The 56174-nt window shown below is 65.1% G+C and carries 52 protein-coding genes and 1 pseudogene; 25 read left to right on the top strand and 28 right to left on the bottom strand.

The window, feature by feature from the left end; translation table 11 throughout:
- Positions 1–30 precede the first annotated feature (30 nt).
- The 8 genes from POF53_RS16570 to POF53_RS16535 all read left to right on the top strand — a co-directional run bounded on the left by POF53_RS16570 (position 31) and on the right by POF53_RS16535 (position 10789).
- Positions 31–1320 carry an MFS transporter gene (locus tag POF53_RS16570; RefSeq protein ID WP_232855407.1) on the top strand — a complete coding sequence of 430 codons (1290 nt, stop codon included), beginning with the start codon at positions 31–33 and terminating at the stop codon, positions 1318–1320.
- 304 nt (positions 1321–1624) lie between these two features.
- Positions 1625–2623 carry a phosphate ABC transporter substrate-binding protein PstS gene (locus tag POF53_RS16565; protein ID WP_232855406.1) on the top strand — a complete coding sequence of 333 codons (999 nt, stop codon included), beginning with the start codon at positions 1625–1627 and terminating at the stop codon, positions 2621–2623.
- A 188-nt stretch (positions 2624–2811) separates the two neighbouring features.
- Entirely contained in the window at positions 2812–5055 is a 2244-nt protein-coding gene (locus POF53_RS16560; protein ID WP_498968570.1) for an ABC transporter permease subunit, read from the top strand.
- Positions 5056–5072: 17 nt separating this feature from the next.
- Complete coding sequence (pstA, locus tag POF53_RS16555; RefSeq protein ID WP_498968568.1) at positions 5073–6743, top strand: phosphate ABC transporter permease PstA; 1671 nt, start codon at positions 5073–5075, stop codon at positions 6741–6743.
- Between the two features lie 105 nt (positions 6744–6848).
- On the top strand, positions 6849–7649 hold the full coding sequence (gene pstB, locus POF53_RS16550) for a phosphate ABC transporter ATP-binding protein PstB (protein ID WP_498968590.1): 801 nt from the start codon (positions 6849–6851) through the stop codon (positions 7647–7649).
- Between the two features lie 194 nt (positions 7650–7843).
- Complete coding sequence (gene phoU / locus POF53_RS16545; RefSeq protein ID WP_110736220.1) at positions 7844–8614, top strand: phosphate signaling complex protein PhoU; 771 nt, start codon at positions 7844–7846, stop codon at positions 8612–8614.
- A 163-nt stretch (positions 8615–8777) separates the two neighbouring features.
- Positions 8778–9683: a response regulator gene (locus POF53_RS16540; RefSeq protein ID WP_050707550.1), complete on the top strand. Its 906-nt coding sequence runs from the start codon at positions 8778–8780 to the stop codon at positions 9681–9683.
- Between the two features lie 206 nt (positions 9684–9889).
- Entirely contained in the window at positions 9890–10789 is a 900-nt protein-coding gene (locus tag POF53_RS16535; protein ID WP_498968566.1) for a peptidoglycan DD-metalloendopeptidase family protein, read from the top strand.
- Positions 10790–10885: 96 nt separating this feature from the next.
- Here POF53_RS16535 and POF53_RS16530 read toward each other — a convergent pair whose 3' ends face one another.
- The 3 genes from POF53_RS16530 to phoB all read right to left on the bottom strand — a co-directional run bounded on the left by POF53_RS16530 (position 10886) and on the right by phoB (position 14444).
- Entirely contained in the window at positions 10886–12226 is a 1341-nt protein-coding gene (locus tag POF53_RS16530; protein ID WP_203649361.1) for a hemolysin family protein, read from the bottom strand.
- A 184-nt stretch (positions 12227–12410) separates the two neighbouring features.
- The gene (gene phoR / locus POF53_RS16525) at positions 12411–13718 is read right to left on the bottom strand and encodes a phosphate regulon sensor histidine kinase PhoR (protein WP_203649363.1); all 1308 of its coding nucleotides are present in this window, start codon (positions 13716–13718) and stop codon (positions 12411–12413) included.
- 36 nt (positions 13719–13754) lie between these two features.
- Positions 13755–14444, bottom strand: coding sequence for a phosphate regulon transcriptional regulator PhoB (gene phoB, locus POF53_RS16520; RefSeq protein WP_003253341.1), 690 nt, complete (start codon positions 14442–14444; stop codon positions 13755–13757).
- A gap of 174 nt (positions 14445–14618) precedes the next feature.
- On the opposite strand from phoB, the gene POF53_RS16515 reads away from it, so the two are divergent.
- A complete protein-coding gene (locus POF53_RS16515) occupies positions 14619–14990 on the top strand; it encodes a COG4315 family predicted lipoprotein (protein ID WP_498968563.1) in 372 nt (123 codons plus the stop codon).
- A 102-nt stretch (positions 14991–15092) separates the two neighbouring features.
- Here the strand turns inward: POF53_RS16515 and ubiA are convergent, their stop codons facing one another.
- Together ubiA and POF53_RS16505 are read right to left on the bottom strand one after the other, a co-directional pair.
- Positions 15093–15983 (bottom strand): 4-hydroxybenzoate octaprenyltransferase, encoded by an 891-nt coding sequence (gene ubiA, locus POF53_RS16510; RefSeq protein WP_498968560.1) that lies wholly within the window; start codon positions 15981–15983, stop codon positions 15093–15095.
- Positions 15983–16540: a chorismate--pyruvate lyase family protein gene (locus POF53_RS16505; protein WP_254464596.1), complete on the bottom strand. Its 558-nt coding sequence runs from the start codon at positions 16538–16540 to the stop codon at positions 15983–15985. The genes ubiA and POF53_RS16505 overlap by 1 nt, the downstream gene beginning before the upstream one ends.
- Positions 16541–16788: 248 nt before the next feature.
- Here POF53_RS16505 and POF53_RS16500 point away from each other — a divergent pair, with 248 nt between their 5' ends.
- The 4 genes from POF53_RS16500 to POF53_RS16485 all read left to right on the top strand — a co-directional run bounded on the left by POF53_RS16500 (position 16789) and on the right by POF53_RS16485 (position 19132).
- Positions 16789–16956, top strand: a complete 168-nt coding sequence (locus POF53_RS16500; RefSeq protein ID WP_012312109.1) for a rubredoxin — start codon at positions 16789–16791, stop codon at positions 16954–16956.
- 33 nt (positions 16957–16989) lie between these two features.
- Positions 16990–18138 carry an NAD(P)/FAD-dependent oxidoreductase gene (locus POF53_RS16495; RefSeq protein WP_203649372.1) on the top strand — a complete coding sequence of 383 codons (1149 nt, stop codon included), beginning with the start codon at positions 16990–16992 and terminating at the stop codon, positions 18136–18138.
- A 188-nt stretch (positions 18139–18326) separates the two neighbouring features.
- A complete protein-coding gene (locus POF53_RS16490; RefSeq protein ID WP_027917040.1) occupies positions 18327–18623 on the top strand; it encodes an HU family DNA-binding protein in 297 nt (98 codons plus the stop codon).
- 134 nt (positions 18624–18757) lie between these two features.
- On the top strand, positions 18758–19132 hold the full coding sequence (locus tag POF53_RS16485) for a hypothetical protein (protein WP_050707542.1): 375 nt from the start codon (positions 18758–18760) through the stop codon (positions 19130–19132).
- A 146-nt stretch (positions 19133–19278) separates the two neighbouring features.
- Here POF53_RS16485 and POF53_RS16480 read toward each other — a convergent pair whose 3' ends face one another.
- The 6 genes from POF53_RS16480 to exbB form a co-directional block, all read right to left on the bottom strand.
- A complete protein-coding gene (locus tag POF53_RS16480; RefSeq protein WP_232855398.1) occupies positions 19279–20688 on the bottom strand; it encodes an aminoacyl-tRNA deacylase and HDOD domain-containing protein in 1410 nt (469 codons plus the stop codon).
- A 77-nt stretch (positions 20689–20765) separates the two neighbouring features.
- Complete coding sequence (recG, locus tag POF53_RS16475; protein WP_498968556.1) at positions 20766–22844, bottom strand: ATP-dependent DNA helicase RecG; 2079 nt, start codon at positions 22842–22844, stop codon at positions 20766–20768.
- Between the two features lie 4 nt (positions 22845–22848).
- Entirely contained in the window at positions 22849–23775 is a 927-nt protein-coding gene (locus POF53_RS16470) for a hydrogen peroxide-inducible genes activator (protein WP_028689956.1), read from the bottom strand.
- A gap of 94 nt (positions 23776–23869) precedes the next feature.
- The gene (locus tag POF53_RS16465; protein ID WP_498968553.1) at positions 23870–24583 is read right to left on the bottom strand and encodes an energy transducer TonB; all 714 of its coding nucleotides are present in this window, start codon (positions 24581–24583) and stop codon (positions 23870–23872) included.
- A gap of 17 nt (positions 24584–24600) precedes the next feature.
- The gene (gene exbD, locus POF53_RS16460; protein ID WP_023632733.1) at positions 24601–25029 is read right to left on the bottom strand and encodes a TonB system transport protein ExbD; all 429 of its coding nucleotides are present in this window, start codon (positions 25027–25029) and stop codon (positions 24601–24603) included.
- 3 nt (positions 25030–25032) lie between these two features.
- Positions 25033–26019 carry a tonB-system energizer ExbB gene (gene exbB, locus POF53_RS16455; protein ID WP_203649378.1) on the bottom strand — a complete coding sequence of 329 codons (987 nt, stop codon included), beginning with the start codon at positions 26017–26019 and terminating at the stop codon, positions 25033–25035.
- 192 nt (positions 26020–26211) lie between these two features.
- Between exbB and POF53_RS16450 the strand changes: the two genes are divergently transcribed.
- Entirely contained in the window at positions 26212–27069 is an 858-nt protein-coding gene (locus POF53_RS16450) for an SDR family oxidoreductase (protein WP_498968551.1), read from the top strand.
- Positions 27070–27225: 156 nt separating this feature from the next.
- Here POF53_RS16450 and POF53_RS16445 read toward each other — a convergent pair whose 3' ends face one another.
- From POF53_RS16445 to POF53_RS16425, 5 genes and pseudogenes are all read right to left on the bottom strand, one after another.
- Positions 27226–27951, bottom strand: a complete 726-nt coding sequence (locus POF53_RS16445) for a hypothetical protein (protein WP_232855396.1) — start codon at positions 27949–27951, stop codon at positions 27226–27228.
- 59 nt (positions 27952–28010) lie between these two features.
- Complete coding sequence (locus tag POF53_RS16440; protein ID WP_028689951.1) at positions 28011–28391, bottom strand: RidA family protein; 381 nt, start codon at positions 28389–28391, stop codon at positions 28011–28013.
- A 23-nt stretch (positions 28392–28414) separates the two neighbouring features.
- Positions 28415–30523, bottom strand: coding sequence for a bifunctional GTP diphosphokinase/guanosine-3',5'-bis pyrophosphate 3'-pyrophosphohydrolase (gene spoT, locus POF53_RS16435; protein ID WP_028689950.1), 2109 nt, complete (start codon positions 30521–30523; stop codon positions 28415–28417).
- 131 nt (positions 30524–30654) lie between these two features.
- A pseudogene (rpoZ, locus tag POF53_RS16430) lies at positions 30655–30846 on the bottom strand (DNA-directed RNA polymerase subunit omega); the annotation flags it as partial.
- Between the two features lie 278 nt (positions 30847–31124).
- Positions 31125–32000 (bottom strand): LysR family transcriptional regulator, encoded by an 876-nt coding sequence (locus POF53_RS16425; RefSeq protein ID WP_203649385.1) that lies wholly within the window; start codon positions 31998–32000, stop codon positions 31125–31127.
- 208 nt (positions 32001–32208) lie between these two features.
- On the opposite strand from POF53_RS16425, the gene POF53_RS16420 reads away from it, so the two are divergent.
- From POF53_RS16420 to POF53_RS16410, 3 genes are all read left to right on the top strand, one after another.
- Positions 32209–33591 carry a glutamine synthetase family protein gene (locus POF53_RS16420; RefSeq protein WP_203649387.1) on the top strand — a complete coding sequence of 461 codons (1383 nt, stop codon included), beginning with the start codon at positions 32209–32211 and terminating at the stop codon, positions 33589–33591.
- Between the two features lie 4 nt (positions 33592–33595).
- A complete protein-coding gene (locus POF53_RS16415) occupies positions 33596–34369 on the top strand; it encodes a gamma-glutamyl-gamma-aminobutyrate hydrolase family protein (protein ID WP_498968547.1) in 774 nt (257 codons plus the stop codon).
- Positions 34370–34481: 112 nt separating this feature from the next.
- Positions 34482–36023: an APC family permease gene (locus POF53_RS16410; RefSeq protein ID WP_203649391.1), complete on the top strand. Its 1542-nt coding sequence runs from the start codon at positions 34482–34484 to the stop codon at positions 36021–36023.
- 134 nt (positions 36024–36157) lie between these two features.
- On the opposite strand, the gene gmk is transcribed toward POF53_RS16410, so the two are convergent.
- A complete protein-coding gene (gene gmk, locus POF53_RS16405; RefSeq protein ID WP_203649393.1) occupies positions 36158–36778 on the bottom strand; it encodes a guanylate kinase in 621 nt (206 codons plus the stop codon).
- 13 nt (positions 36779–36791) lie between these two features.
- Positions 36792–37643, bottom strand: coding sequence for a YicC/YloC family endoribonuclease (locus tag POF53_RS16400; protein WP_498968544.1), 852 nt, complete (start codon positions 37641–37643; stop codon positions 36792–36794).
- A gap of 236 nt (positions 37644–37879) precedes the next feature.
- Here POF53_RS16400 and rph point away from each other — a divergent pair, with 236 nt between their 5' ends.
- Entirely contained in the window at positions 37880–38602 is a 723-nt protein-coding gene (gene rph, locus POF53_RS16395; protein WP_009681991.1) for a ribonuclease PH, read from the top strand.
- Between the two features lie 61 nt (positions 38603–38663).
- Here rph and crc read toward each other — a convergent pair whose 3' ends face one another.
- Positions 38664–39443, bottom strand: a complete 780-nt coding sequence (gene crc / locus POF53_RS16390; protein ID WP_203649402.1) for a catabolite repression control protein Crc — start codon at positions 39441–39443, stop codon at positions 38664–38666.
- 80 nt (positions 39444–39523) lie between these two features.
- Between crc and pyrE the strand changes: the two genes are divergently transcribed.
- A complete protein-coding gene (gene pyrE / locus POF53_RS16385; RefSeq protein WP_011536401.1) occupies positions 39524–40165 on the top strand; it encodes an orotate phosphoribosyltransferase in 642 nt (213 codons plus the stop codon).
- Positions 40166–40344: 179 nt separating this feature from the next.
- Here the strand turns inward: pyrE and argB are convergent, their stop codons facing one another.
- The 4 genes from argB to coaBC all read right to left on the bottom strand — a co-directional run bounded on the left by argB (position 40345) and on the right by coaBC (position 44461).
- Positions 40345–41250, bottom strand: a complete 906-nt coding sequence (argB, locus tag POF53_RS16380; protein WP_028689938.1) for an acetylglutamate kinase — start codon at positions 41248–41250, stop codon at positions 40345–40347.
- 30 nt (positions 41251–41280) lie between these two features.
- A complete protein-coding gene (locus POF53_RS16375; RefSeq protein ID WP_498968588.1) occupies positions 41281–42669 on the bottom strand; it encodes a phosphomannomutase/phosphoglucomutase in 1389 nt (462 codons plus the stop codon).
- A gap of 119 nt (positions 42670–42788) precedes the next feature.
- Positions 42789–43244, bottom strand: a complete 456-nt coding sequence (gene dut, locus POF53_RS16370) for a dUTP diphosphatase (protein ID WP_050707525.1) — start codon at positions 43242–43244, stop codon at positions 42789–42791.
- Positions 43245–43249: 5 nt separating this feature from the next.
- Positions 43250–44461: a bifunctional phosphopantothenoylcysteine decarboxylase/phosphopantothenate--cysteine ligase CoaBC gene (gene coaBC, locus POF53_RS16365; RefSeq protein WP_203649404.1), complete on the bottom strand. Its 1212-nt coding sequence runs from the start codon at positions 44459–44461 to the stop codon at positions 43250–43252.
- Between the two features lie 127 nt (positions 44462–44588).
- Between coaBC and radC the strand changes: the two genes are divergently transcribed.
- A complete protein-coding gene (gene radC / locus POF53_RS16360; RefSeq protein ID WP_234562099.1) occupies positions 44589–45269 on the top strand; it encodes a RadC family protein in 681 nt (226 codons plus the stop codon).
- Positions 45270–45362: 93 nt separating this feature from the next.
- On the opposite strand, the gene POF53_RS16355 is transcribed toward radC, so the two are convergent.
- Positions 45363–46952 carry an ABC transporter substrate-binding protein gene (locus POF53_RS16355; protein ID WP_498968540.1) on the bottom strand — a complete coding sequence of 530 codons (1590 nt, stop codon included), beginning with the start codon at positions 46950–46952 and terminating at the stop codon, positions 45363–45365.
- Positions 46953–47314: 362 nt separating this feature from the next.
- Between POF53_RS16355 and rpmB the strand changes: the two genes are divergently transcribed.
- Together rpmB and rpmG are read left to right on the top strand one after the other, a co-directional pair.
- Entirely contained in the window at positions 47315–47551 is a 237-nt protein-coding gene (gene rpmB, locus POF53_RS16350) for a 50S ribosomal protein L28 (protein ID WP_003258972.1), read from the top strand.
- A gap of 10 nt (positions 47552–47561) precedes the next feature.
- A complete protein-coding gene (gene rpmG / locus POF53_RS16345; RefSeq protein WP_003253507.1) occupies positions 47562–47717 on the top strand; it encodes a 50S ribosomal protein L33 in 156 nt (51 codons plus the stop codon).
- A gap of 95 nt (positions 47718–47812) precedes the next feature.
- On the opposite strand, the gene POF53_RS16340 is transcribed toward rpmG, so the two are convergent.
- Positions 47813–48172 (bottom strand): cupin domain-containing protein, encoded by a 360-nt coding sequence (locus POF53_RS16340; protein WP_050707521.1) that lies wholly within the window; start codon positions 48170–48172, stop codon positions 47813–47815.
- A 196-nt stretch (positions 48173–48368) separates the two neighbouring features.
- Here POF53_RS16340 and POF53_RS16335 point away from each other — a divergent pair, with 196 nt between their 5' ends.
- A complete protein-coding gene (locus POF53_RS16335; protein ID WP_203649416.1) occupies positions 48369–49862 on the top strand; it encodes an aldehyde dehydrogenase in 1494 nt (497 codons plus the stop codon).
- 100 nt (positions 49863–49962) lie between these two features.
- Positions 49963–51102: an MFS transporter gene (locus POF53_RS16330; protein WP_203649418.1), complete on the top strand. Its 1140-nt coding sequence runs from the start codon at positions 49963–49965 to the stop codon at positions 51100–51102.
- Positions 51103–51225: 123 nt separating this feature from the next.
- Here the strand turns inward: POF53_RS16330 and POF53_RS16325 are convergent, their stop codons facing one another.
- Positions 51226–52770 carry a phospholipase D family protein gene (locus POF53_RS16325; RefSeq protein ID WP_498968537.1) on the bottom strand — a complete coding sequence of 515 codons (1545 nt, stop codon included), beginning with the start codon at positions 52768–52770 and terminating at the stop codon, positions 51226–51228.
- Positions 52771–52830: 60 nt separating this feature from the next.
- Positions 52831–54261 carry an aminotransferase-like domain-containing protein gene (locus POF53_RS16320; RefSeq protein WP_475860103.1) on the bottom strand — a complete coding sequence of 477 codons (1431 nt, stop codon included), beginning with the start codon at positions 54259–54261 and terminating at the stop codon, positions 52831–52833.
- A gap of 178 nt (positions 54262–54439) precedes the next feature.
- Here POF53_RS16320 and POF53_RS16315 point away from each other — a divergent pair, with 178 nt between their 5' ends.
- The gene (locus POF53_RS16315; RefSeq protein WP_186712306.1) at positions 54440–54670 is read left to right on the top strand and encodes a DUF1127 domain-containing protein; all 231 of its coding nucleotides are present in this window, start codon (positions 54440–54442) and stop codon (positions 54668–54670) included.
- Positions 54671–54829: 159 nt separating this feature from the next.
- Here POF53_RS16315 and POF53_RS16310 read toward each other — a convergent pair whose 3' ends face one another.
- Positions 54830–56122: an NAD(P)/FAD-dependent oxidoreductase gene (locus tag POF53_RS16310; RefSeq protein ID WP_498968534.1), complete on the bottom strand. Its 1293-nt coding sequence runs from the start codon at positions 56120–56122 to the stop codon at positions 54830–54832.
- Positions 56123–56174 lie beyond the last annotated feature (52 nt).

Here is a 56174-nt window from a genome sequence, read left to right as displayed (position 1 = left end):
GTCCGCAGACCTACAAGAGAAAGAACAGCGATGACCTCCGTGCAGAGCAGTATCGAGCAGCCGTCCCGGCCGTTGTCCCGCAGTGACTACAAGACCCTCTCGCTGTCCGCCCTCGGCGGGGCCCTGGAGTTCTACGACTTCATCATCTTCGTGTTCTTCGCCACGGTGGTCGGCAAACTGTTCTTCCCGGCCGACATGCCCGAATGGCTGCGCCTGATGCAGACTTTCGGCATCTTCGCCGCCGGCTACCTGGCCCGCCCCCTGGGCGGCATCGTCATGGCCCACTTCGGCGACCTGCTCGGACGCAAGAAGATGTTCACCCTGAGCATCTTCCTGATGGCCGTGCCGACCCTGGTGATGGGCCTGCTGCCCACCTATGAGCAGATCGGCCTGTGGGCACCGATTCTGCTGTTGTTGATGCGGGTGATCCAGGGCGCGGCCATCGGCGGCGAGGTGCCGGGGGCCTGGGTGTTCGTCTCCGAGCACGTGCCGGCGCGCAACACCGGCTATGCCTGCGGCACCCTGACCGCGGGCCTGACCTCGGGCATCCTGCTTGGCTCGCTGGTGGCGACGCTGATCAACACGATCTATACCCCGTACGAAGTGGCGGACTTTGCCTGGCGTATCCCGTTCCTGCTCGGTGGGGTGTTCGGCTTCTTCGCGGTCTACCTGCGCCGCTGGCTGCATGAAACCCCGGTGTTCGCCGAGATGCAGGCGCGCAAGGCGCTGGCCGAGGAACTGCCGCTGCGCGCGGTGCTGCGCGACCACCGCGGCGCGATCATCCTGTCGATGCTGCTCACCTGGCTGCTGTCGGCAGGCATCGTGGTGATCATCCTGATGACCCCGGCCTTGCTGCAGAGCATCTATCACGTCAGCCCCACCGATTCGCTCAAGGCCAACAGCCTGGCCATCGTGCTGCTCAGCCTGGGCTGCATCGGGGCTGGCAGCCTTGCCGACCGTTTCGGCGCCGGGCGCGTGTTCATCGTCGGCAGCCTGGCGCTGCTGGCGTCGTCCTGGGCCTTCTACCACAGCCTGCCGACTCGACCGGACCTGCTGTTCCCGCTGTACGCCCTGACTGGCCTGTGCGTGGGTATCGTCGGCGCCGTGCCCTACGTGATGGTCAAGGCCTTCCCGCCAGTGGTGCGCTTCAGTGGCCTGTCGTTCTCCTACAACCTGGCCTACGCGATCTTTGGCGGGCTGACGCCGATGGTGGTGACCGCGCTGCTCAAGTTCAGCCCTATGGCACCGGCCTATTATGTGGCGTGCCTGTGTGCCGTTGGTCTGCTGGTTGGTACCTATCTGCTCGTCAACAAGCGCTGAGCCGAACAAAAATCGCGGACCTGTAGGAGCGGCCTCGTGCCGCGAAAGGGGCGCGCAGCGGCCCCAGGATCTCGGCCTCCTGCAAGACCGTCGGGGCTGCTTTGCAGCCCTTTCGCGGCGCAAGGCCGCTCCTACAGGGGCGTGCTCCGACCCGCTCCAGAAACATCTTGAAAGGCCATCCCGGATAACCGGTGATGGCCTTTCATCCAATTGTCACATTCGAGTCATAGAGTGTTCATGCGGCCTGCAGATACTTGGGCCCGTTCCATCTCACAACCCACGATATTCCTGCTAGGAGCAAGGCATGAAACTGAAGCGTTTGATGGCGGCCCTGACCTTTGCCGCCGCTGGCGTCGCTGCCGCCAATGCGGTCGCCGCTGTCGATCCTGCAATCCCGACCTACACCAAGACCACCGGTGTATCGGGCAACCTCTCCAGCGTCGGTTCCGACACCCTCGCGAACCTGATGACCCTGTGGGCCGAGGCCTACAAGAAGGAATATCCGAACGTAAACATCCAGATCCAGGCCGCCGGCTCCTCGACCGCGCCACCCGCGCTGACCGAAGGCACCGCCAACCTGGGCCCGATGAGCCGCAAGATGAAGGACGTCGAGCTGCAGGCCTTCGAGCAGAAGTACGGCTACAAGCCGACCGCCATCCCGGTCGCCGTCGACGCCCTGGCCGTGTTCGTGCACAAGGACAACCCGATCAAGGGCCTGACCATGGCTCAGGTTGACGCCATCTTCTCCTCCACCCGCCTGTGCGGCGCCAAGGCTGACGTCAAGACCTGGGGCGACCTGGGCGTGACCGGCGACCTGGCCAACAAGCCAGTGCAGCTGTTCGGCCGCAACTCGGTATCGGGTACCTACGGCTACTTCAAGGAAGAAGCCCTGTGCAAAGGCGACTTCAAGCCTAACGTCAACGAACAGCCTGGCTCGGCCTCGGTCGTGCAGTCGATCAGCTCCTCGCTGAACGGCATCGGCTACTCGGGCATCGGCTACAAGACCGCCAGCGTCAAGACCGTGGCCCTGGCCAAGAAAGAAGGCGGCGCCTTCGTTGAAGACAACGAAGCCAACGCCCTGAACGGCACCTACCCGCTGTCGCGCTTCCTCTACGTCTACGTCAACAAGGCCCCGAACAAGCCTCTGGCCCCGCTGGAAGCCGAGTTCGTCAAGCTGGTGCTGTCGCAGGCCGGCCAGCAAGTTGTCGTGAAGGACGGCTACATCCCGCTGCCAGCCAAAGTGGTCGACAAGACCCTGGCCGACCTGGGCCTGTCCCACGCGGGTAACGTTGCAAAGAAGTAAGTAACTGAGGATGAGGCCGGTGCCAACTATGCCCGGCCTCCTCCACGAATTCCTTAGTCCGAAGCCAGGGCTCCTGAGCGGCGGGCTTTTTTGCGTCACTGCACTGTCATGTTTTTGTCATACGGGACCGCTAGGGTGTGCGCATGAATGATCTGGCCAACTCCACAATGACCCAAAATTCTCCTCCCGTGCGCATTGACTTCAATACGCCCGAGTTGCAACGCAAGCGCCGCATGCGCGCCCTCAAGGACCGCCTGACCCGCTGGTACGTCCTGGTGGGCGGCCTTGCCGTGCTGGCAGCGATCACGCTGATCTTCTTCTACCTGGCCTACGTGGTGCTGCCGCTGTTCCAGGGTGCCGAGTTGACCAGCAAGAAAGCCCTGGAGCCGACCTGGCTGCAACAGGACGCCGGCAAACCCCTGATGATCGCCCTCGAGGAGCAGAACCTCGTGGGCATGCGCGTGTCCGACAAGGGCCAGGCGCTGTTCTTCGATACCAAGACCGGCAATGAACTGAAGCGCGTCGACCTGCCACTGCCCGCCGGCGCCCAGGTCAGCTCGATCAGTACCGACCAGCCCGGCAGCCCGCTGGTGGTGCTGGGCCTGTCCAACGGCCAGGCGCTGGTGTTCCACCACACCTACAAGATCACCTATCCGGACAACAAGAAGACCATCGAGCCGGGTATCGACTACCCCTATGGCCAGGACCTGTTCACCCTGGATGACCAGGGCCGTGCGCTGGAGCACGTGAGCGTCAACGTCAATGGCGATACCCTGCTGCTGGCCGGTTCCACCGGCGCGCACCTGCAGGTGCTCGAACTGTCGCGCACCGAGAACATGATGACCGACGAGGTCACCATCGAGCAGAACCGCATCGAGCTGCCGCAGATGACCGAGGTGGTGAAGAACATCTTCATCGACCCGCGCCAGCAGTGGCTGTATGTGGTCAACGGCCGCGCCACCGCCGATGTGTTCAGCCTGCGCGACAAGAGCCTCAATGGCCGCTACAAGCTGCTGGAAGACGGCAACGCCGAAATCACCGCGACCGCCCAGCTGGTCGGCGGCATCTCACTGATCTTCGGTGACTCCAAGGGCGGCCTGAGCCAATGGTTCATGGCCCGTGACCCGGATGGCGAGTCGCGCTTCAAGCTGATCCGCAGCTTCCAGCTGGGCAAGGCCCCGGTGGTGCAGATCGACGCCGAAGAGCGCCGCAAGGGCTTCATCGCCCTGGACAGCGAAGGCAAATTGGGCGTGTTCCACAGCACCGCGCACCGCACCCTGCTGGTCGAATCGGTCGCCGAAGGCGCGGGTGTACTGGCCCTGTCGCCGCGCGCCAACCGCATCATCATCGAAGAAGGCGGCAAGCTGCTGCCGCTGAGCCTGCGCAACCCGCACCCGGAGATCTCCTTCAGCGCGCTGTGGGGCAAGGTCTGGTACGAGAACTACGACGAGCCTAAATACGTCTGGCAGTCGACCGCCTCGAACACCGACTTCGAACCCAAGCTGAGCCTGTCGCCGCTGACCTTCGGTACGCTCAAGGCCGCGTTCTACGCGATGATCCTGGCCGCTCCGCTGGCCATCGCCGCCGCCATCTACACCGCCTACTTCATGGCCCCGGGCATGCGCCGCAAGGTCAAGCCGGTGATCGAGCTGATGGAAGCGATGCCGACGGTGATCCTCGGCTTCTTCGCCGGCCTGTTCCTCGCGCCGTACCTGGAAGGCCACCTGCCGGGCGTGTTCAGCCTGTTCGTGATCATGCCAATCGGCATCCTGCTCGCCGGCTTCAGCTGGAGCCGCCTGCCGGAGTCGATCCGCCTGCGCATCCCAGATGGCTGGGAAGCGGCGATCCTGATCCCGGTGATCCTGGTGATCGGTTGGTTCGCCCTGTACATGAGTCCGTTCCTCGAGAGCTGGTTCTTCAAGGGCGACATGCGCCTGTGGATCAGCAACGACCTCGGCATCACCTACGACCAGCGCAACGCCTTGGTGGTCGGTATCGCCATGGGCTTCGCGGTCATCCCGAACATCTACTCCATCGCCGAAGACGCCGTGTTCAGCGTGCCGCGCAGCCTGACCCTGGGTTCGCTGGCCCTGGGCGCCACGCCGTGGCAGACCCTGACCCGCGTGGTCATCCTCACTGCCAGCCCGGGTATCTTCTCGGCGCTGATGATCGGCATGGGCCGCGCGGTGGGCGAGACCATGATCGTGCTGATGGCCACCGGCAACACCCCGGTGATGGAGATGAACCTGTTCGAGGGCATGCGCACCCTGGCCGCCAACGTGGCCGTGGAAATGCCCGAATCGGAAGTCGGCGGCAGCCACTATCGTGTGCTGTTCCTCGCCGCCCTCGTGCTGCTGATGTTCACCTTCGTGATGAACACCCTGGCCGAGCTGATTCGCCAGCGCCTGCGCAAGAAATACTCGTCGCTTTGATAGAAAGGTAGAGATCCGTGAAAAAGGATTCCCTCAAAGGCTGGTTCAAGAGCGGCGCCCCCGGCGTCTGGATCAGTGGTGGCGCGGTCGCCATGGCGGTCATCATGACCGTCGGCTTGCTGGCCGTGATCGCCGTGCGCGGCCTGGGCCACTTCTGGCCGGCCGACCTGGTCCAGGCCACCTACAAGGTGCCGGGCCAGGCCGACCACGTGGTCATCGGTGAAGTGGTACAGAAGGAAGAAGTACCCCGCGAACGCCTCAAGGGTGCCGGCCTGCCGGTGCCCGAGCAGGGGCCGGAGTTCATGACCCGCGAGCTGATCAAGGTCGGTAACCGCGACCTCAACGGCAGCGACTTCACCTGGGTGGTGGGTGAGTGGCTGGTGGACCAGCAAAAGCCTGTCGACCTGATCGCCCTGGAGCGCCGCGAGTGGGGCAACTTCTATGGCTACCTGGTCAGCGTCAAGGAAGAAGGCCGCGTGGTCGCCCAGGGCCCCGAGGCCTGGACTGAGCTGCAGACCCGCCTCAAGCGCGCCAGCGAGCTGAACGACCAGCTGGTGAAGCTGGAGAAGAAGGATATCGGCGCCATCAACCATGGCCTCGAGCGCCTGCGCCTGCACAGCCGCAAGCTGGAACTGGACGGCAAGCTGGACGCTGCCGCCCAGGCCGACATGGACGCCGAGCGCGCCGAGCTGAACAACCGCTACAAGGCCATCGAAGAGCGCCTGACCGGCCTGCACCAGGCCTTCGCCCGCGACAGCCTGGTGGCCCGCGACGGCAACGGCCGCGAAGTGGAGATCAACCTGAGCAAGGTGGTCCACGCCATCCAGCCGAACGCCATGTCCGGTCTGAGCAAGATGGGTGCCTACTTCGCCAAGGTGTGGGAGTTCCTCAGCGACGATCCGCGTGAAGCCAACACCGAAGGCGGTATCTTCCCGGCCATCTTCGGCACCGTGATGATGACCCTGATCATGGCCGTGATCGTCACCCCGTTCGGCGTATTGGCGGCGGTCTACCTGCGCGAGTACGCCAAGCAGGGCCCGGTGACCCGGTTGATCCGCATCGCGGTGAACAACCTGGCCGGCGTTCCGGCGATCGTCTACGGCGTGTTCGGCCTGGGCTTCTTCGTCTACGTGCTGGGCGGCTCGATCGACCGATTGTTCTTCCCCGAGTCGCTGCCGGCGCCGACCCTCGGCACCCCCGGCCTGCTGTGGGCCTCGCTGACCCTGGCGCTGCTGGCGGTGCCAGTGGTGATCGTGGCCACCGAGGAAGGCCTGGCGCGGATTCCGCGCACGGTGCGCGAGGGCTCGCTGGCCCTGGGCGCGACCAAGGCCGAGACCCTGTGGAAGATCGTCCTGCCGATGGCCAGCCCGGCCATGATGACCGGCATGATCCTCGCCGTGGCCCGTGCCGCCGGCGAAGTGGCCCCGCTGATGCTGGTGGGTGTGGTGAAGCTGGCGCCGTCGCTGCCGGTGGATGGCAACTACCCGTACCTGCACCTGGACCAGAAGATCATGCACCTGGGCTTCCACATCTACGACGTCGGCTTCCAGAGCCCCAACGTCGAGGCCGCGCGGCCGCTGGTGTACGCCACGGCGCTGTTGCTGGTGCTGGTGATCGCCACCCTCAACCTCTCGGCGGTGTGGATCCGTAACCACCTGCGCGAGAAGTACAAGGCCCTCGACCACTGATCCTGATTGCAAGCGTGCCGCCCGAACGCCGGGCGGCCCTTTGAAACGAATTGATAGCGTATGGAGTTGACCATGCAGCATGAATCCCACGCCCACGGCATCGACATGTCGGCCCTGGGCCGCGACAAGCAGAGCCTGCGCCTGGCCGAAGAGACCGTGGCCATCGAAGTACCCGGGCTGTCCCTGTTCTACGGCGACAAGCAAGCGCTGTTCGACGTCAGCATGAACATCCCCAAGCAGCGCGTGACTGCCTTCATCGGCCCGTCCGGCTGCGGCAAGTCGACCCTGCTGCGGACCTTCAACCGCATGAACGACCTGGTCGATGGCTGCCGCGTGGAAGGCGCCATCAACCTGTACGGCAGCAACATCTACCGCAAGGGCGAGGACGTGGCCGAGCTGCGCCGCCGCGTGGGCATGGTGTTCCAGAAACCCAACCCGTTCCCCAAGACCATCTACGAGAACGTGGTCTACGGCCTGCGTATCCAGGGCATCAACAAGAAGCGCGTGCTCGACGAAGCCGTCGAGTGGGCGCTGAAGGGCGCGGCGCTGTGGGATGAGGTCAAGGACCGCCTGCACGACTCGGCCCTGGGCCTGTCCGGTGGCCAGCAGCAGCGCTTGGTGATCGCCCGTACCATCGCCGTGGAGCCGGAAGTGCTGCTGCTCGACGAACCGTGTTCGGCGCTGGACCCGATCTCGACGCTGAAGGTCGAAGAGCTGATCTACGAACTGAAATCCAAGTACACCATTGTCATCGTCACCCACAACATGCAGCAGGCAGCCCGCGTTTCGGACTACACCGCGTTCATGTACATGGGCAAACTGGTCGAATTCGGTGACACCGACACCCTGTTCACCAACCCGGCGAAGAAGCAGACCGAAGACTACATCACCGGTCGCTACGGCTAACTATTGGTCACAGGGTGCTTGTGTAGGAGCGGCCTTGTGCCGCGAAAGGGCTGCAAAGCAGCCCCGGCGATTTTTGCATCACGGCTGAAATCCTGGGGCCGCTTCGCGGCCCTTTCGCGGCACAAGGCCGCTCCTACAGGCCAGGGAACGACACGAATCACTTGAAGCTTGCAGCTGCTTCGCGGAGCGAAACGATGATCAACAAAGAAAGCCTTACCCACCATATCTCCCAGCAGTTCAACGCCGAGCTCGAGGAGGTGCGCAGCCACCTGCTGGCCATGGGCGGGCTGGTCGAGAAACAGGTGAACGACGCCGTCACCGCGCTGATCGAGGCCGACTCGGGCCTGGCCCAGCAAGTGCGAGAGGTCGATGAACAGATCAACCAGATGGAGCGCAACATCGACGAGGAGTGCGTGCGCATCCTCGCCCGTCGCCAGCCGGCGGCCTCCGACCTGCGCCTGATCATCAGCATTTCCAAGTCGGTGATCGACCTGGAGCGCATCGGCGACGAGTCGACCAAGATCGCCCGCCGCGCCATCCAGCTGTGCGAGGAAGGCGAGTCGCCGCGTGGCTACGTCGAGGTGCGCCACATCGGCGACCAGGTGCGCAACATGGTTCGCGACGCACTGGACGCTTTCGCCCGCTTCGACGCCGAGCTGGCGCTGTCGGTGGCCCAGTACGACAAGACCATCGACCGCGAGTACAAGACCGCGCTGCGCGAGCTGGTCACCTACATGATGGAAGACCCGCGCTCGATCTCCCGTGTGCTCAGCGTGATCTGGGCCCTGCGTTCGCTGGAACGCATCGGCGATCACGCGCGCAACATCTCGGAGCTGGTGATCTACCTGGTGCGTGGCACCGACGTGCGCCACATGGGCCTCAAGCGCATGAAGGCCGAGGTGCAGGGCGAAGCGTTCGATGAGGGCGAAATCGCTAATGTTCCGGCTGAACCGGACGATAAATAGGATTGCTCCCGAGCATGAACGCCCGGCAACCGCCGGGCGTTTTCGTTTGCGGTCGAGCACCAGCAGGCACCCGCGAACCGTGTGAGAAGTCCCGGCGTGACCAGTGGTTTGGCAAATGGCCATCAGTCGGCGGTATGCTAGCCGGGATTCAAGAGGAGTATCGATGAGTAAAGTGAATGTGCTGGTCGTGGACGATGCCCCGTTCATCCGCGACCTGGTAAAAAAGTGCCTGCGCAACGCCTTTCCCGGCGTGGTGATCGAGGACGCGGTCAACGGCCGCAAGGCCATGGCCATGCTGAGCAAGGAACGTTTCGACCTGGTCCTGTGCGACTGGGAGATGCCCGAGATGTCGGGCCTCGAGCTGCTGACCTGGTGCCGCCAGCAGGAAGAGATGAAGACCATGCAGTTCATCATGGTGACCAGCCGTGGTGACAAGGAAAACGTGATCCAGGCCATCCAGGCCGGTGTTTCCGATTTCGTCGGCAAGCCGTTCACCAACGAGCAGCTGCTGACCAAGGTGAAGAAGTCGCTGACCAAGATCGGCAAGCTCGATGCCCTGATGTCCAGCGCGCCGGCGCGGGTCAACTCGGCCTTCGCCAACGACTCGCTCAGCGCCCTGACCGGCGGTCGCCCGGAAGCGGCCAAGGTCGCGGCTCCGGCGCCTGTTGCCGCTGCTGCCAAGCCACTGATCAACGCACCGACGCCGAAGACTGCCGCCGCCGCGGCCCAGACTGGCCGTGGCCAAGGCCAACTGCGCCTGTCCAGTGGCACCCAGCCGTGCATGATCAAGGCCCTGAGCCTCAAGGAAGCCCTGCTGGTGGTCCGCCGTGGCACCAACCTGCCGCAGGTGCTCGAAGGCGCGGTGCTGGACCTGGAGCAAGGCGAGAATGCCGAAACGGCGCGGCTGAACGGCTACCTGCACGCCATTGCGGCGCTGGAACCCAAGCCTGAGAGCGACTGGCTGCAACTGACCTTCAAGTTCGTCGACCAGGATGCGCAGAAGCTCGACTACCTGTCGCGGCTGATCGCTCGCGGCACGGCGCAGAAGCACTTCACGCCCGGCGCCTGATGGCCGCTTGAGCACCGCGACAGGTCGGAGCGGATTTTGTGGGAGCGGGCTTGCCCCGCGATAGTGGTGGTATGGCCACCGTCGTCATCGCGGGGCAAGCCCGCTCCCACGTTACCCATCCGGCACTTCGCCCGACCAACTGTCATATCCCTCTCAAATCCGGCTGCTAGGCTTCGACAGAACACAACTGTCAAAAAGCCACCATCATGCCGCCCGCCCGCCTGCTGCTGTTCTGTGCCTTGCTCACGGCCTCGGCGTCGTGCCTGGGCATGACCGTCTACAAGACTACCGACACCTTCGGCGTGGTCTCCTACTCCGACCGACCGAGCCCTGGGTCGAAAGCCTTTGTGTTCCGTGAGCCCATGGTCGAGCGCCTGGATGGCCAGGTTCGCCTGAAGACCGAGTCCTTTGCCGGTGGCGTGCGCTTTGTCGCCCGCAACGAACTGTTCGTGCCCATGGAGGTAGAGCTGCGCGTGGAGCGCCTGGCCAATGCCCAGGGCGGCAACGCCCCGCGCATCGTCCGACGGCTGGTGCCGCCGCGCTCGACCCAGGTGCTCAGCGTGGTCCAGGCCCGCCAGGGGAGCAGCCTCAGGTACGACACCAAGTTTCGCTATGCCATGGGCGACCCGGGCCAGCGCCCGCTGGGCTATCGCTATCCCTTCCCCTGGAAGGGCGGGCCGTTTCGCCTGAGCCAGGGGCCCAACGGCCGTTTCAGCCACTTCGGGCCCAAGGGTCGCTACGCCATGGACATCGCCATGCCCGAAGGCACACCGATTATCGCGGCGCGGGGTGGGGTGGTGGTGAAGATCGAGAACAACCAGAGCGGGCGGGGCAACAACCCGGCGGGCAACTTCGTCAGGATCCTGCACCCGGACGGCACCATGGGCGTGTACCTGCACCTGATGCGCGGTTCGGTGGTGGTAGGCGAGGGGCAGCGGGTGGCCCAGGGGCAGGCGCTGGCCAAGTCGGGCAACACCGGCAACAGCAGCGGGCCGCACCTGCATTTCGTGGTGCAGCGCAATGTGGGGTTGGCGCTGGAGTCGATACCGTATCAGTTCGACCGGCCGATTGGCGGGTTACCGGATTTTACTGCCGGCAACCCTTGAGGCTTTCGCGGCACAAGGCCGCTCCTACAGGGGAATGCGATCTACTGTAGGAGCGGCCTTGTGCCGCGATAGGGCTGCAAAGCAGCCCCAGGGATATCAATCGAGCTTGAGCACCTTGGCCAGCACGATCTTCGGCCCTTTCATCTTCTTGATGATGATGCGCAGGCCGTCGACCTCCAGCACTTCCTCTTCCTCGGGCACGCGCTTGAGGGTCTCGTAGACCAGGCCGGCCAGGGTTTCCGCCTCGATATGGTCGAGGTCGACGCCCAGCAGGCGCTCGACCTTGAACAGCGGCGTATCACCGCGTACCAGCAGCTTGCCCGGCTGGTAGGCGAGGATGCCGCGCTCGGTCTTGCGGTGTTCGTCCTGGATATCGCCGACCAGCACCTCCAGCACGTCTTCCATGGTCAGGTAGCCGATCACCTTGCCATCGGCTTCCTCCACCAACACGAAGTGCGCGCCACCCTTGCGGAACTGCTCCAGCAGCTGGGACAACGGCATGTGCCGCGACACGCGCTCCAGCGGGCGGGCGAGGTCCTCGAGGTCGATGGTCTCGGGCAGGTGGTCCAGCTCGGCCAGCTCCAGCAGCAGGTCCTTGATGTGCAGCAGGCCGGTGAACTCCTCGCGCTCGGCGTCATACAGCGGATAACGGCTGAACTTGTGACGGCGCAGCAGGGCGAGGATTTCCTTCAGCGGCGCATGGGCGTCGATGCTGACCATGTCTTCGCGGGAGTTGGCCCAGTCGACCACTTCCAGCTCGCCCATCTCCACGGCCGAGGCCAGCACGCGCATGCCCTGGTCGCTCGGATCCTGGCCGCGGCTGGAGTGCAGGATCAGCTTGAGCTCCTCGCGGCTGTAGTGGTGCTCGTGGTGCGGCCCGGGCTCACCTTGGCCGGCGATGCGCAGGATGGTGTTGGCGCTGGCGTTGAGCAGGTAGATGGCCGGGTACATTGCCCAGTAGAACAGGTACAGCGGCACGGCAGTCCACAGCGACAGCAGCTCGGGCTTGCGGATCGCCCACGACTTCGGTGCCAGCTCGCCGACCACGATGTGCAGGTAGGAGATCACGAAGAAGGCGACGAAGAACGAGATCGCCTTGATCAGCTCGGGGCTGTCCACGCCCACGGCGGCCAGCAGCGGCTCGAGCAGGTGGGCGAACGCCGGCTCGCCGACCCAGCCCAGGCCCAGGGAGGCGAGGGTGATGCCCAGCTGGCAGGCCGACAGGTAGGCGTCGAGCTGGTTGTGCACCTTGCGCAGGATGCTGCCACGCCAGCCGTGCAGCTCGGCGATGGATTCGACCCGGGTGGAACGCAGCTTGACCATGGCGAACTCGGCGGCAACGAAGAAGCCGTTGAGCAGCACCAGGAACAAGGCGAAGAGAATCATGCCGAAATCGGCGAACAACGAGGTGAGGCTGATACCAGGGGAAGGGTCCATGATGGAGTTTTTACGGGGTCCGTCTTTGAATTGAAGAGAAAAAAAGTGCCAGCGATGGCTGGCACGGGGGATCCAATGTAGCGGCTGGAGCCGCAAAAGCAAAGGGGATGCGTCCCATCGCGGGGCAAGCCCGCTCCCACGATCGCTTAGGCAGTGCGTGGGAGCGGGCTTGCCCCGCGATGATTCAGGCTTTGCTTGACACCAATTGCGCCGGCGCGAAGTGGCAGGTAAAGGTGCTGCCATGCCCCGGCACGCTGCTGATTTCCAGGCGTGCGCGATGACGCATCAGCACATGCTTGACGATCGCCAGCCCCAGCCCGGTGCCGCCGGTATTGGACGCACGGCTTGAGTCGACCCGGTAGAAGCGTTCGGTCAGGCGTGGCAGGTGCTTGGCTTCGATCCCCACCCCCGAGTCCTGCACGCTCAGGTGCGCGCCCTGTTCGTCGGCCCACCAGCGGATGCGGATATTGCCTTCGTCCTGGGTGTACTTGACCGCATTGAACACCAGGTTGGAGAACGCGCTGCGCAGCTCCGACTCACTGCCCTTGAGACGAATGCCGGGCGTCGCCTCCAGGCTGATGCGCTGGTTGCGCGGGCCGGACAGGGCCTGGGCGTCGTTCTTGATGGCACCGAGCAGGGTGTCGACCAGCACCGGCTGGTTGTCCGAGGGGTAGTCGGTGGCCTCGAGCTTGGCCAGCAGCAGCAGGTCGTTGAGCAGGGTCTGCATGCGCGAGCCTTGCGCGCTCATCTGCTGCAGGGCGCGGCTCCAGCGTGGGTTCACATCCTCGACGTTGTCCAGCAGCGTCTCCAGGTAACCGGTGATCACCGTCAGCGGCGTGCGCAGCTCGTGGGAAACGTTGGCGACGAAGTCTTTGCGCATCTGTTCCAGCTGGTGGATGCGGGTCACGTCGCGTACCAGCATCAGGTGTTCGTTGTTGCCGTAGCGGGTCAGGTGCAGTTGCACGCGCAGGCGGTCGTTGATCGGCGAGGGGATCTCCAGCGGCTCGGCGTAGTTGTCCGACTCGAAGTACTCCTTGAAGCGCGGGTGGCGCACCAGGTTGGTCACCGGCTGGCCGCCGTCCTGCGGCGTCTTGAAGCCCAGCAGGGTCTCGGCGGCGCGGTTCCACCACTCCAGGTTGCCTTCGCTGTCGAGCATGATCACCGCGTCGCGCAGGGCGGCGGTGGACTCCTGGACCCGGTCGATCACTGCTTGCAGGCGGCCGCGCACGCGCTGGTCGCGGCGTTGCAGGTGGTAGATGCTGTCGAACACCTCGCCCCACAGGCCGTAGCCATCGGGGGGCGCTTCGTCGGGCTGGTGGTTGCGCAGCCAGTCGTGCAGGCGCAGCAGCTGCTTCAGCGTCCAGCCCAGGTACAGGGCCAGGCCGATGGCCAGGCTCCAGCCGTAGTAGCCGCTGACCAGCCCGCCGATCAGGCAGACGGTGATCAGCAGGAGCATGTGGCGAATCAGGGTCGCGTGCCAGTTCTGGTTCAATTGACAGTCCTTGTACAGCGGGCGCTGGGGCTTCGATCAGCTCTTGGTCGAGAAGCGATAGCCGGTGCCGCGGACGGTTTGTACCAGATTTTCATAGGCTTCACCCAGCGCCTTGCGCAGGCGACGGATGTGCACGTCGACGGTGCGTTCCTCGACGTAGACGTTGCCGCCCCAGACCTGGTCGAGCAGTTGGCCACGGGTGTAGGCGCGCTCCTGGTGGGTCATGAAGAACTGCAGCAGGCGGTATTCGGTGGGACCCATCTCGGCCGGCTTGCCGTCGATGGTCACGCGGTGGCTGATCGGGTCGAGCAGCAGGCCACCGACTTCGATCGGCGCCTCGCTGTCGCTCGGGCCGGTGCGGCGCAGCACGGCCTTCAGGCGCGCCACCAGCTCGCGGGGGGAGAACGGCTTGGTGATGTAGTCGTCGGCGCCGACTTCCAGGCCCTGGATCTTGTTGTCCTCTTCACCCTTGGCGGTGAGCATGATGATCGGGATGTCGCCGGTCAGTTCGTCGCGCTTGAGGCGGCGGGCCAGCTCGATGCCCGAGGTGCCCGGCAGCATCCAGTCGAGCAGGATCAGGTCCGGCTTGCGGTCGACGATGATGGCGTGGGCCTGTTGCGAGTTCTCGGCCTCGAGGCAGTCATAGCCGGCCATTTCCAATGCAACGGCGATCATCTCGCGGATAGGCGCTTCGTCGTCGACGATCAGAATGTTTCTGCCAACCATGCTCAATTACCTCTCCCAGGAACGGTGTCTTGGCCCGCATTAGATAACGGAATTATTGCAGCTGTGTGACAGGGTGTTGGCCATTCTGGCGACATTGCGTGACTGGGCTAGGCTTCAGGGGGCCGCGAAGGCGGCGCGGACATTCAATCCACCCCCGAAACAATGGTGATTCCAATGACACGACATACGCTGAGCTGGATGGCCCTTTGCGCTGCGCTGGCAGTGCCGGGGGTGGCGTCGGCTCATCACGCCATGGAAAAGGGCGGCATGTGGGTCGATCATGATGGCATGACGCTGTACACCTTCGACAAGGATGTTGGCGGCAAGTCCATGTGCAACGGCGAGTGCGCCAAGAACTGGCCGCCGTTGATGGTGAAGAAGGACGACGAGGCGCCGAAGGACAAGTGGAGCCATGTCACTCGTGACGACGGCAAGATGCAGTGGGCCTACGACGGCAAGCCGCTTTACACCTTCGTCAAGGACAAGAAGGCCGGGGAGACCACCGGTGATGGCATGAAGGACGTCTGGCATATCGCCAAGCCCTGAAGGTTGATATTTGACCCTGTGGGAGCGGGTTTACCCGCGAATGCTGCGGTGCCGCCGCCATCGCATTCGCGGGTAAACCCGCTCCCACAGAGACGGTGAGCCTCAGCGCAACGCGTAATCCAGCACCACCCCGCCAAAAATCAGCATCCCCGCCCAATGGTTGTGCAGAAACGCCTTGAAGCACGACTCCCGATCCAGCTTGCGCGTCGACCAGAACTCCCAGGCAAAGCACACCGCCGCCGCCAACAGCCCCAGGTGGAACCAGCCGCCCAGCTCGAAACGGTTACCCGCCAGCAACAGGCAGCCCAGCGACAGCAACTGCAAGGTCAGGATGATCACCCGGTCGGCCTCGCCGAACAGGATGGCGGTGGATTTCACGCCGATCTTCAGGTCGTCGTCACGGTCAACCATGGCGTAGTAAGTGTCGTAGCCCACCGTCCACAGCAGGTTGGCGATGTACAGCAGCCAGGCGCTGGCCGGCAGCTCGCCGCCCGCGGCGGTGAAAGCCATGGGTATACCCCAGGAGTACGCCGCGCCCAGCACCACCTGCGGGTAGTAGGTGTAGCGCTTCATGAACGGGTAGCAGAACGCCAGGGCGACCGCGCCGAACGACAGCCATACCGTGGTAGCGTTGGTGCACAGCACCAGCAGGAAACTCAGCCCCACCAGCAGGGCGAACAGCACCAGCGCTTCGCGGGGTTTCACCCGGCCGCTGGCCAGTGGCCGGTCAGCGGTGCGCTTGACGTGGCCGTCCACCTTGCGGTCGGCGAAGTCGTTGATGCAGCAGCCGGCGGCGCGCATCAGCACCACGCCCAAACCGAAGATCAGCACGTTGGCCAGGGTCGGCGAACCGTTGCCGGCGATCCACACCGCCACCAGCGTCGGCCACAGCAGCAGGTAGATGCCGATCGGGCGGTCCATGCGGCTCAGCTGGATGAAGTCCCAGGCCCGTGGGTGCAGGCGGTTGAGCGACTTGAGCAGTTGCAGGTACATCAGCGGTTCTCCTCCTTGGCCGCGTGCCACAGGGCGGGCAGGAACACCTCGGCCACCAGCAGGTCGAGGCCGTCGCGCTCGAAGCGCGAGCGCCGCCCCCACAATCCGGCGCCGGCGACCTCGGCGGGCAGCCAGCCCTGTGGATAACTGCACACTTCGATCGGGTGGCGGACGAACGCCTGGTCACAGAACAGCAGCTCGCCCAGCGAGCGGCTGCCCAGGGTCTCCAGGTCCAGCCCGCCGCGTTCCAGCGCCGTGCGACTGGCCACGCTGCGGGCGAACACCCACGGATGGCCGTGGCCGCGCAGGTAGACCTCGCGCACCCAGCCCTGCGCGCCAGGCGCCAGGCCCAAGGCGGCGCACTCGTCGTCGCGCAGGGGCTGCCAGCCTTCGAACAGGGGCGTGACGCTGAAGTGATCGTGGGAGAGACGGGTCAGGCGACGGGTCAGGGAGCCCTCGTCGAACAGCCAGCCCAGGGTCGGCTGGTCGAGGGTGGTCGCCAGCTGCGGATACGCCAGCCACGCGACAGCGGCTGCTTGCGGGGTTTCGTACGGCACGTCGGTATGCTTGATACAGGCCAGAGAGGCGGCGAGCTTAGCATGTTTGCCCGGACTGCTTGCATACTGCTGGCAGGGCCAGTACAAAGCCCCCACGAATTGCGCGGTAGCCCCTTCGCGGGTAAACCCGCTCCCACAGGTACAGTGCAGCCCTCGGGAACTGCGCGTCCCTTGTAGGAGCGGGCTTGCCCCGCGATGAGGCCGTCAGCTGCAACGCATCCTTAAGCCTGACCGAGGAACAGCAGTAAATGAAGAAGTGGCAATGTATTGTCTGCGGCCTGATCTACGACGAGGCCCAAGGTTGGCCGGACGACGGCATCGCCCCCGGCACCCGCTGGGAAGATGTACCGCAAGACTGGCTGTGCCCCGACTGCGGCGTGGGCAAGAGTGATTTCGAAATGATCGCCATCGGCTGATCGCAACCCTGGCTTGAAGAAGGAACGCACGACATGACGTCCCCCGTGGTGATCATCGGTACCGGCCTTGCCGGCTACAACCTGGCGCGAGAGTTTCGCAAGCTCGACGGCGATACGCCGCTGTTGCTGATCACCGCCGACGACGGTCGCTCCTACTCCAAGCCCATGCTGTCCACCGGCTTCGCCAAGCAGAAGGACGCCGACGGCCTGTGCATGGCCGAACCGGGTGCGATGGCCGAGCAGCTCAAGGCCGAGATTCGTACCCATACCCGCATCAGCGGCATCGACCCAGGCCACAAGCGCCTGTGGATCGGCGAGGAAGCAGTGGAGTACCGCGACCTGGTGCTGGCCTGGGGCGCGCAGACGGTGCAGGTGCCTGTGGAAGGCGATGCCGGCGAGCTGGTCTTCCCGATCAACGACCTGGAGGACTACGCACGCTTTCGCGCTGCGGCCGCGGGCAAGCAGCGTGTGCTGATCCTCGGTGCCGGCCTGATCGGTTGCGAATTCGCCAACGACCTCAGCTTAGGCGGCCTGCACTGCGAGGTCGTCGCCCCCTGTGAGCAGGTGATGCCGACTCTGCTGCACCCAGCTGCCGCCGCAGCCGTGCAGGCGGGCCTGGAAGGACTGGGCGTGCGCTTTCACCTCGGCCCGGTGCTGACCCGCCTGCAGCGGGCAGGGGAGGCGCTCGAGGCGCACCTGTCCGATGGCAGCGTGATTCCCTGCGACCTGGTGGTGTCAGCCATCGGCCTGCGTCCGCGCACCGACCTGGCGGCGGCGGCGGGTTTGCAGGTCAACCGTGGGGTGGTGGTGGACCGCCAGCTGCGCACTTCACATGCCAATATCTTCGCCCTGGGCGACTGCGCCGAGGTCGACGGCATCAACCTGCTGTACGTCATGCCGCTGATGACCTGCGCCCGTGCCCTGGCCCAGACCCTGGCCGGCAACCCGACCGCGGTGGCCTACGGCCCGATGCCGGTCACCGTGAAGACCCCGGCCTGTCCACTGGTGGTATCCCCGGTGCCGCCCGGCCATGAGGGCACCTGGGTGGTCGAAGGCAGCGGCGCCGACCTGAAAGTGCTCTGCCACGGTGCCGATGGCCAGCTGCTGGGCTACGCCCTGACCGGCGGCGCGGTCATGGAGAAACTGGCGCTGAATCGCCAGTTACCGCCCTTGATGGCGTAAATAGCGGGCGTTCTGTCGGAATTATCCTGTTCTTGCCGCGACAATGGCCGCCCAGATACTGGCGCGGCCCCGGTCGGCGTGCCATCCTCACTGGCGTCTGCCGCAGCCTAGAGCCTGCGGTGCCTTGAACGCTGCTCCCTTCGGCAGCACGGCATAACAACAAGAAATCCCGTCAAAGAGGCTTCACTATGCGTAAACCAGAACTCGCCGCCGTCATCGCCGAAAAGGCCGATCTGACCAAGGAAAAGGCCAACCAGGTCCTCAACGCGATTCTCGACAGCATCACCGGCGCGCTCGACAAGGACACCGTCACCCTGGTCGGTTTCGGCACCTTCGAAAAACGCCACCGTGGCGCCCGCACCGGCAAGAACCCGCAGACCGGCCAGCCGGTGAAGATCAAGGCCAGCAATACCGTCGCTTTCAAACCAGGCAAGAACCTGCGTGACAGCGTCAACGTCCCGGCCAAACCTGCCAAGAAAAAGTGATCGAACAGTTTCACCCGACGGGCGCCTGGAGGCGCCCGTTGCGTTTCTGGTAAGCAAATGCGGCGAACTTGCATAATCAGGGCGAGAAACGGATAAACTGCGCGACTCAGTCACTTTTCATTCGAGGCGTGTTGATGAAGTTTCGCTTTCTTCTCTGGGCCATGGGTCTGCTGATGGCCAAGGCCAGCCGCAACAACCCGGCGTTCCAGCAGCAGTTGCAGGACAAGGACCTGGTCTTCCAGATGCAGACGCTCGATGGCAAGGTCGCCCGGCACTTCATCGTCAAGGACCTGCGCATCAGCAGCAAGGGCGGCCTGCACCCGCAGCCGGCCTTCGCCATCGCCTTCAAGGACGCCGCCTACGGCTTCGCCACGCTGCAGGCCGGCAACAAGCAGCTGGCGTTCATGCAGGGGATCCAGGAGAAGAACATCCAGATCAAGGGCAATCCGGCGCTGGTGATCTGGTTCCAGGGCTTGATGAAGTACCTGAAGCCGAAGAAGAAGGCCTGAGCCCCAGGCGCAGGGCTTCTCTGTAGGAGCGGCCTTGTGCCGCGAATGGGCTGCGTAGCAGCCCCAGCTGGTCTGCGCCATTATTGAAATTGCTGGGGCCGCTTCGCGCCCCTTTCGCGGCGCAAGGCCGCTCCTACAGAGTGATCTTAATGCGAGTGCGGCGCGTGGAACTGCGACGCCAGCTCGCGCAGCAGGGCCTCGGCCTCCAGCACCTTGTTCACCACCTCTTCGGCCTTGTCCCGGGTCAGCCCCAGGCGCTCGAGCAGGGCATCCGGGATCTCGTCCTTCGGCCCCGAGCCGATTCCCCGGGCGCGCAGCAGGCGCGTCGCCAGGCACACCAGGTTGGGGAACGCCGCATAATCGCCGGCGTACGCCGGATCGTGCTGGAAGCGCAGGGCCGTGGACAGCTCGTCGGGCATGTCCCACAGCTTCATCAGCCAGGCCCCGATCTGTTCACGGCTGATCCCCAGCAGGTGCTGTTCCACATAGCTGTGGCACAGGTGCGGGTTGACCTCCAGGTGGCGGCAGATCAGCGAGAAGTGCGGCGGGAAGACGTGGGCCAGCAGCAGGTAACCGAAGTTGTGCAGCAGGCCGGCCAGGTAGGTCAGGCCCGCTTCCGGGCGCTCGGCGCGCGGCATGGCGCGGGTCAGGCCCTCGATCACCGCGGCGGTGTAGATCGACTGCTGCCAGTACGGCGTGGCCTGTTGCGGGTGGTCCTTGGGCAGGCTCAGGGTCTTGCCCAGCGCCAGGCCCAGGGCCAGGTTGATCACCAGGTCGAAGCCCAGCACGCGGACGATGGCGTCCTCCACCGAGCGAATCTTGCCGGGCGAGGCGTAGTACGGAGAGGCAGCCCAGCTGACCACCTGCGCGGCCAGGGCCGGGTCGGTCTCCACCACACCGGTGATGTCGTCGATGCTGGCATTGGGGTCGACGCGCAGCTTGATGATCTTCTGCGCGGTGTCGGCCAGCGGCGGAATCTCGATGGTCTGCTCCAGGCGTTGCTGGATGCGGCGGGCGGTGAAGGCCTGGACGGCGCGGATGACTTCCTTGGGAGGGCCGTCCAACTGATCGAAACTCAGGCGAATATCGCTGATCTGCTGGCCGAACGTGCTGGCGCTGGCCTTGAACAGCATCTTCTTGAAGGCTGTCCTGCCGATTTCCAGGAGCAGGCCGGCTTCGCCGGACTGGATCAGCAGGGTCTCGTTGTCGAGCAGGCTCTTTTCGTACTGGCACGGCGAGCTGGTCAGGGCGGGAATGGCCGGCAGGGCCTTGAGGTGATGCTTGTCGAGCATCTGCTTCAGGCGCTCCAGCGGCACGGCCTTGAGCTTGCGGCCGGTCAGCTCTTCAAGGCGCTTGAGGTCCAGCAACTGGCTTTGCGGGAACAGCACCATCAAGGCACCGATCTCGTCATCGAGCAGCACGGCCTGCACCCGCGAGGCGGCCGGCAGCCCCGGGTGCTCGGGCACCTCGCGGAAGCTGACGCCGAGCTTGTCGAGCAACAGCCGGATGACAGACGGTGCGTGTAGGGTTGCGGTATCCAGGGCAACTTCAGTCATGGCCTGTATCCAATCATTCTGTAAACGCGAAGTATAACCAGCCTGTCCGACAAGCTGGATCCATTATGGGACGGGCGTCACACCTGGCCATATTGTTGACCGTGGCGCAGCCAGCGATCGAGCAACGGGCTGACGTGGTCGGGCCAGCGTGCCAGCAGGGCCTGGGCGGCGTCGCGTACGGCCGGCAGCAGGTCGGCGTCGCGCATCAGGTCGGCGACCTTGAACTGTAGCAGGCCGGTCTGGCGGGTCCCGAGCATCTCGCCGGGGCCACGCAACTCCAGGTCCTTCTCTGCTATGACGAATCCGTCGTTGGTTTCCCGCATGATGCCCAGGCGCTCGCGGCCGATCTGCGACAGCGGCGGGTGATAGAGCAGCACGCAGTGGCTCACCGCGCTGCCCCGGCCGACCCGGCCACGCAGCTGGTGCAGCTGGGCCAGGCCCAGGCGCTCGGGGTTCTCGATGATCATCAGGCTGGCATTGGGCACGTCGACGCCGACCTCGATCACCGTGGTGGCCACCAGCAGTTGCAGGTCGCCGGCCTTGAACTCGGCCATCACCGCGGCCTTTTCCGCAGGCTTCATGCGCCCGTGGATCAGGCCCACGCGCAGCTCGCCCAGGGCGCTGCCCAGCTCTTCGAAGGTGCTCTCGGCGGCCTGGCAGGTCAGCTCTTCGGACTCTTCGATCAGGGTGCACACCCAGTAGGTCTGGCGGCCTTCGGCACAGGCGGCGCGGACCCGCTCGACCACCTCGAAGCGGCGGCTGTCGGCGACCAGCACGGTGTTCACCGGGGTACGTCCGGGCGGCAGCTCGTCGAGGACCGAGGTGTCGAGGTCGGCATAGGCGCTCATGGCCAGGGTGCGCGGGATCGGCGTGGCGGTCATGATCAGCTGGTGCGGGCACAGCTGGCCCATGACGCCCTTCTTGCGCAGGGCCAGGCGCTGCTGCACGCCGAAGCGGTGCTGTTCGTCGATGATCGCCAGGGCCAGGTGCTTGAACTGCACCTCGTCCTGGAACAGCGCGTGGGTGCCGACCACCATGGGCGCGCCATTGGCGATCTGCTCCAGGGCGCTGGCGCGGGCCTTGCCCTTGAGCTTGCCGGCCAGCCAGGCGACCTCGATGCCCAGCGGTTCGAGCCAGCGCTTGAAGGTGATGTAGTGCTGTTCGGCGAGGATCTCGGTGGGCGCCATCAGGGCGACCTGGTAACCCGCTTCCAGAGCCTGCAGGGCGGCCAGCGCGGCGACCACTGTCTTGCCGGCGCCTACGTCGCCTTGCACCAGGCGCATCATCGGCTCGTGCTGGCTGAGATCGTAGGCAATTTCGTTGCCGACCCGCTGCTGGGCGCCGGTCGGGCTGAAACCGAGGTTGGCCAGGTACTGCGCCGGCAGGCGGCTGGCCTTGGGCAGCACCGGCGCCCGCAGGCTGCGCTGGCTCTCGCGCAGGCGTTGCTGCGAGAGCTGGTGGGTCAGCAGCTCCTCGAAGGCCAGGCGATGCTGGGCCCAGTGATGGCCCTCGGCGAGTTCCTCGAGGTCGGCGTCTGCCGGCGGGTTGTGCAGGTAGCGGATGGCGTCGCTGAGCGGCGCCAACTGGTAGTCGCGGGCCAGTTCGTCGGGCAGCCAGTCGGGCAGGCTGCGCGGGCCGAGCAGGCCGAGGCTCTGCTGGCACAGCAGGCGCAGGCGCTGCTGGGTCAGGCCTTCGGTGGTCGGGTAGATCGGTGTCAGCGTCTGTTCGACCGGCGGCGGTGCTTCGTCGCCGTTCAGCGCCCGGTATTCCGGGTGGTAGATCTCCAGCCCCGAGGCGCCGGGGCGGGCTTCACCATAGCAGCGCAGGTGGGTGCCACGCTTGAGGCCCTCCTTCTGCGCATTGCTGAAATGGTAGAAGCGCAGGCTCAGCGTGCCGCTGCCGTCGCCCAGGCGCACCACCAGGCTGCGGCGCTTGCCCATGGTCACGTCGGCCCCGCTGACCACGCCCTCGATGACTGCGTCCTGGCCTGGACGCAACTGGCCGATGGGCACCACGCGGGTGCGGTCCTGGTAGCGCAGCGGCAGGTGGAACAGCAGGTCCTGCAGGTTCTCCAGACCGACCTTGGCGAGTTTTTCCGCCATGGCGTCGCCTACGCCCTTGAGCGTGGTGACCGGGACGTTCGACAGCTCGGTCATGGGTTCAGGCCGGTTGTTCCACCGGCGGCTTGGCCACCGAGCAGAGGCGGATCGAGTCGGCGAGGATCTCGATGGCCTTCGGCCGCGGGAAGCTGGCGCGCCAGGCGATGGCCACGGTACGGAACGGTGCGGGCGCGGTCAGCGGACGGACTTCGATGACGCCCGGCGCGTAATGATGGCTGTGCACCGCCGACAGCGGCAGGATCGACACGCCCAGGCCCGAGGCGACCATGTGGCGGATGGTTTCCAGCGAGCTGGACTCGACCGTGGTGTGCTTGGAACCCTCGCCGCCCTTGTTCAGCGTCGGGCAGGCCTCGAGCACCTGGTCGCGGAAGCAGTGGCCCTCGCCGAGCAGCAACAGGCTCTTGTCGTTGAGCATGGCGGTGTCGATGGTGTCCTTGGCGGTCCACGGGTGGTCGGCTGGCATCAAGGCGCAGAACGGCTCGTCGTACAGCGGCAGGGTCAGCACGTCGGCCTCGTTGAACGGCAGGGCGATGATCACCGCGTCCAGTTCGCCGTTGCGCAGCTTTTCGCGCAGCACGTGGGTGAAGTTCTCTTCGATGTACAACGGCATCTGCGGCGCCACGCGGTGCAGCTGCGGGATCAGGTGCGGGAACAGATAGGGGCCGACGGTGTAGATGGCGCCGACCTTGAGTGGCGCGGTCAGCTGGTTCTTGCCGGCCTGGGCCAGCTCGCGGATACCTTGGGCCTGCTCCAGTACCTTCTGCGCCTGGGCGACGATGCTCTCGCCGACCGGCGTGAGGCGCACCGCGCTCTTGCTGCGCTCGAAGATCAGCACGCCGAGTTCGTCCTCGAGCTTCTTCACGCCCACCGACAGGGTCGGCTGGCTGACGTGGCAACGCTCGGCCGCGTGGCCGAAGTGCTGCTCTTGCGCGAGGGTGACGATGTAGCGAAGTTCGGTGAGGGTCATAACGTGCGTCCATGAAGTTGCGGCCCCAGCATAGCGGCTGCAATCGATAGACGCACGTTATCAGACTTGCCGTTTTGTGACAGAAACAAAAACGTCAGCGTCGGTCCAGCGAGTAGACGAACGGCGCGACGACTTCGATCGTGCCATTGTTCAGCAACTCCGCCGGAGGCTTGGGCACCGTGCCGGCACGGCGGATCATCTCCAGCGTGGCCCGGTCCAGCGCCGCGCTGCCGGAACCGCCGGCCAGCGCGTACGAGACCACCTTGCCTTCGGCGTCGACCACGAAGCGCAGGCGGTTGATGCCCTGCAGTCCGCGACGGCGAGCGTCCTCGGGGTACTTCTTGTACTTGGCCAGGTGACGCAGCAGATCGCTCTGCCAGCTTGGCAGGGCATTGCTGTTGGACGCGATGCTCGGCTGTGGCGCCGCCGACTTCTGCGGTGGCGTGTTGCTCGGCGGCGTGTCCGCGACGTCGTCCTTGGCCGGTGGTTCGTCCTTCGGCGGCTCAAGCTTCTTCTCGGGCTTGGGCGGCTGTGGCTTGGCCTTGGGCTTGGGCGGCTTGGGAATGGCGATCTTCGGCTTCGGTGCCTCTGCCAGCTTCGGCAGTGGCGGTTCCTCGACCGGCGTCGGCGGTTTCGGGGCGGCCTTGGGCGGTGGCGGCGGCGCGGGCTCGGGCAGCGGTGCCAGCTCGACCATCATCGCTGCCGGCGGCAACTCGAGGGCCTGGGGCACCGACCAGTTGAGCGTCAGCAGCACGGCGACTGCGTGCACACCCAGCACGATCGCCAGGCTGCCACCGTAGCGCGCCATGTTTGAGCGCGTTTTCGTCATTTCTTGGCTGCCGTCTCGAGTCCGACCAGGCCGACCTTGAGGTAGCCGGCGGCGCGCATGGTGTTCATCACTTCCATCAGGTCGCCGTAGTCGACGCCCTTGTCAGCCTGGAAGAAGATGGTGGTTTCCTTGTCGCCCTTGGTCTTGGCGTCGAGCATGGCGCCAAGCTGGTCGCGCTGGGCCACCTCGTCGTCGCCGAGGTAGAGCTTCTTGTCGGCCTTGACGCTGACGAACACCGGCTTCTCGGGCCTCGGCGCGGGCTTCGCGGTCGAGGCGGGCAGGTCGACCTTGATGTCGACCGTGGCCAGGGGCGCCGCGACCATGAAGATGATCAGCAGCACCAGCATCACGTCGATGAACGGCGTGACGTTGATTTCGTGGTTCTCGGCGAGGTCATCGCCACCTTCGTTGAGATGCAGGCCCATGGCTTACCCCACTTTCACCATGTGCGGGGCGGCGCGCTCGCTGCCCTGGTGGTCCAGATCGCGGCTGACCAGCAGCAGGACCTGGGCGGAGGCGTCGGACACCTGTGCCTTGTAGCCGGCGATGGAGCGGGCGAAGACGTTGTAGATGACCACGGCCGGGATCGCGGCGACCAGGCCCAGGGCGGTGGCCAGCAGGGCTTCGGCGATGCCCGGGGCGACCACGGCGAGGTTGGTGGTCTGGGTCTTGGCGATGCCGATGAAGCTGTTCATGATGCCCCACACGGTGCCAAACAGGCCGACGAACGGCGCGGTAGAACCGATGGTGGCCAGCACGCCGGTGCCGCTGCTCATGGTCCGGCCGCTGGCGGCCACCAGGCGCTCCAGGCGGAAGCTGACGCGTTCCTTGATGCCTTCCTTCTCGCGAGCGTTGGCCGACAGGCGCATCTCTTCGAGGGCGTCATGCACCAGGGTGTGGGCCAGGGTGCCTTCCTTGTTCGAGACCTCGCTGGCCTCTTTCAGGCTCACCGAGCGCTTCAGGGCGGCGATCTCGCCACGCAGGCGGCGCTTGGCGCCCATCAGTTCGAAGCCCTTGGCGATCCAGATGGTCCAGGTGATGATCGAGGCGATGGCCAGGCCGATCATCACGGCCTTCACCACCACGTCGGCGTTCTTGTACATGCCCCATGGGGACAGGTCGTGGGCCATGCCCAGCGAGGTGTCTTCGACCATCGCCTGCACGTTCTCGTCGGCCGGAGCCTGGCCTTCCACCGGAGCATTTGCGTCAGCAGGCGCGGCGATCGGCGCGGCAACCGGTGCCTGGCCTTCGGCGGCAGGCGTGGCCGGGGCGGTGGCAGCGGCGGCTGCCGGGGTAGCGGCGACAGGCTCATCGGCCATGGCTGCCGGGGCCAGTACCAGGCTGAACATCAGCGCGGCAATGGCGCGCCAGGCGCGCGACGGGGTTGGCGAAGCGGAAGGTTGAGTACGTGTCATGCTGGCCGGACCTGATGAAGAGAAATGGGTTGAGTTCTTCAAGGCCTCGAAGCAGGCCGAGAACAGACAGGGCCGCCATTATTGCAAGTAATTCTTGTTAACAAAAGTAATACTGTTGCTTTTTTTGACCTTGGTATAGCCGTTTATCGCGCTAACCCGATAGCCTGTGCCTTTCGCATTAGGAGGTTCGGTATGTCAGACGTTTCAGCTTTGATCGTGGGTTGCGGTGATGTGGGCAGCCGCCTGGCCCGCCAACTGCTTGCTCAAGGCTGGCAGGTCAGCGGCTTGCGCCGTTCGGTCGATCAGCTGCCCGAAGGGGTTCGGCCGATCGCCGCCGATCTGGCCGAGCCGCAGATACCGAGCGCCTGGCCTGAGCAGGGGCCTGATTACCTGGTGTATTGCGTGGCGGCCAGCCAGCACGATGAAGCCGGCTACCAGGCGGCCTATGTCGAAGGTCTGCGCCATGTGCTGGGATGGCTGGCGGCGAAAGGGCAGCGGCCACGACGCCTGGTGTTCGTGTCCAGTAGCAGCGTGTATGCGCAGCAGGACGGTGAATGGATTGCCGAAGCGGCAGCCACGCAGCCCGAGGGCTATTCCGGCAAGGTGATGCTCGAGGCCGAGCGGCTGGCGCTGGACAGCGGCATTCCCGCGACGATCGTGCGCCTGACCGGCATCTATGGGCCGGGGCGTGAGTGGTTGCTGAGCCAGGTGCGCCAGGGTTACCGCGTGGCCGAGGAGCCGCCGTTGTACGGCAACCGTATCCATGCCGAGGATGCCGCCGGCCTGATAGCGCACCTGCTGCGCGCCGATGCCCGGGGTGTTGCGCTGGACGACTGCTATATCGGTGTCGATGACGATCCGGCGCCGCTGGCCGAGGTGGTGGCCTGGCTGCGCGAGTACCTGGGCGTTACCCAGTGGTCGGATGAGCAGCGGGTGCGGCGTACCGGCAGCAAGCGTTGCAGCAATGCGCGGGCGCGGGCGTTGGGGTGGGTGCCGCAGTACCCGAGCTACAAAGAGGGGTATGCGGCCATTCTCGAGGGAAGAAACTAACCTTCAAGGCTTGATGCGCCCCCTTGTAGGAGCGGCCTTGTGCCGCGAAAGGGCTGCGAAGCAGCCCCAGCAATCCATGCGGCGCCTCTTGAATCCTGGGGCTGCTTCGCAGCCCTTTCGCGGCGCAAGGCCGCTCCTACAGAGGGCGTGCGCGCTTCAGTCCTTTTCCAGCACCCACTGCCGCGCACCGGCGGTCAGTTGCGGCATTTCATCCGGCTGGGCGCGGTTCACCGCCTGGAAGATCTCCAGGGTGTCGCCGTCGCGCTTGAAGATCCACGGCGCGCCGCGCTGGTTGCGCTCCAGCCACAGGCTGTCGTTGCCATCGCCCATGGTCGCGCAGTCGCCCGCCAGGCACAGGGCGAAGCGGTCGGGGCCGGGCAGGCCGGTGACGTTGCCGGTGTCGCTGAAGCGCACCACGGCGCCCTTGCCCTGGCCTTCGACGATCTTCCAGTCGCCGCCCAGGTATTGCTGGTACAGCGCCTTCTCGAAGCTGCCGCCCAGCGGCGTGTTCTGTGGGCCTTCGCTGCGCACGAAGGTTTGCTGGTGACCGGACGGGTCGATCGCCAGCAACTCGTCGCCGTCGAGCTTGAGCTGTTCGACCAGGCCACCTTCGAAGCTGACCTGCCAGTCTTTCTCGTTGGCGCTCAGACGCCCGTCGGCCGCCTCGAAGCCATTGCTGAAGCTGGCCTGCTGGTTCTTGACGTCGATCTTCCATTCGAACACCGGGCCCTGGGCGTCGAGGGCCTGGCGCAGGCTGGTGCCTTTGCGGGCGGCGTCGATGGCGGCCTGGTTGATCCAGGTGCCGTTGAAGTCTTCGGGTTTGTGGCTGGCGCAGCCGCCCAGGAGCAGGGCTGCCAGCGCGAGAGGCAATGCGTGGCGCATGGGGGAAACCTTGGGGCAGGAGAGGGTGGTGACGGGCGTGGCGCCCGTCACCGGGGGTATTACTCGAGGACCAGGATGGCGTCCATTTCGACCTGGGCACCCTTCGGCAGCGCGGCTACGCCGATGGCGGCGCGGGCTGGGTAAGGCTGTTCGAAGTAACGGCCCATGATTTCGTTGACCTTGGCGAAGTGGCTCAGGTCGGTGAGGAAGATGTTCAGCTTGACGATGTCCTTGAACGAGCCGCCAGCGGCTTCGGCCACCGACTTCAGGTTCTCGAACACCTGGACGGTCTGGGCTTCGAAGCCTTCGACCAGTTCCATGGTCTTTGGATCGAGCGGGATCTGGCCCGACATGTACACGGTGTTGCCAGCCTTGATCGCTTGCGAGTAGGTGCCGATGGCGGCAGGGGCCTTGTCGCTGGTGATGACGGTCTTGCTCATGATGACTCCTTGCGGTTGGCGGACTACGCACGCATCCGGGTGATGCGGACCACGCCGGTCAAGGTGCGCAGCTTCTTGATCACACGGGCCAGGTGCACGCGGTCGTGCACGCTGACCACCAGTTGGACCACGCTGATACGGCCGTCGCGTTCGTCCATGCTGATTTTCTCGATGTTGCCGTCGGCGGCGTTGACGCTGCTGGCCAGCAGCGCGATCAGGCCGCGCTGGTGCTCCAGCTCGACGCGCAGCTCGACGTTGAACTCGCCGGTGATGTCCTTGGCCCAGGAGAGCTGCAGGCACTTCTCCGGGTTGTGGCGGACTTCACTGATGTTGCGGCAGTCTTCCAGGTGCACGACCATGCCCTTGCCGGCCGACAGATGGCCGACGATAGGGTCGCCCGGGATCGGGGTGCAGCACTTGGCGTAGCTGAGCACCAGACCCTCGGTGCCGCGGATCGCCAGCGGGCCTTCCGGCGCCGGCAGCTGCTCGCCTTCGGCGGACAACAGGCGGCGGGCGACCACGTAGGCCATGCGGTTGCCCAGACCGATGTCCTCGAGCAGGTCCTCGAGCAGTTCCAGGCGGTACTCGGCGAGGATCGACTGGATGCGTTCCTGGGGGATCTTCTCCAGGCTGCTGTCGAAGCCGGTCAGCACCTTGTTCAGCAGGCGCTCGCCAAGGCTGATGGACTCGGAGCGACGCTGCTGCTTGAGGGCGTGGCGGATGTGCGTGCGTGCCTTGCCGGTGACCACGAAGTTGAGCCAGGCCGGGTTTGGCCGGGCGCCCGGTGCGCTGACGATCTCGACGGTGGAGCCGCTCTGCAGTGGCTCGGACAGCGGCGCCAGGCGGCGGTTGATACGGCAGGCGATGCAGCTGTTGCCAACGTCGGTGTGCACCGCGTAGGCGAAGTCGACGGCGGTGGAGCCCTTGGGCAGCTCCATGATCCGGCCTTTGGGGGTGAAGACGTAGACCTCGTCCGGGAACAGGTCGATCTTCACGCTCTCGATGAATTCCAGCGAGTTGCCGGCACGCTGCTGCAGCTCGAGGATGCCCTTGACCCACTGACGGGCGCGGGCGTGGCTGCCCTTGGGCTGCTCTTCCTCGTTGGACTTGTACAGCCAGTGCGCGGCGATGCCGTTGTTGGCCATCTCTTCCATTTCGCGGGTGCGGATCTGGATCTCGATGGGCACGCCGTGCATGCCGAACAGCGTGGTGTGCAACGACTGGTAGCCGTTGGCCTTGGGGATCGCGATGTAGTCCTTGAACCGACCCGGCAGCGGCTTGTACAGGTTGTGCACGGCGCCGAGCACGCGGTAGCAGGTGTCGACCTTGTCGACGATGATGCGGAAGGCGTACACGTCCATGATCTCGGTGAAGGCGCGGCGCTTGCCGCGCATCTTCTTGTAGATGCCATAGAGGTGTTTCTGCCGGCCGCTGACCTCGCCCTGGATGCCGTCGGCGGCCAGGCAGTTGGCCAGCGAGGTCTCGATCTTGGCGACGATTTCCTTGCGGTTGCCTCGCGCGCTCTTGACCGCCCGGTGGATCAGCGACGAACGCATCGGGTGCATGGCCTTGAAGCCGAGGTCCTCGAACTCGACGCGCACGGTGTGCATCCCCAGGCGGTTGGCGATGGGGGCGTAGATTTCGAGGGTTTCCTTGGCGATGCGCCGGCGTTTTTCGCCGGACAGTACTTCCAGGGTGCGCATGTTGTGCAGGCGGTCGGCCAGCTTGACCAGGATCACGCGGATATCGCGGGCCATGGCCATGGCCATCTTCTGGAAGTTCTCGGCCTGCGCCTCGGCCTTGGTCTCGAAGTTCATCTGGGTCAGCTTGCTGACCCCGTCGACCAGCTCGGCGACGGTCTCGCCGAATTGCTGGCTCAAGGCTTCCTTGGCGATGCCGGTGTCTTCGATCACGTCGTGCAGCATGGCCGCCATCAGGCTCTGATGGTCCATGTGCATGTCGGCGAGGATGCTGGCGACCGCCAGCGGGTGGGTCACGTAGGGCTCGCCGCTGCGGCGGCGCTGGCCATCGTGGGCCTGCTCGGCGTAGAAGTAGGCCCGGCGAACCAGGTTGACCTGTTCGGGGCCCAGGTAAGTCGACAGCCGTTCGGCGAGGGCTTCTATACCCGGCATGGTTTCACCTCTTGCTGAAGAAGAGGGCCTTGCGCCGCACGGTGTCGACTGGGCATCAATCAGACGGCCTCGTTGTTCTCGTCCTCGAACGCGGCGAATACCGGATCCTCGGTGACGATCTCTTCGGCGGCGATGAACTCTGGCGTGACGATGCCTTCGGCGATTTCACGCAGGGCGACGACGGTCGGCTTGTCGTTTTCCCACGCAACGCGTGGCTCTTTGCCGCCGGTAGCCAGCTGGCGGGCGCGCTTGGTCGAGAGCATGACCAGCTCAAAGCGGTTATCCACGTGTTCCAGGCAGTCTTCAACAGTTACGCGGGCCATGGTCTTCCTCAGTAGCAAATGCGGTAGGCGTGCGCCCAGAATGGGCAGGCGGACTCGATAGTTTAAAAAATCACCAGCCAATAGGGAAGGGCTGTTTTGTCGGGTGTGCCTGTGGCGCTTCTATCGCGGGGCAAGCCCGCTCCCACGTTGCCCGTTTCGGGAACACATTCGTGGGAGCGGGCTTGCCCCGCGATAGGGCCGATCCAGACAACTGGAGCCAACCGCCGATGCCCGACAATAGCGTGCCGTCCATCGCCGACACAACCGCCCCTGACGCGTTAACGCAACATTGCGTCGCGCAGGCGCGGAGTCAGCTCCTCGAACAGCGTCTGCACCGAGCGCAGGGCGCGGCAATCGGGTCGGGTCAGCAGCCACAACTGGGTGTCGCAGCCGGGCAGCGGGCCGCTCAGCGCCTCGACGCCGGGCAGGTCGTGGACCATGTAGTCGGGCAGTGCCGCCACGCCCAGGCCGGTGGTCACCAGTTGGGCGATGGTCGACATGCCGCTGCACTGGTAGCGCGGGATCAGCCCCGGGTGATGCTGGTTACGCCAGACCACCGTGGCGTGGTCCTGCATGGAATCGTCGGGGGCGATCCATGGCACGTTGGCGGCGGACTCCTGCAGGCGCTCGCGCAGCACCGGCAGGCCGCAGACCACGTAGGAGGTCGAGCCCAGGCAGCGGCCCACCAGGTGTTCCGGCGGCGTGTTGGTCAGGCGCAGGGCGATGTCGGCATCGCGGCGACTGAGGTTGGCGAAGGTGTTGGAGGTGCCCATTTCCAGCGACAGCGCCGGGTAGTTGGGCATGAACTCGGCCAGCGCCGGCAGCAGCAGGCTGTGCAGCACCGCCTCGGTGCAGGTCAGGCGCACGGTGCCGCTGACCACCTGCTCACCGCTGGTCAGGGCGATGCGCGCCGCGTCCAGCGCCTGTTCGGCGCGCTCGGCCTGCTCGGCCAGGGCCTGGGCGGTATCGGTGGGCAGGTAGCCCTTGCGGCTCTTGACGAACAGCGCGGTACCCAGCGCCGATTCCAGCCGGCGGATCGAGCGGAAGACCGTGGAAACGTCGACCTTGAGCAGTTCGGCGGCCTTGGCCAGGGAGCGGCCGCGCTCCAGCGCCAGGACCAGTGAGAGGTCTGCATGGTTGATCTGATATTGCATCGGTGCACGCTCTGCTTGCCAAAATGCCAATGTCTGTTGCGTTGAGGCCATTTTATAGTGGAACGGCCCCCGGGAATCAATGCAGCCGGTCGGCAACAAGCCCCCCACGATGGGCCAGTTAAAAGAACAACAGCAGCACCATCGTCGCCTGCCAAGGCGTCATCCGCAGTTCCCCACATCGCCGCTCCAAATCGAAGGATGTACAGCCATGACGTCGGTCTCCCCGTGCGCCAGTTCTTCCCGCGAGATGAATGAGTTCCTGGATGCCCATCCGGATACCCAGTACGTCGACCTGCTGATCTCCGACATGAACGGGGTGGTGCGCGGCAAGCGCATCGAGCGCGCCAGCCTGCACAAGGTGTACGAGAAGGGCATCAACCTGCCAGCCTCGCTCTTCGCCCTGGACATCAACGGCTCGACCGTCGAAAGCACGGGCCTGGGCCTGGACATCGGTGACGCCGACCGTATCTGTTTCCCGATTCCCGGCACGCTCTGCGACGAGCCATGGCAGAAGCGCCCGACCGCGCAGTTGCTGATGACCATGCACGAACTGGACGGCGCGCCGTTCTTCGCCGACCCGCGCGAGGTGCTGCGCCAGGTGGTGAGCAAGTTCGACGACCTGGGCCTGGATATCTGCGCCGCGTTCGAACTGGAGTTCTACCTGATCGACCAGGACAACCTCAACGGCCGTCCGCAGCCGCCGCGCTCGCCGATCTCGGGCAAGCGCCCGCAGTCGACCCAGGTGTACCTGATCGACGACCTCGACGAATACGCCGACTGCCTGCAGGACATGCTCGAAGCGGCCAAGGAGCAAGGCCTGCCTGCCGACGCCATCGTCAAGGAAAGCGCCCCGGCGCAGTTCGAGGTCAACCTGCACCACGTCGCCGACCCGATGAAGGCCTGCGACTACGCGATCCTGCTCAAGCGCCTGATCAAGAACGTCGCCTACGACCATGAGATGGACTCCACCTTCATGGCCAAGCCCTATCCGGGCCAGGCGGGCAACGGCCTGCATGTGCACATCTCGCTGCTGGACAAGAAGACCGGCAAGAACATCTTTGCCAACGACGACCCGCTGCAGAGCGACACCCTGCGCCACGCCATCGGCGGCGTATTGGAGACCATGCCGGCGTCGATGGCCTTCCTGTGCCCGAACATCAACTCCTACCGCCGCTTCGGCGCCCAGTTCTACGTGCCCAACGCACCGAGCTGGGGCCTGGACAACCGCACCGTGGCGGTCCGCGTGCCGACCGACAGCAGCGAGAACGTGCGCATCGAGCACCGCGTGGCCGGCGCCGACGCCAACCCGTACCTGATGCTCGCGGCGATCCTCGCTGGCATCCATCACGGCTTGACCAACAAGGTCGAGCCGGACGCGCCGATCGAGGGCAACTCGTACGAACAGCTGGAACAGAGCCTGCCGAACAACCTGCGCGACGCCCTGCGCGCGCTGGACGACAGTGAAGTCCTCAACCAATACATCAGCCCGGACTACATCGACATCTTCGTGGCCTGCAAGGAGAGCGAGCTGGCCGAATTCGAAGTGTCGATCTCCGACCTCGAGTACAACTGGTACCTGCACACGGTGTAAGCCCATGAGCGCAATTGCGGTCCCCTTGATCGGTGTCAGCGCCTGCCGCCAGCAGGTGGGGAAGAACTCGTCGCACACGGTGGGCGACAAGTATGTCGAGGCCGCAGGCTTTGCCGGGCTGCCGCTGATCCTGCCGGCGCGTGATGGCGGCAGCGACACCCAGGCGCTGCTGGCCCGGCTCGATGGCATTCTTTTTACCGGTTCGCCTTCAAATGTCGAGCCGCATCATTACAATGGCGCCCCCAGCGCGGAAGGTACCCGGCACGATCTTGCACGTGACCGCCTGACCTTGCCGCTGCTGCAGGCGGCCATTGCCGCCGGTGTGCCGGTGTTGTGCATCTGCCGTGGCTTCCAGGAACTGAACGTGGCCCTTGGCGGCAGCCTGCACCAGCGGGTGCAGGAGTTGCCCGGCTACCTGGACCACCGTGAACCTGAGGACGCACCCCTGGAGGTGCAATACGGCCCTCGTCACCCTGTCGGCATCGAGCCGGGTGGGGTGTTCGAGCGCCTGGGCCTGGCTGCGCAGTTCGAGGTCAACTCGCTGCACAGCCAGGGCATCGACCGCCTGGCCCCGGGCCTGCGTGTCGAAGCACGGGCCCCGGATGGCCTGATCGAAGCGGTGTCGATGCCTGATGCGCCGGGCTTTGTTGTCGGCGTGCAGTGGCACCCTGAATGGCGTTTCGCCGAAAACCCGGTTTCGCTGCGCCTGTTCGAGGCGTTCCGCGAGGCCTGCATTGCCCATGCTGCACGGGAGGGTGCGCGCCAGGAGCGATTCTGACGTCACCCGAAAGTCTCGGATGACTCACCCCCAAAGCGAGCTTTCAATGAGTGGAAGCGGGCCCTCTACGGCGGGTCTGTGACAACAATTCCAATAGTTACGGCAAATACTCATGAGCGATTACACAGAAGCCGGACGCCCACCCGACGTGGCGTCCGACTCGGGCAACACCCAGCGCGGCAAGGGCCTGGCCAAGGGCCGCCTCGGCCTGCTGGCCAGCGTCGTGCTGGGCATTTCCACCATCGCCCCGGTCTACACCCTGACCGGCGCGCTCGGCCCGACCGTGCGCGAAGTCGGCGCCCACCTGCCGGCGGTGTTCATTGTCGGCTTCCTGCCGATGCTGCTGGTGGCCCTGGGTTACCGCGAGCTGAATTCGGCGGAGCCCGACAGCGGCACCTCCTTCACCTGGTCGGCCCGGGCTTTTGGCCCGATGATCGGCTGGATCGGCGGCTGGGGGCTGGTGGTCGCCACCACCATCGTGCTGTCCAACCTGGCGGGCGTGGCGGTGGACTTCTTCTACCTGTTCCTGGCCCAGATCACCGGCAACCAGGAACTGGCGGCACTGGCGGACAACCTGTTGGTCAACGTCACCACCTGTTGCGTGTTCATTGCCCTGGCGGTGTGGATCTGCTGTCGCGGCATGGCCACCACCATGACCGTGCAGTACGGCCTGGTGGCCTTGCAACTGCTGGTGCTGATCGGCTTCGCCTTCGCCGCCTTCGGCGAGACCACCGCGCCGCCGCCGCTGGCATTCGATCTTGCCTGGTTCAACCCGTTCGGCGTCGAGTCGTTCTCGGCGTTCGCTGCGGGCCTGTCGTTGTCGATCTTCATCTTCTGGGGTTGGGACGTGTGCCTGACCGTCAGCGAAGAGTCGGTCGGCAGTGAAGAAGTGCCCGGCAAGGCCGCCACCTGGACCGTGCTGCTGATTCTCGGCCTGTACCTGCTCACCGCCATCGCCACCCTGCAGTTCGCCGGGATCAGCGAGGATGGCCTGGGCCTGGGCAATCCGCGCATCCAGGAGAACGTGTTCGCCCACCTGGCCGGCCCGGTCATGGGGCCGCTGGCGATCCTGATGTCCATCGCCGTGCTGGCCAGCACCGCCGCCTCGCTGCAGTCGACCTTCGTCTCGCCGGCGCGCACCTTGCTCGCCATGGGTTACTACGGCGCCGTGCCGCAGCGCTTCGCCACGGTCTGCCCGCGTTCGCAGACGCCACGTTACGCAACCATCTGCGCCGGTATTGCCGCGGGCCTGTTCTACGTGACCATGCGTACCCTGAGCGAGAACGTGCTGGCCGACACCATCACCGCGCTGGGCATGATGATCTGTTTCTACTACTCGCTGACCGCGTTCGCCTGCGTGTGGTACTTCCGCCGCAGCCTGTTCGACAGCGTGCGCCACTTCTTCATGCGCGGCGTCTGCCCGCTGGTGGGTGGGGTGATCCTGTCGGTGATCTTCATGCGCACGGCGATCGACAGCGCTTCGCCGGACTTCGGCAGCGGCTCGCATGTGGGCGGGCTGGGGCTGGTGTTCGTGATTGCGGCGATCATCTCGGCACTGGGGATCGTGCTGATGATGCTGTCGCGGCTGCGGGCGCCGGCGTATTTCCTGGGGGCTACCCTGCGTCAGCAGGCGACCATTCAGTTGCAGGAATGAAGCTGGGGGCGCTCTGCGCCCCTTTCGCGGCACAAGGCCGCTCCTACAAGGGATCGCGTCAATATGGACTGATGCGATCGCCTGCAGGAGCGGCCTTGTGCCGCGAAAGGGCCGCAGAGCGGCCCCTCGGTCTATCAGTTCAGCAGTTCTTTTAGCAGGCCACCATGGCGCTGTTGCTGTTTCTTCAGCAGCAGGCGGTTGGCCTTGAACACAGCCTTCAACTCGTCCAGCGCCACGTCAAAGTCATCGTTGATGATGACGTACTCATACTCGTCGTAGTGCACCATCTCGCTGACCGCTTCCTTCATACGCCCGGCGATGATCTCCTCGCTGTCCTGCCCACGGCCATCCAACCGTTGACGCAAGGCCTCCTGGCTTGGCGGCAGGATGAAGATCGAACGCGCCTCGGGCATCAGCTTGCGCACCTGCTTGGCGCCTTGCCAGTCGATTTCCAGGATCAGGTCGAAGCCCTGGTCGAGAGTTTCCTGCAACGCGCTGCGCGACGTGCCGTAGAAGTTGCCGAACACTTCGGCGTGCTCGAGGAAGTCGCCCTGGGCGATCAATGCCTTGAACTCCTCGTGGACGACGAAGTGGTAGTTCACCCCGTGCTCCTCGCCCGGACGCATGGCGCGGGTGGTGTGGGAGACCGAGACGCGCACGTTGGTGTCGTCCTTGATCAGGGCCGTGACCAGGCTGGTCTTGCCGGCGCCGGACGGGGCCGAAACGATGTAGAGGGTGCCGCTGCTGTGGTTCATGGTGGGGGTGGCCTTACTCGATATTCTGTACTTGTTCACGCATCTGTTCGATCAGCACCTTCAGGTTGACCGCCGCCTGCGTGCTGCGCGGGTCGAAGGCCTTGGAACCGAGGGTGTTGGCTTCGCGGTTGAGCTCTTGCATCAGGAAGTCCAGGCGCCGGCCGGCGGCGCCGCCGGACTTGAGCACCCGGCGCACCTCGGTGACGTGGGTGCTGAGGCGGTCCAGCTCCTCGGCGACATCGCTCTTCTGCGCCAGCAGGACCATTTCCTGCTCCAGGCGCTGCGGATCGAGCTCGGCCTTCATGTCGCCGAAGCGATCGAGGACCTTCTGCCGTTGCGCGGCCAGCATCTGCGGCACCAGGGTGCGCAGGGTGGCGACTTCGCCGGCCATGCTGTCCAGGCGTTCGTTGATCAGCCGGGCCAGCTCGGCGCCTTCGCGCTCACGGCCCGCCTTGAGTTCGGCCAGCGCCTCGTCGAACAGGGCGATGGCTTCGGCATTGAGCGCCTGCGGGTCGCTGGCGTCGGCCACCAGCACGCCTGGCCAGGCCAGCACTTCCAGCGGGTTGAGCGGCGCTGGCTGCTTGATCAGGCCGGCGACGGTCTCGGCGGCGGCCACCAGCTGCGCGGCGCGCTCGCGGTCGACCTGCAACGGCTTGCCGGCGTTGTCCTCGCTCAGGCGCAAGGTGCACTCGACCTTGCCGCGGGACAGGCCCTGGCGCAGGCCCTCGCGTACCGCGCCTTCGAGGTCGCGCAGCGCTTCGGGCAGGCGCAGGTGGGGTTCGAGATAGCGGTGGTTGACCGAGCGCAGCTCCCAGACCAGGGTGCCTTGGCTGCCAGCGCGCTCGACACGAGCAAAAGCGGTCATGCTATGCACCATGGGGAGTACCTCGCGTATTCAGGTGAACGGGGAGCCTGTCGGCTGCAAGGCGCAGGATTGTAGCGCAGTGCGGCCCGGGCGCCCAATCCACCCATGCTACCGACCCTCTTCTGGCCTGTCGGAAAAGGCGACAGGCTGCGCGGGTACGACGACAGGCGTGCCTTCGGCGGGCGGCGGGCTCTATAATGCTCGGCAGATTCAAAGTCCCGGTACAGGTATCCCAGATGAAACGTCCAAGTGGTCGCGCCGCCGATCAGCTCCGCTCGATCCGCATTACCCGCAACTACACCAAGCACGCCGAGGGATCGGTACTGGTCGAGTTCGGTGACACCAAGGTCATCTGCACGGTCAGCGTCGAGAATGGTGTTCCCCGCTTCCTCAAAGGTCAGGGCCAAGGCTGGCTCACCGCCGAATACGGCATGCTGCCGCGTTCGACCGGCGAGCGTAACCAGCGTGAGGCCAGCCGCGGCAAGCAAGGTGGCCGCACCCTCGAAATCCAGCGCCTGATCGGCCGCTCCCTGCGCGCCGCGCTGGACATGAGCAAGCTCGGCGACATCACCCTGTACGTCGACTGCGACGTGATCCAGGCCGACGGCGGTACCCGTACCGCCTCGATCACCGGCGCCATGGTCGCCCTGTGCGACGCCCTGGCGGTGATCAAGAAGCGTGGCGGCCTCAAGGGCGGCAACCCGCTCAAGCACATGATCGCCGCAGTGTCGGTGGGCATGTACCAGGGCGAGGCCGTGCTCGACCTCGACTACCTCGAGGACTCCGCCGCCGAGACCGACCTGAACGTGGTCATGACCAGCGCCGGTGGCTTCATCGAAGTGCAGGGCACCGCCGAAGGCGCGCCGTTCCAGCCTGAAGACTTCAACGCCATGCTGGCGCTGGCGCAGAAGGGCATGACCGAGATCTTCGAACTGCAGCAGGCCGCATTGGCTGACTGACTGTTCCTGTAGACACGAAAAAGCCGACATCAATGTCGGCTTTTTCGTGTCTGGACAGCACTCAGATGGTCAGCGTCCAGTCGTAGTCCACGATCAGCGGCGCATGCTGGGAGAAGCGCGGCTGGCGCGGCAGACGGGCGTTGCGCACGAAGCGGCGCAGGCCTGGGGTGAGGATCTGGTAGTCGAACCGGTAACCCAGGTTGAGCATCTCGGCCTGCTCGTTGTCCGGCCACCAGCTGTACTGGTCGCCTTCACGGCTGACTTCGCGCAGGGCGTCGACATAGCCCATGTCGCCGACGATGGCGTCCATCCAGGCGCGTTCCGGCGGCAGGAAGCCGACCGACTGCTGGCTGTCGCGCCAGTTCTTGATGTCGAGCTTCTGCTGCGCCACGTAGAACGAGCCGCAGTAGATGTATTCGCGACGCTTGCGACGCTGCTTGTCCAGGTACTTGGCGAAGTCGTCCATCAACTTGAACTTCTGGTTCAAGTCTTCGTCGCCGTTCATGCCCGAAGGCAGCAGCAGGCTGGCAATACTGACTTTGTCGAAATCTGCTTGCAGATAACGCCCGTAGCGGTCGGCTGTCTCGAAGCCCAGGCCGGTGATGACTGCCTTGGGCTGCATGCGCGAGTACAGTGCCACGCCACCTTGGGTGGGCACCTCCGCGTCGCAGGCGTAAAGGAAATAGCCATCGAGCTGGAAAGCTGGGTCGTCGAGTTCAAAGGCCGAGGCGCGGGTATCCTGAAGGCAGATGACGTCGGCATTCTGGGCTTGCAGCCAGCTGAGCAATCCACGCTCGGCCGCAGCCTGAATGCCATTTACGTTCACACTGATGATCCGCATAAATGGCCCCAAAAATCTCGTGCGTGTATGATACCCGAGCTCAACACATTTAGCTAAATCCGTGGTGTCCGGGACCTTTCATGCAGCCGTATCAGCGCGACTTCATCCGTTTTGCCATCGATCGCGGCGTTCTGCGCTTCGGTGAGTTCACTCTGAAATCGGGGCGTACCAGCCCGTACTTCTTCAATGCCGGCCTGTTCAACACAGGTTCCGCGCTGGCCCAGCTGGGGCGTTGCTACGCGGCGGCCATCGTCGACAGCAAGATCCCCTTCGACGTGCTGTTCGGCCCGGCCTACAAGGGCATTCCCCTGGCGGCGGCCACTGCCGTGGCCCTGGCCGAACAGCACCAGCTCGACGTGCCGTGGTGCTTCAACCGCAAAGAGGCCAAGGATCACGGCGAGGGCGGCAGCCTGGTCGGCGCCCCGCTGGCCGGTGACGTGCTGATCATCGACGACGTGATCACTGCCGGTACCGCCATCCGCGAGGTCATGCAGATCATCAACGCCCAGCAGGCCAAGGCCGCTGGCGTGCTGATCGCGCTGAACCGCGAAGAGCGTGGCAATGGCGAGCTGTCGGCGATCCAGGAAGTGGAACGCGACTTCGGAATCCCGGTGGTCAGCATCGTTTCGCTGACCCAGGTGCTGGAGTTCCTGGCTGACGATCCGCAGCTCAAGCAGCATCTGCCGGCTGTAGAGGCGTATCGGGCGCAGTACGGGATCTGATCCTGGCCTGGAAATGAAAAAGGCGACCTTCTTGCGAAGGTCGCCTTTTTTGTGTCGCCTGTTCCGGCCCTTTCGCGGGTGAACCCGCTCCCACAGGATCGCCACAGCCCTCAAAGGCGGTGCTATCCCTGTGGGAGCGGGTTTACCCGCGAAGAGGCCAGAACAGGCTAACCGATCACTCAGCGTGGCTTGCGGTTGGTGATCAGGGTGCCCACGCCGCTGTCGGTGAAGATCTCCAGCAGCACGGCATTCGGCACGCGACCGTCGATGATGTGCGAGCTGTTGACGCCGCCCTGGACGGCGTCCAGCGCGCATTTGATCTTCGGCAGCATGCCGCCGTAGATGGTGCCGTCGGCGATCAGTTCGTTGACCTGCTCGGTGGTCAGGCCGGTGAGGACCTCGCCCTGCTTGTCCATCAGGCCGGCGATGTTGGTCAGCAGCATCAGCTTCTCGGCTTTCAGCGCCTCGGCCACCTTGCCGGCCACCAGGTCGGCGTTGATGTTGTACGACTCGCCGTTGGCGCCCACGCCGATCGGTGCGATCACTGGAATGAAGTCGCCTTTGACCAGCATGTTCAGCAGGTCGGTGTTGACGCTCACGACCTCGCCGACATGGCCGATGTCGATGATTTCCGGGGTGGTCATCTCCGGGGTCTGACGGGTGACGGTCAGCTTCTTGGCGCGGATCAGCTCCGCGTCCTTGCCGGTCAGGCCGATAGCGCTGCCGCCGTGGCGGTTGATCAGGTTGACGATGTCCTTGTTCACCTGGCCGCCCAGGACCATTTCCACCACGTCCATGGTCGCCGCGTCGGTGACGCGCATGCCGTCGATGAAGTGGCTGTCGATCGACAGGCGCTTGAGCAGGTCGCCGATTTGCGGCCCGCCGCCGTGCACCACCACCGGGTTGATGCCCACGGCCTTCATCAGCACGATGTCACGGGCGAAGCCGGTCTTGAGCTCCTCGCTCTCCATCGCGTTGCCGCCGTACTTGATCACCAGGGTCTTGCCGACGAAGCGGCGGATGTAAGGCAGTGCTTCGGACAAAACCTCGGCTACATGGGAAGCGGCATCGCGATCGAGGGTCATGCAGGGCTCCAGGTAAGGAACGTATAGTCGTCAGAACGGCAGTTGCAGGCCGGGTTGGACCCGCAGCAACTGCGTGCGGAATACAGCCTTGATTCGGTCGAGCTCTGCCGCGCTGTCGGCCTCGAAGCGCAGCACCAGCACCGGCGTGGTGTTGGAGGCGCGGACCAGGCCCCAGCCGTGGGGATAGTCGACCCGCACACCGTCGATGGTGGTCAGGTTGGCTTCGCCCCAGTCGGCGTCGCGTTGCAGTGCATCAATGATGCTGAATTTACCCTCGTCGGTCACATCAATGTTGATTTCCGGCGTGGAAATATCATTGGGGAACGCGGCGAACAGGGTTTCGGCGTCCTGCCCGGCCTTGCTGAGGATCTCCAGCAGGCGCGCGGCGCTGTAGATGCCGTCGTCGAAACCGTACCAGCGTTCCTTGATGAAGATGTGTCCGCTCATCTCGCCGGCCAGCAGCGATCCGGTCTGCTTCATCTTCTTCTTGATCAGCGAGTGGCCGGTCTTCCACATCAGCGCACGGCCACCGTGCTGCTCGATCAGCGGGGTCAGGCGGCGGGTGCACTTGACGTCGAAGATGATCTCGGCGCCCGGGTTGCGCGACAGCACGTCCTGGGCGAACAGCATCAGCAGGCGGTCGGGATAGACGATGCTACCGGTGTTGGTCACCACGCCGACGCGGTCGCCGTCGCCGTCGAAGGCCAGGCCGATGTCGGCACCGGTCTCTTTCACCTTGGCGATCAGGTCTTCCAGGTTCTCGGGCTTGCCCGGGTCCGGGTGATGGTTGGGGAAGTTACCGTCGACCTCGCAGAACAGCGGGATGACGTCGCAGCCCAGGGCCTCGATCAGTTGCGGGGCGACCACGCCGGCGGCGCCGTTGCCGCAGTCGACCACCACCTTCAGGCGCTTGGCCAGCTTCACGTCGGCGGTGATCTGCTGGAAGTAGCGGTCGAGGATCTCGACTTTTTCCACACGGCCTTCGCCGCGGGTCAGGTCGTTGGTCTTCAGGCGCGTCAGCAGGGCCTGGATCTGCTCGTTGGCCAGGGTGTCGCCGGCGATGACGATCTTGAAACCGTTGTAGTCCGACGGGTTGTGACTGCCGGTGAGCATCACCCCCGACTTGCCGGCCAGCACGTTGGCGGCGTAGTACAGCGCCGGAGTGGGTACCAGGCCGACATCGCTGACCTGGCAACCGGCGTCGGCCAGGCCCTTGATCAGTTGCTCGACCAGCATCGGGCCGGACAGGCGGCCATCACGGCCGACCGAAATCTGTGGCTCGCCCTGGGCGAGGGTCTGGGCGCCGATGGCGCGACCGATCCAGTAGGCGGTCTCGGCATGCAAGGTCTTGCCAACCACACCACGGATGTCATAGGCGCGGAAGATGCTGTCGGGCAGTGCGGGGACCAGCTGGGCCATGTCGTTCATCTCTGGGGACTCCATAAGTCAAAGGCTTCTGGGCAAGCGCAAACTGAACGCTTGGACGGCGGTTTCGCCAGAGAGTTCGCCATCCATGGCCCGAGCGGTCTGCTGTCGGCTCAGCGGGTGCCGGAGTGCCCGAAGCCGCCGGCACCGCGCTGGGTCTCGTCGAACTGCTCGACGATGTCGAAGTGCGCCTGCACCACCGGCACCAGGATCAGCTGGGCGATGCGCTCGCCGACGGTGATGGTGAACGGCGTATTGCCGCGGTTCCAGCAGGAGACCATCAGCTCGCCCTGGTAGTCCGAGTCGATCAGGCCGACCAGGTTGCCCAGCACGATGCCGTGCTTATGGCCCAGGCCCGAGCGCGGCAGGATCATGGCCGCCAGGCCCGGGTCGCCGATGTACACCGACAGGCCGGTGGGAATCAGCAGGGTCTGGCCCGGCTCGAGGACGGTGTCCTCCTTGAGCAGGGCGCGCAGGTCCAGGCCGGCGGAGCCGGGGGTGGCGTACTGCGGAAGGGGGAATTCGGTGCCCAGGCGTGGGTCGAGGATCTTGGCTTGAAGAGCGTGCATGTAACTTATTGAACCTGGTTGAGCCGTTCGGCGATGAAGGCAACCAGCTGGCGGGCGATCTTGCCCTTGCTGGTCTGCGCGAAGAGGGTCTGGTGCTGCTGGCGGTCGATCACGGTCAGGGCGTTCTCCTCGCTGTTGAAGCCGATGCTGGGGTTGGCCACATCATTGGCGACGATCAGGTCGAGGTTCTTGTCCTTGAGCTTGCGCGTGGCGTAGTCGAGCAGGTGCTCGGTCTCGGCGGCGAAGCCCACGCTGAACGGGCGATCAGGCCGACCGGCAATGGTCGCAAGGATATCGGGATTGCGCACCATCTGCAGCAGCATGCCGTCGCCTGTGGTGGGATCCTTCTTGAGCTTCTGTGGGGCGACGACTTCCGGGCGGTAGTCTGCGACCGCGGCCGAGGCGATGAACAGGTCGCAGGGCATGGCCGCCTCGCAGGCCGCGAGCATGTCCCGCGCGCTGACCACGTCGATGCGGTTGACCCGGTCGGGCGTCTGCAGGTGCACCGGGCCGGTGACGAGGGTCACCCGGGCCCCGGCTTCGGCGGCGGCCTCGGCCAGGGCGAAGCCCATTTTCCCTGAGCTATGGTTGGTGATGTAGCGCACCGGGTCGATGTTCTCTTGCGTCGGCCCGGCGGTGATCAGCACGTGCTTGCCGGTCAGGGCCTGGCGCTTGAAGCTCTCGGCGGCGCACCAGGCCAGGTCCGTGGCTTCGAGCATGCGGCCGAGGCCCACGTCGCCACAGGCCTGGCTGCCGGAGGCCGGGCCGAACACCTGGATGCCGCGACTTTTGAGCAGCTCGAGGTTGGCCTGGGTGGCCGGGTCGCGCCACATGGCCTGGTTCATCGCCGGGGCGACGGCCACGGTGGCGTCGGTGGCCAGCACCAGGGTGGTCAGCAGGTCGTCGGCCATGCCTTGGGCCATGCGCGCCATCAGGTCGGCGGTGGCCGGGGCGATCAGCACCAGGTCGGCCCACTTGGCCAGCTCGATATGGCCCATGGCCGCTTCGGCGGCGGGGTCGAGCAGGTCCATGTGTACCGGGTGGCCGGACAGCGCCTGCAGCGTGAGCGGGGTGATGAACTCGGCGCCACCACGGGTCATGACCACGCGCACCTGCGCGCCGTGTTCCAGGAGTCGGCGAATCAGCTCGGCGCTCTTGTAGGCGGCGATGCCGCCACCCACGCCGAGAACGATGCGCTTGCGATACAACCGCTGCATAGGCCTTGCCTTATTCCAGTGAAAGCGGGTGGCGACGATAGCTGCCTGCGGCAGATCGTCGCATTTTCGAAGCGAACTAGATTAACACAGCGCCCAAATGGGCCGTAGTGGCAGGCGAGGAGGGGAAATGAACATCAGGGAGTGGCCGGCTGAGGAGCGGCCGAGGGAAAAGCTGTTGCAGCGCGGGGCGTCGATTCTTTCGGACGCGGAATTGCTGGCCGTGCTGCTGGGCTCGGGGGTTGCCGGGCGCAATGTGCTCGATCTCGCCCGTGGCCTGCTGGCGAAGTTCGGCGGGCTTCGGCAGTTTCTCGAGGCGGACCGGACCAAGGTGCTGCGCGAGCCAGGCCTTGGGCCGGTGCGGTATGCGCAGTTGCAGGCATTGCTGGAGATCGGCAGGCGCTATCTGGACGAACACATCGAGCGTGCCTCGGTCCTGGAGAGCCCGGCCTCGGTGAGGCGTTATCTCAAGTCCATGCTGCGGCACGAGTCCAGCGAGGTGTTCGGCTGCCTGTTCCTGGATACCAAGCATCGACCGTTGGCGTTCGAAATACTGTTCCGCGGCACCATCGACCGCGCGAGCATCTACCCACGCGAGGTCGTGCGCCGGTCATTGCTGCACAACGCGGCGGCACTGATCCTCTGCCATAACCATCCGTCGGGCAATTGCGAGCCGAGCCAGGATGACGTGCATCTGACGCTGATGCTCAAGCGCTCGCTGGCGCTGATCGATGTGCGGGTGATGGACCATGTCATCGTCGGTGATGGCGAGCCGCTGTCGATGCTCGAGCATGGGTGGTTGGCGGGTTAGTCGTGGGCAAGCTGCACCGGCCTCTCGCGGGTAAACCCGCTCCCACAGGATTTGCGCGTAACCTGTGGGAGCGGGTTTACCCGCGAAAAGGCCTCAACGGCTGACGGAGACCTTGCTGAAGTCCTGCCGCCCGAACGGGCTCACCTGATAACCCTCGACCCCTTTGTGCAGCAGCGCCGCCGCCGTCGGATGCGCCAGCGGCAGCCACAGCGCCTGCTGCTGGATCAGCGTCTGCGCCTGCTGGTACAGGCGACTGCGCACGCTCTGGTCGTTGGTGGTGCGTCCGGCATTGATCAGTTGGTCCAGGCGGCTGTCGCAGAAGCGCGCGAAGTTGGTCCCGGACTTGACCGCCGCGCAGGCAAACTGCGGGCTGAGGAAGTTGTCCGGGTCGCCATTATCACCGGCCCAGCCCATGAACAGCAGGTCGTGCTCGCCGGCCTTGGCGCGGCGGATCAACTCGCCCCATTCGATGGTGCGGATCTCGGCCTTGATGCCGACCTTGGCCAGGTCCGCCTGGAGCATCTGTGCGCCGAGGCTGGGGTTGGGGTTGAGCAGGCTGCCCGCCGGGCGGGTCCAGATCGTGGTCTCGAAACCCTTGGCCAAGCCAGCCTTGGCCAGCAACGCCTTGGCCTTCTTCTGGTCCTGGGCATAGCCGGGCAGGTCCTTGGCGTAGCTCCAGGTGTTCGGCGGGTAGGGGCCGTTGGCGGCGGTGGCGGTGTCTTCGAACACCGCCTTCAGGTAGGCGGCCTTGTCGAAGGCCAGGTTGATCGCCTGGCGCACCTCAGGCTTGTCCAGTGGCGGGTGCTGGCTGTTGATGGCGACGAAGGCGGTCATGAACGCTGGCGTGGTGACCACCTTGAGGTTGCCGTCCTTGCCGGCTTCGGCGATGTCCAGCGGCTTGGGCGACAGGGCCACCTGGCACTCGCCGCGCTTGAGCTTCTGCAGGCGTACGTTGGCGTCCGGGGTGATGGCGTAGATCAGCGGGTCGACGGACGGTTTGCCGGCGAAGTAGTCGGGGTTGGCGCGGTAGCGCACCACGGCGTCCTTCTGGAAGCGCTGGAAGACGAACGGCCCGGTACCCACCGGCTGGCTGTTGAGCTTGTCCGGGGTGCCGGCCTTGAGCAGCTTGTCGGCGTACTCGGCGGAGTAGATCGAGGCGAAGCCCATGCTCAGGGTGGCCAGGAAGGTGGCGTCGGCGTGGGTCAGGGTGAAGCGCACGGTGTGCGGATCAGGGGCGTCGATCGCCTTGATCAGGCTGCCCAGTTGCAGCGACTGGGCGTGCGGGTAGCCGCCCGGGGCGGTCTTGTGCCAGGCGTGGGCGGGGTAGAGCATGCGCTGGAAGCTGAACAGCACGTCGTCGGCGTCCAGCTCGCGGCTCGGCTTGAAGTACGCCGTGGTGTGGAACTGCACGCCCTGGCGCAGCTTGAAGTCGTAGATCAGGCCATCGGGCGATACCGACCAGCCTTCGGCCAGGCTCGGCACCACCTTGCCGAGGCCGGCGTCGAACTCGACCAGGCGGTTCATCAGCACATCAGCCGAAGCATTGGTGGTGGTCAGCGAGTTGTACTGCACCACATCGAAGCCCTCCGGGCTGGCTTCGGTGCACACCGACAGCGGTGCGGCCTGGGCCAGGCCGGCGGCGCACAGGGCGGTGAAAAACAAGGAAAGGGCGGCGGCACGCATGGTGGCTCCTTGGCTGGTCGGTGGCCCATCTGCCGGTGCAGTCTGGAAATGGCCCTACCCTAGTGCGCGCTACACGAAATGACCACCTTCTTTTTCAGGCGCTTGGCGACGAGCGGTCGACAGTGCGGCGGGCTAGTCGTTATGCTGCTCCCCCGCAATTTGCAGCACGTGGATGCTCACTTTCTGTTGTTGCGGCGTAGTCTTTCTGGTATAAAGCAGCGCTCTTTTCTAGGGGCTCGGCCTGTCGCATCAGCGAATCCGGTCGATAAGACCTCCAGAATCACGGCGCCTGGCGCCAAAGACTGAGAGATTAAGCGGCCAACCCATGCCGGGTTGGGCATGTGGTTTTAGAGGGCTGAGTCATGTCGAGAGTCTGTCAAGTTACTGGTAAGGGTCCAGTAACCGGGAACAACATTTCCCACGCAAACAACAAAACCCGTCGTCGTTTCCTGCCGAACCTGCAGCACCACCGTTTCTGGGTTGAGTCCGAGAAGCGTTTCGTGCGTCTGCGCGTATCCGCCAAAGGCATGCGCGTCATTGACAAGCGTGGTATCGACGTAGTGCTGGCCGAGCTGCGCGCTCGCGGCGAAAAGTTCTAAGGAGAACGTCATGCGTGAATTGATCCGTCTGGTTTCGAGTGCCGGCACCGGCCACTTCTACACCACCGACAAGAACAAGCGCACCACCCCGGACAAGATCGAGATCAAGAAATACGATCCGGTCGTCCGTAAGCACGTGGTGTACAAGGAAGCCAAGATCAAGTAATTGATCGGCGACCTGAGAAAACCCGCTACCGCAAGGTGGCGGGTTTTTTTATGCCTGCGAATCGGCAATCGCGGGGCAAGCCCGCTCCCACAAGGTTACTTCTGCTCGAACAGCACATAGATCTTGCGGCAGGGCTCCAGCACTTCCCAGGTGCCCTTGAAGCCGGCCGGGATGACGAACCGATCACCGGCACGCAGGGTCTTGGCGTTGCCTTCCTGGTCGCGCAGCACCGACACGCCCTGGACGATCTCGCAGTACTCGTGTTCGGTATAGCTCACCGTCCACTGGCCCACCTCGCCCTCCCAGACGCCGGCGGCGAACTGGCCGCAAGGGCTGGAATAGTGGTTGTAGACAGCCTGGTCAGGCTCGCCCTTGAGGATTTTCTCCGCCGCCGGGCGGTAGCGTTCGGCCTCGGTGAGAACCTGGGCAAAGTCGACGATACTGGCGATGCTCATGGTGATTACCCTGTTGTTGTTTAATAAAATGCACATCAGTAGGCGTTTAGGCCATTCGTGTCAAATATATTGATAGTTTGTCCGCCCTGGTTTAGGGTGTCGGATGCCGGTGTGCGTTCGTCGCCCGGCCAGAATTTCTGACAGCGCCCGTGAGTCCTCAGTGCGGCGTTGCACCTTAACAAGAGAGGAGTTTCCTATGACCACCCTGACTCGTGCGGACTGGGAACAGCGTGCCCAGCAACTGAAGATCGAAGGCCGCGCCTTCATCAACGGCGAATACACCGATGCCGCATCCGGTGAAACCTTCGACTGCCTGAGCCCGGTGGACGGACGCTTCCTGGCCAAGGTCGCCAGCTGCGACCTGGCCGACGCCAACCGCGCCGTCGACAACGCCCGCGCCGTGTTCGAATCCGGCGTCTGGTCGCGCCTGGCCCCGGCCAAGCGCAAGGCCAAGCTGATCCGCTTCGCCGACCTGCTGCGCAAGCACGTCGAGGAACTGGCCCTGCTCGAAACCCTCGACATGGGCAAGCCGATCGGTGACTCCTCCTCCATCGACATTCCGGGCGCGGCCCAGGCCATCCACTGGACTGCCGAAGCCATCGACAAAGTCTACGACGAAGTCGCCCCGACCCCGCACGATCAGTTGGGTCTGGTGACCCGTGAGCCAGTAGGCGTGGTCGGCGCCATCGTACCGTGGAACTTCCCGCTGCTGATGGCCTGCTGGAAGCTGGGCCCGGCCCTGGCCACCGGTAACTCCATCGTCCTGAAACCGTCGGAAAAATCGCCGCTGACCGCCATCCGCATCGCCCAACTGGCCATCGAGGCCGGTATCCCGGCGGGCGTGCTGAACGTGCTGCCAGGCTACGGCCACACCGTGGGCAAGGCCCTGGCCCTGCACATGGATGTCGACACCCTGGTGTTCACCGGCTCCACCAAGATCGCCAAGCAGTTGATGGTCTACGCGGGCGAGTCGAACATGAAGCGCGTCTGGCTGGAAGCCGGCGGCAAGAGCCCGAACATCGTCTTCGCCGATGCGCCTGACCTGCAGGCCGCCGCCGAGGCCGCCGCCAGCGCCATCGCCTTCAACCAGGGCGAGGTCTGCACCGCGGGTTCGCGCCTGCTGGTCGAGCGCTCGATCAAGGACAAGTTCCTGCCCATGGTGGTCGAGGCCCTCAAGGCCTGGAAGCCTGGCAACCCGCTGGATCCGGCGACCACCGTCGGTGCGCTGGTCGACACCCAGCAGATGAACACCGTGCTGTCGTACATCGACGCCGGTCACCAGGACGGCGCCAAGCTGCTGGCCGGTGGCAAGCGTATCCTCGAAGAGACTGGTGGCACCTATGTCGAGCCGACCATCTTCGACGGCGTGACCAACGCCATGAAGATCGCCAAGGAAGAGATCTTCGGCCCGGTGCTGTCGGTGATCACCTTCGACACCGCCGAGGAAGCCATCGCCATCGCCAACGACACGCCGTATGGCCTGGCCGCCGGCATCTGGACCGCGGACATCTCCAAGGCCCACAAGACTGCCCGCGCCGTGCGCGCCGGCAGCGTCTGGGTCAACCAGTACGACGGCGGCGACATGACTGCGCCGTTCGGTGGCTTCAAGCAGTCGGGCAACGGCCGTGACAAGTCGCTGCATGCGCTGGATAAGTACACCGAGCTGAAGGCGACCTGGATCAAGCTGTAATCAGGTAGCGTCTTTTCGCGGGGCAAGCCCGCTCCCACGTCAGTCGTGGGAGCGGGCTTGCCCCGCGATGCTTTTTGCCAGATTTTTTCCGGAGGCCGCTATGCGTTGGGGAACCTACTTTGCCGTCCTGGCGTCGGTGCTCAGTGTCGGGCTCGCGCTCGGTGTGAGCATGCCGCTGGTGTCCCTGCGCCTGGAGGGTTGGGGCTACGGCGGGTTCGCCATCGGCGTGATGGCGGCGATGCCGGCGCTTGGCGTGCTGGTCGGCGCTGCCATTGCCAGCCGTCTGGCCGGCTGGATCGGCGTCCCGGCCGCCATGCGCCTGTGCCTGTGGGGCGGGGCACTGTCCATCGGCTTGGTGGCGCTGTTGCCCAGCTACCCGCTGTGGCTGTTGCTGCGGCTGATGATCGGCATGTCGCTGACCGTGGTGTTCATCCTCGGCGAAAGCTGGATCAACCAGTTGGTGGTCGAGCAGTGGCGTGGCCGATTGGTGGCGCTGTACGGCAGCAGCTATGCCCTGAGCCAGCTGGCCGGCCCGCTGGTGCTGGGCTTTCTCGGTTCGGACGACGACTTTGGTTTCTGGGCGGCGACCGGGCTGTTGCTGGTTGCGCCGTTGATCCTGTTGGGCCGAGGTGGGGCACCGAGTACCGAGGCCTGTAGCGTTACTTTCCGCGACCTGTTCGGGTTCTGTCGGCGCTTGCCAGTGATCGCATGGGCCATTGCGCTGTTCGCGGCGTTCGAAGCGATGATCCTCACCCTGCTGCCGGTGTATTGCCTGCAACAGGGGTTCACCACGGAGGTGGCGCTGTTCATGGTCAGTACCGTGGTGGTGGGCGATGCGGTACTGCAATTGCCGATTGGCGCGCTGGCCGACCGTATGTCGCGACGCACGCTGTTCAGTGGTTGCGCGCTGACCTTGCTGGTTTCCAGCCTGGCGATTCCGTTGCTGTTGCACACACCGGTGATCTGGCCGCTGTGGGTGCTGTTCGGTGCCAGTGCGGGTGGCTTGTTCACCTTGTCGCTGGTACTGATCGGCGAGCGCTACCGGGACGACGAGCTGGTGCGGGCCAATGCCCATGTGGCGCAGCTGTGGGGCATCGGTTGCCTGCTTGGGCCGTTGCTGGCCGGGGCGGGGAGCCAGTGGATCAGCGGGCACGCGCTGCCGTTGCTGATGGCGGTGGGGGCGGCGGGGTTGGTGGTGCTGACCCGGCGGCGGGATGCCTTCGAGCCGGCGTCGGCCTGAGCCATCCTGGGGCTGCTGCGCAGCCCATCGCGGCACAAGGCCGCTCCTACAGAAGATCGCGGTCCCCTGTAGGAGCGGCCTTGTGCCGCGAAAGGGGCGCAAAGCGCCCCCAAGCAATCCCAATTACAACATCTTCTCCAGCCCTACCGCCTTGCTGATCCAGGCATTGAAGCGTCGCCATATCCCCCCCGGCTCGGTCAGCAGCATATGCCGCTGGCCATTGTCCTCGGTCGCCCAGGCCAGTTTCCCGTCCACCAGCTTCACCTCGTAGCTCAGCGCCGGCGCCATGCCCTGCACGGCCAGGTCGCGGGTGTATTCGGCCAGCTCCGGGCTGTCCACCAGCACCCCGACCTCGGTATTCCACAGCACCGAGCGCGGGTCGAAGTTGAACGAACCGATGAAGGTCTTGCGCCGGTCGAACACCATGGCCTTGCTGTGCAGGCTCGAATCGGAGCTGCCATGCAAGCCCAGGCGTGGCCGAGGGGCGCCGGGCTGGCGACGCAGCTCGTACAGTTGCACGCCATGCTCGAGCAGGGCACGGCGGTAGGGCGCGTAGCCACCGTGCACGGCCGGTACGTCGGTGGCTTCGAGGGCGTTGGTCAGCAGCTTGACCGAGGTGCCGGCGTCGGCGCGGCTGGTCAGGTACAGCAGCCCCGGTTCGCCTGGAACAAAGTAGGCCGAGACCAGGATCAATTCCTTGTGCACACCGTTCAGCTCCGGGGCCAATTGCCGACTCATCAGCAATCGTGGATCCGGCTCGTCGTCCGCCAGCACCTTGCTTGGCGCATCCCACAAGGCTTGGCTGTGGGCCCAGATCAGCTCGTTGCGCCATACGTCCAGGCGCGGCTGCGACTGGTAGGCCATCAGGCGGTCGTACAGCGCCTTGCGCTCGACCCGCGCCTCGGCCAGCGACACCTCCAGGCGCTGGCGGCTGGCGAACAGGTCGTCGGCATCGGGCTGGCGCCAGAGGAAATCGCCGATGGGGCGGCTCAGGGCGCTGTTCCAGTACTGGTCGAAACTGTGGCCGAGCTGCTCGGCTACCGGGCCCACGCCCAGCAGGTCGATGTCGGTGAAGTTGAGGTTGGGCTCGGCGTCGAAGTACTCGTCGCCCAGGTTGCGACCGCCGACGATGGCCATGCTGTTGTCCACCAGGAACAGCTTGTTGTGCATGCGCCGGTGCTGGCGCGACAGGTTGAACAGTCGCCCTACCGCGCGGGTGACGCCGGTGCTGCGCCCCAGGTGCAGCGGGTTGAACACGCGGATGTGGATGTTCGGGTGGGCGGCGAGGGTGCCCATCAGGCTGTCCAGGCCGTCGCTGGTGGTGTCGTCGAGCAGGATGCGCACACGCACGCCGCGGTCGGCGGCGCGCAGCAGTTCGTGGACCAGGGCGCGGGTACTGAGGCCGTTGTGGACGATGTAGTACTGCAGGTCGATGCTTGTCCGGGCGTTGCGGATCAGCTCGGCGCGGGCGCGGAACGCCTCGTTGCTGTTGGGCAGCAGACGGAAGCCCGAGCGCCCCTCGTAAGGCGCGGCCTGGCGCTGCACCGAGCGACCGAACGCCGAGTCGGCTGCCGGTAATGCCTGGCTGACTTCACGCGGTGTACCGACGCTGGCGCAGCCAAACAGGCCGAGCGCCAGCAGTAGAGGCAGGGCTCGCTGGAGTCTCAAGGGTGGATCGTCCTGTGCAGCAAGGGCTTATGGGGTTGGACCGTGGAAGGCGGCGCAAAGTTACCCGCCGCCGTGCTCGGCCTCCAGTAGACGAAGGGCGGTTTCACCGACCTTGCGCACGGCGGCTTCGATCTGCGCCGTGGGCCGGGCGGCGAAGTTCATGCGCAGGCAGTTGCGGTACTTGCCCGAGGCCGAGAAGATGCTGCCCACGGCGATCTGCACGCCTTGCTCCAGTAAAGCGCGGTTCAGGCGCAGCGTATCGAAACTTTCCGGCAATTCAACCCACAGCATGAAGCCCCCTTGGGGCCTGCTGGCGCGGGTGCCCGGCGGGAAGTAGCGGGTCACCCAGTCGCACATCTGGTCGCGGCCGCGCTGGTACTGGCTGCGCATGCGCCGCAGGTGCGGCTGGTAGTGGCCTTCGGCGATGAAATCGGCGATTGCCAGCTGTGGCTGGCAGGCGGTGCTGCCGGTGCTGATGTACTTCATGTGCAGCACCCGCTCCAGGTAGCGCCCCGGGGCTACCCAGCCGACCCGCAGGCCAGGGGCCAGGGTCTTGGAGAATGAACTGCAGAGCAGCACGCGGCCATCGTCGTCGAACGACTTGATGGTGCGCGGACGTGGATAGGTGTAGGCCAGGTCGCCATACACATCGTCTTCGAGGATCGCCACGTCGTAGCGCTGGGCGAGGGTCAGCAGGGCCTTCTTGCGCGCCTCAGGCATGATGTAGCCCATCGGGTTGTTGCAGCTGGGGGTGATCTGGATGAGCTTGATCGGCCACTGTTCCAGGGCCAGCTCCAGGGCCTCCAGGCTGATGCCGGTGATCGGGTCGGTGGGGATCTCCAGGGCTTTCATGCCCAGGCCCTTCAGCGTCTGCATGGCGCCGTGGAAGCTGGGCGAATCGACCGCGACGATGTCGCCGGGCTGGCACACCGCGCGAATGCTGCACGACAGCGCTTCGTGGCAGCCGGTGGTTACCACCAGGTCGGCTGGGCCCAGGCGGCAGCCGGAGTCGAGCATCAGTCGGGCGATCTGCTCGCGCAGCTGGGCGTTGCCGTGGATGTTGTCGTAGTACAGGCCAGGCATGTCCATGCGCCGGCTGATCTGCGCCAGGCTGCGCAGCAGCGGTTTGAGGGTGGGGCTGTCGACGTCGGGCATGCCGCGACCGAGCTGGATCACATCCGGGCGCGGGGTGGCGCGGACCAGTTCCAGCACCTGTTCCCACTGGGAGATATCCACAGGCCGCTGGGCCGGGCGACTGATGTCGGGCAGGGCCGGGAGCTGGCGATCCTCGGCGACGAAATAGCCGGACTTGGGCCGTGGCGATACCAGGCCGTTGTCCTCCAGCAGGCGGTAGGCCTGCTGTACGGTGCTCAGGCTGACGCCGTGCTCGACGCTCAGGGCGCGCACCGAGGGCAGGCGCTGGCCGGGGCGGTAGAGGCCTTGCTCGATACGCGAGCCGAGCAGTTCGGCGAGGTTGAGGTAGAGCGTCACGGCATACTCCTGCGCGTTTTGCGGGTCGATGACCGATACAGATGGCTGGAAAATACTTCATTCAGCCGACTTTTCGCCAATTCTGTATGGGAATAATAAGTCATTGTTGGGTCTGTATTGTCGAAGGTGCGAGCGCGCATGCTTTCTCCACGGTATCAACTGATGGGAGAACGCAGTGATGGGTGGCTTGAGCGATGTGCGCTTGCAACTGTTGCCTGGTGAGCTTGAGGCCGGGCAGCGGCCCAAGGTCTTCAATGCGCCGGCCGGCTTGAGTCGTTGGGGCCTGATGCTGCATCGCTGGCGGACCCGCAGGGCGCTGCTGCAGCTGGATGATCGGCAGTTGCGCGATATCGGGCTGACCTGGGAACAGGCGCGACAGGAAGGGCGCAAACCCTTCTGGAAGGATTGAGCCGATCTCCTGTAGGAGCGGCCTTGCCGAGGCGTCGGACCGGCCGGAAAGGGCTGCACAGCAGCCCCGGCAATCTTCAGTCTGATTCGAGACCCTGGGGCCGCGCTGCGGCCCTTTCGCGGCACAAGGCCGCTCCTACAGGGGCGTGCTGAATTCGACTCAAACCAGTTCTTTGAGCCGGTACCAAAGCATCCCCAGCGCCAGCAGCGGCGAGCGCAGCAGCTTGCCGCCGGGGAAGGTGGTGTGCGGCACTTTGGCGAACAGGTCGAAACGACCACCCTGCTGGCCGCTGATGGCCTCGCCGAGCAGGCGCCCGGCCAGGTGGGTGGCGTTGAGCCCATGGCCGGAATAGGCCTGGGCGTAGTAGACGTTTGGCTGGCTGGCCAGGCGGCCGATCTGTGGCAGGCGGTTGGCGCCGATGCCGATCATGCCGCCCCACTGGTAGTCGATGCGCACATCGGCTAGTTGTGGGAACACCTTGAGCATCTTCGGCCGCATGTAGGCGGCGATGTCCTGCGGGTCGCGTCCGGAGTAGTGGCAGGCGCCGCCGAACAGCAATCGGTGGTCGGCGGACAGCCGGTAGTAGTCCAGCGCCACGCGCTGGTCGCACACCGCCATGTTCTGCGGCAGCAACTGGCGGGCGCGCTCTTCGCCCAGGGGCTCGGTGGCGATGATGTAGCTGCCGGCGGGCAGCACCTTGCCGCCCAGCTCGCGGTTGAGGTCGTTGTGGTAGGCGTTGCAGCACAGCACCAGGGTCTTGGCGTGCACCCGGCCCTGGGCGGTGTGCACCTTCACCTCGGAGCCGTACTCGATGCGGGTTACTTCAGACTGCTCGTACAGGCCAACGCCCAGGCGGCTGGCCACGGCGGCTTCGCCGAGTGCCAGGTTGAGCGGGTGCAGGTGGCCCGAACCCATGTCGACCAGGCCACCAACATAGCGGTCGGAGCCCACCACCGAGTGCATGTCGCCGGGCTGCACCAGGCGCAGTTCGTGGCGATAGCCCAGACTGCGCAGTTCCTCGGCGTCCTCGGCGAAGCCTTGCAGTTCGGCGGGTTTGTTGGCCAGGTCGCAGTAGCCCCAGGTCAGGTCGCAGTCGATGCCATGGCGCTCGACACGGTCGCGGACGATCTCCACGGCCTCCAGGCCCATGAGCTTCAGGCTGCGAACACCGTCTTCACCGAGCACCGGGAGAAACTGCTCCAGGCCGTGGCCGACGCCGCGGATAAGCTGGCCGCCGTTGCGGCCGCTGGCGCCCCAGCCGAGCTTGCGGGCTTCCAGGAGGATCACCGAGAAACCGCGCTCGGCCAGTTCGATGGCGGTGTTCAGGCCCGAGTAGCCGCCGCCGACGATGCATACGTCGGCGCTGTGCTCGCCTTGCAGGAACGGATGGTCTGGGTGTGGCGCGCTGCTGGCGGCGTAGTAAGAGGCGGCGTGCTGCGCGCTGTGGACCATGGGTCGATTCCTGGGTTGAGACGAAAGGGGGAGGATAGGCAACTGCCCAATC

Source organism: Mitsuaria sp. RG (assembly GCF_028369275.1).
GTDB classification, from domain to species: Bacteria; Pseudomonadota; Gammaproteobacteria; order Pseudomonadales; family Pseudomonadaceae; genus Aquipseudomonas; species Aquipseudomonas peradeniyensis.
The sequence above is the reverse complement of the archived record's forward strand: the minus strand, read 5'-3'. Positions and strand labels throughout refer to the sequence as shown.

Bases quoted from the DNA above. Each gene is read 5' to 3' on its own strand.
- POF53_RS16330 (WP_203649418.1), top strand. From the start codon at position 49,963: ATGCGTTGGGGAACCTACTTTGCCGTCCTGGCGTCGGTGCTCAGTGTC.
- POF53_RS16420 (WP_203649387.1), top strand. From the start codon at position 32,209: ATGACGTCGGTCTCCCCGTGCGCCAGTTCTTCCCGCGAGATGAATGAG.
- POF53_RS16315 (WP_186712306.1), top strand. From the start codon at position 54,440: ATGGGTGGCTTGAGCGATGTGCGCTTGCAACTGTTGCCTGGTGAGCTT.
- exbB (WP_203649378.1), bottom strand. From the start codon at position 26,019: ATGACACGTACTCAACCTTCCGCTTCGCCAACCCCGTCGCGCGCCTGG.
- POF53_RS16515 (WP_498968563.1), top strand. From the start codon at position 14,619: ATGACACGACATACGCTGAGCTGGATGGCCCTTTGCGCTGCGCTGGCA.
- POF53_RS16570 (WP_232855407.1), top strand. From the start codon at position 31: ATGACCTCCGTGCAGAGCAGTATCGAGCAGCCGTCCCGGCCGTTGTCC.
- rph (WP_009681991.1), top strand. From the start codon at position 37,880: ATGAAACGTCCAAGTGGTCGCGCCGCCGATCAGCTCCGCTCGATCCGC.
- coaBC (WP_203649404.1), bottom strand. From the start codon at position 44,461: ATGCAGCGGTTGTATCGCAAGCGCATCGTTCTCGGCGTGGGTGGCGGC.
- POF53_RS16450 (WP_498968551.1), top strand. From the start codon at position 26,212: ATGTCAGACGTTTCAGCTTTGATCGTGGGTTGCGGTGATGTGGGCAGC.
- rpmB (WP_003258972.1), top strand. From the start codon at position 47,315: ATGTCGAGAGTCTGTCAAGTTACTGGTAAGGGTCCAGTAACCGGGAAC.
- POF53_RS16415 (WP_498968547.1), top strand. From the start codon at position 33,596: ATGAGCGCAATTGCGGTCCCCTTGATCGGTGTCAGCGCCTGCCGCCAG.
- pyrE (WP_011536401.1), top strand. From the start codon at position 39,524: ATGCAGCCGTATCAGCGCGACTTCATCCGTTTTGCCATCGATCGCGGC.
- POF53_RS16340 (WP_050707521.1), bottom strand. From the start codon at position 48,172: ATGAGCATCGCCAGTATCGTCGACTTTGCCCAGGTTCTCACCGAGGCC.
- POF53_RS16445 (WP_232855396.1), bottom strand. From the start codon at position 27,951: ATGCGCCACGCATTGCCTCTCGCGCTGGCAGCCCTGCTCCTGGGCGGC.
- POF53_RS16375 (WP_498968588.1), bottom strand. From the start codon at position 42,669: ATGGCCCAGCTGGTCCCCGCACTGCCCGACAGCATCTTCCGCGCCTAT.
- POF53_RS16465 (WP_498968553.1), bottom strand. From the start codon at position 24,583: ATGGCGCGCTACGGTGGCAGCCTGGCGATCGTGCTGGGTGTGCACGCA.
- phoB (WP_003253341.1), bottom strand. From the start codon at position 14,444: ATGGTTGGCAGAAACATTCTGATCGTCGACGACGAAGCGCCTATCCGC.
- crc (WP_203649402.1), bottom strand. From the start codon at position 39,443: ATGCGGATCATCAGTGTGAACGTAAATGGCATTCAGGCTGCGGCCGAG.
- rpmG (WP_003253507.1), top strand. From the start codon at position 47,562: ATGCGTGAATTGATCCGTCTGGTTTCGAGTGCCGGCACCGGCCACTTC.
- POF53_RS16310 (WP_498968534.1), bottom strand. From the start codon at position 56,122: ATGGTCCACAGCGCGCAGCACGCCGCCTCTTACTACGCCGCCAGCAGC.
- POF53_RS16485 (WP_050707542.1), top strand. From the start codon at position 18,758: ATGAAGTTTCGCTTTCTTCTCTGGGCCATGGGTCTGCTGATGGCCAAG.
- POF53_RS16565 (WP_232855406.1), top strand. From the start codon at position 1,625: ATGAAACTGAAGCGTTTGATGGCGGCCCTGACCTTTGCCGCCGCTGGC.
- POF53_RS16440 (WP_028689951.1), bottom strand. From the start codon at position 28,391: ATGAGCAAGACCGTCATCACCAGCGACAAGGCCCCTGCCGCCATCGGC.
- POF53_RS16400 (WP_498968544.1), bottom strand. From the start codon at position 37,643: ATGACCGCTTTTGCTCGTGTCGAGCGCGCTGGCAGCCAAGGCACCCTG.
- argB (WP_028689938.1), bottom strand. From the start codon at position 41,250: ATGACCCTCGATCGCGATGCCGCTTCCCATGTAGCCGAGGTTTTGTCC.
- spoT (WP_028689950.1), bottom strand. From the start codon at position 30,523: ATGCCGGGTATAGAAGCCCTCGCCGAACGGCTGTCGACTTACCTGGGC.
- POF53_RS16410 (WP_203649391.1), top strand. From the start codon at position 34,482: ATGAGCGATTACACAGAAGCCGGACGCCCACCCGACGTGGCGTCCGAC.
- phoU (WP_110736220.1), top strand. From the start codon at position 7,844: ATGATCAACAAAGAAAGCCTTACCCACCATATCTCCCAGCAGTTCAAC.
- recG (WP_498968556.1), bottom strand. From the start codon at position 22,844: ATGACCGAGCTGTCGAACGTCCCGGTCACCACGCTCAAGGGCGTAGGC.
- POF53_RS16500 (WP_012312109.1), top strand. From the start codon at position 16,789: ATGAAGAAGTGGCAATGTATTGTCTGCGGCCTGATCTACGACGAGGCC.
- dut (WP_050707525.1), bottom strand. From the start codon at position 43,244: ATGCACGCTCTTCAAGCCAAGATCCTCGACCCACGCCTGGGCACCGAA.
- POF53_RS16540 (WP_050707550.1), top strand. From the start codon at position 8,778: ATGAGTAAAGTGAATGTGCTGGTCGTGGACGATGCCCCGTTCATCCGC.
- POF53_RS16355 (WP_498968540.1), bottom strand. From the start codon at position 46,952: ATGCGTGCCGCCGCCCTTTCCTTGTTTTTCACCGCCCTGTGCGCCGCC.
- POF53_RS16495 (WP_203649372.1), top strand. From the start codon at position 16,990: ATGACGTCCCCCGTGGTGATCATCGGTACCGGCCTTGCCGGCTACAAC.
- POF53_RS16530 (WP_203649361.1), bottom strand. From the start codon at position 12,226: ATGGACCCTTCCCCTGGTATCAGCCTCACCTCGTTGTTCGCCGATTTC.
- gmk (WP_203649393.1), bottom strand. From the start codon at position 36,778: ATGAACCACAGCAGCGGCACCCTCTACATCGTTTCGGCCCCGTCCGGC.
- POF53_RS16480 (WP_232855398.1), bottom strand. From the start codon at position 20,688: ATGACTGAAGTTGCCCTGGATACCGCAACCCTACACGCACCGTCTGTC.
- pstB (WP_498968590.1), top strand. From the start codon at position 6,849: ATGTCGGCCCTGGGCCGCGACAAGCAGAGCCTGCGCCTGGCCGAAGAG.
- ubiA (WP_498968560.1), bottom strand. From the start codon at position 15,983: ATGTACCTGCAACTGCTCAAGTCGCTCAACCGCCTGCACCCACGGGCC.
- radC (WP_234562099.1), top strand. From the start codon at position 44,589: ATGAACATCAGGGAGTGGCCGGCTGAGGAGCGGCCGAGGGAAAAGCTG.
- POF53_RS16335 (WP_203649416.1), top strand. From the start codon at position 48,369: ATGACCACCCTGACTCGTGCGGACTGGGAACAGCGTGCCCAGCAACTG.
- POF53_RS16470 (WP_028689956.1), bottom strand. From the start codon at position 23,775: ATGACCCTCACCGAACTTCGCTACATCGTCACCCTCGCGCAAGAGCAG.
- POF53_RS16490 (WP_027917040.1), top strand. From the start codon at position 18,327: ATGCGTAAACCAGAACTCGCCGCCGTCATCGCCGAAAAGGCCGATCTG.
- POF53_RS16535 (WP_498968566.1), top strand. From the start codon at position 9,890: ATGCCGCCCGCCCGCCTGCTGCTGTTCTGTGCCTTGCTCACGGCCTCG.
- exbD (WP_023632733.1), bottom strand. From the start codon at position 25,029: ATGGGCCTGCATCTCAACGAAGGTGGCGATGACCTCGCCGAGAACCAC.
- POF53_RS16425 (WP_203649385.1), bottom strand. From the start codon at position 32,000: ATGCAATATCAGATCAACCATGCAGACCTCTCACTGGTCCTGGCGCTG.